Genomic DNA, 57,671 nt, shown 5'->3' with positions numbered 1-57,671 from the left:
TCCTCGTCGAGGACGCGGAGCGGCTGAACGAGAAGTCGGCCAACGCCGTCCTCAAGGCCGTGGAGGAGCCAGCTTCCCGCACGGTGTGGCTACTGTGTGCCCCCTCCATCGAGGACGTCCTGCCGACCATCCGCTCCCGCTGCCGCCATCTGAACCTGAGCACGCCCTCGGTCGACGCCGTCGCCGACATGCTCGTACGACGGGAGGGCGTCGATCCGGCCGCCGCGATGACCGCCGCCCGCGCCACCCAGGGACATGTCGACCGGGCCCGCCGCCTGGCCACCGACCCGGCCGCGCGCGAGCGCCGGGCGGCGGTCCTCAAGCTGCCCCTGCGCATCGACGACGTCGGCGGATGTCTCAAAGCCGCCCAGGAACTGGTCGACGCGGCGGCCGAGGACGCCAAACAGCTCGCCGAGGAGCGGGACGACAAGGAGACCGAGGAGCTCAAGACGGCGATGGGCGCGTCCCAGGGAGGCCGCATGCCACGCGGCACGGCGGGCGTGATGAAGGATCTGGAGGACAAGCAGAAGCGCCGCAGGACCCGCACCCAGCGCGACAGCCTCGACCTCGCCCTCAGTGACCTCACCGCCTTCTACCGCGACGTCCTCGCTCTCCAGCTCGGCTCCCGGGTGGCGATCGCCAACGCGGACGCCGAGGACGTCCTGGAGCGGATCGCCCGCGGCAGCTCGCCGGAGTCCACGCTTCGCCGTATCGAGGCGATCGCCGCGTGCGGTGAGGCCCTCGACCGCAATGTGGCCCCGTTGCTGGCGGTGGAGGCGATGACGATGACACTCAGAGCGGGCTGAACCGCCGGCGCTTCAATGGCGGGAGGTTGACGATGTCCCTCGTACGAGGCATGGCGTGTACGGAGAGCGTTTGATCCACCGCACAGAGTTACGCTCGGTCGATGGACATCAGGCGCAGTCCCCGCCCCGGCACGACGGCGGACCGGACCGACCCGCCCGGCCCGCATCCCCGAAGGCACGTCACCTCCATCCGCGTGCGCAGAGCGCGTACCGGCGGCGTTCTTGTGGCTGTCGCCGCGATGCTCGTCTCCGCCTGTTCCATGGGGAGTGCGACGACGGGCGCCGGTGCGGCGGCCCAAGCGGCACTCGCCGCGCTGCCGCGGGCCACCCCGACCGTCCTCGCGTCGTACTACGACCAGAAGCCGAACTGGCGCTCCTGCGAAGTCCCCGGCTTCCAGTGCGCCACGCTGAAGGCGCCGCTCGACTACGCGAAGCCGGCCGACGGCGACGTCCGGCTCGCCGTAGCCCGCAAGAAGGCCACGGGCCCGGGCAAGCGCCTCGGTTCGCTGCTCGTCAACCCCGGCGGGCCGGGCGGCTCGGCGATCGGCTACCTCCAGGCGTACGCGGGGAACGGCTACCCGGCAAAGGTCCGGGCCCGCTACGACATGGTCGCGGTCGATCCGCGCGGCGTCGCCCGCAGCGAGCCCGTGAAATGCCTCAGCGGGCGGGACATGGACACGTACACGCAGACGGACAACACGCCCGACGACCAGCGGGAGACCACCGAACTCGTCGACGCGTACAAGAAGTTCGCCGAGGGCTGCGGCGCGGACTCGCCGAAGCTGCTGCGGCATGTGTCCACCGTCGAGACGGCCCGGGACATGGACATCGTGCGGGCGGCGCTGGGCGACGCGAAGCTGAACTACGTAGGTGCGTCGTACGGGACGTTCCTCGGGGCGACGTACGCGGGTCTCTTCCCCGGCCGGGCGGGCCGACTGGTCCTGGACGGCGCGATGGACCCGTCGCTGCCGGCCCGGCGGCTGAACCTCGACCAGACGGCGGGCTTCGAGACGGCGTTCCAGTCCTTCGCGAAGGACTGCGTGCGGCAGCCGGACTGCCCGCTGGGCACGAAGGGCACGACGACCGCCAAGGTCGGCCGGAACCTCAAGGCCTTCTTCGCGAGGCTGGACGCGCACCCCATGCCGACCGGCGACGTGGACGGCCGCAGGCTCGGCGAGGCGCTCGCCACCACCGGTGTGATCGCGGCGATGTACGACGAGGGGGCGTGGGCGCAGTTGCGCGAGGCGCTGACCTCGGCGATGAAGGAGAACGACGGCGCGGGTCTGCTGACCCTCTCCGACACCTATTACGACCGTGACGTCGGCGGCGGCTACGCGAACATGATGTTCGCCAACGCCGCCGTGAACTGCCTCGACCTCCCGGCGGCCTTCGACACCCCCGACGAGGTGCGCAGGGCGCTGCCCGCCTTCGAGAAGGCGTCCTCCGTCTTCGGTGAGGGCCTCGCGTGGGCGTCCTTGAACTGCGCATACTGGCCGGTGCGGGCGACCGGCGAACCGCACCGCATCGAGGCGAAGGGTGCCGCCCCGATCGTCGTGGTCGGCACCACCCGCGACCCGGCGACTCCCTACCGCTGGGCCCGCGCCCTGGCCGCCCAGCTCGCCTCGGCCCGCCTCCTCACCTACGCGGGCGACGGCCACACCGCCTACGGTCGCGGGAGCACCTGCATCGACTCCACGATCAACGCGTACCTACTCCGCGGCACCCCTCCGACGGACGGAAAGCGCTGCTCATAGCCCCGAGAGCGGCCCGCCTGAGACGTGCCGACGCCTGCCTGCGGCCTGCTCCAGCCCCGGAGACCCCGCCTCCGGGGCTGGTTCGGAGCACCCCCTAAAACTGTGTAGACTTACCCGCGTTGCTGACCGCACCATGGTGCGGACAGCGCGCCGCCTTAGCTCAGATGGCCAGAGCAACGCACTCGTAATGCGTAGGTCTCGGGTTCGAATCCCGAAGGCGGCTCTGTGGAAGCCTCAGGACTCACTCGCCGTGACCTGGGGCTTTTGCTTTTGGTGGATGCGGCGGCGCGGAAGAGCGCGAGCCGCGCGGCTGTCCCTGCGGCGGCCGGACTGTTGGCGTTGATGTGGTCCTGACCTGCTGTTTCCGCGGTTTGGCTGAGGCCTGGTCAGTTTCGGTCGTCGATGAGGTGCGCCAGGGGGAGCGCGCTGGTGCACCACTCGTGGCGCGGGCAGTGGGTCCGGCGGTCAGGGACGGTCGGGGTCCAGCCGGGCGGTTGGGGAAGGGGCGGGGACCTCGCCAGGGCTGTCGCCGGTCTTCCCGCTGCCGGCCGTGACCGGCGGCCTCGGTGGCACCTGTGTCATCGCCCGCTCAGTAGTCCGCCGACGTAGTACTTCTGCAGCAGCAGGTAGATGACTACGCAGGGGACGATGGTCACCACGACGCCGGCTTCGAGGACTCCCCAGTTGACGCTTCCGAGGTTGCCGCTGGAGAGGACGCTGAGGCTGACCGGGAGGGTGAATTTCTCCTGGTCGGTGATGAGGATCAGCACTGCGAAGAACTCGTTCCAACAGGCGAAGAAGGTGAGCAGGGCGGTGGTGATGACGCCCGGTACGGCGACCGGCAGGACGACCCGGACCATCGCCTTCAGGATGCCGCAGCCGTCGATCAGCGCGGCTTCTTCGAGACTGCGGGGGACGGCCGCGAAGGAGTTGCGCATCAGGAACAGCCCGAAGGGGAGCTGGAAGGTGGTGTAGACGGCGACCAGTCCCAGCAGCGAGTTCTGGAGGCCGAGGTTGTTGAGGAGCAGGTAGAGCGGGGTGATGACCGCCTGGAAGGGGACCATGAAGGTGGCGAGGGCGGCGTAGAAGAGGATGTTGCTGCCGGGGAAGCGCAGTCGCGCGAAACCGTAGCCCGCGAGGGTGCTGAGGACCACCGTCGCCAGGGCGGCGCCCAGGGAGACCATCAGGCTGTTGCCGGCGCTGGACACGATGCCGATCCCCGGGTCACCGTCCAGGGCCCGGAAATTGTCCAGGGACAGCCCATGCGGATACAGGGTGGGTGGCGCGGCGGCGGCCTCGCCCGGTGACTTGAGGCTCTGCGAGAGCAGCACGTACAGCGGGTAGAGGAACAGCACGGCCAGGCTGGAGCAGACCGCCCACCAGGCGGCGCGCGGCAACGACTGGCGGATGGCGGTCACCAGGTTCTTGGAGTCCGTCTCCATCGGACTCCTCCCCCGGTCTCGGGTCCTCGCGGTGCGCGTGCTCACGGTTCGTTCCTCAGGTCTCGGGTCCTCATGCTTCGCGTCCTGACGGTTCCGGTCCTCATGCTTCGCGTCCTGACGGTTCCGGTCCTCATGCTTCGCGTCCTGACGGTTCCGGTCCTCAGCGGTCGGCGGAGCGCAGCAGCAGCAGCTGCATCGCGCTGACCGCGACGAGCACGATCATCAGCAGGGCGGACAGAGCTGAGCCGTATCCGAGCTGGAACTTGATGAAGGACGTGCGGTAGATCTCGTACACCGCGGTGATCGTCGAGTTCGACGGGCCGCCACCGGTCATGACGTAGAACTGGTCGAAGGCGAGCAGCGAACCGGCGACGGAGAAGACCAGGACCAGGGCCAGCGTCGGGCGCAGCAGCGGAAGGATGACGTAGCGGTAGGTCTGCAGGCGGCTCGCGCCGTCGATTCTGGCGGCCTCCTCCACGTCGGTGGGGATCGACTGAAGCCCGGTCAGCAGCAGAAGCATCTGCAGGCCGACGACTTTCCAGGTCACCATGCTGATGACCACGAGCATCGCGGACGTCGATCCGGCGAACCAGTTGGTGGTACGGCTGCCGAGGCCGAGGTGGTCGGCAAGGTCCCCGGCCGGACCGATGTCGGACTGGAACATGAACAGCCACAGGAAGGCTGCCGAGGCGAGACCGACCACGACCGGCAGGAAGTACACCGCTTGGAAGAAGCGGGCGCCGCGCTGCTTCCGGCGGACCAGCAGAGCCAATACGAGGCCGAGGACGAACAGCACCGGCGTGGTGATGAGCGTGTACTTGACCGTGAAGATCACGGCGGTGCGGAACTCGGTGTCGTGCAGGGCGTCGCGATAGTTCTTCAGACCGATGAAGCGGTGCTCTCCCAGCAGCGGCCAGTTGTGGAGCGACATCCACAGCATCATGACGAGCGGGACGAAGAAGAAAAGCACGATCATCGCCAGGGCCGGCGTGGTCATCGCGACACCGGCCAGTCGGCGCCGCCCGGCCCGGGACAGTGTCCGCCGGTGAACGGCGCCAGTGCCGCCGCGCTTGGTGAGGGAGGTCATCTGCTCAACTCCGAGGAGGGGAAGGCGGACGGTCAGGGGGCGAGGGCGCGGCGGCGGTCTCAGCTCATGGCGCGTCGTCGATGATGGACTGGGCGGCCTTCTGCCCTTCCTCCTGCGCCTTGGCGATGTCGCCGTCGAAGACGGCCCGGTTGATCATGTTGACCCAGGGCCCGTTGCTGTCGTTGAACAGCGCGTTCTCGACCGTGCTGTACGGCGTACGGCCCTTCTCCATCGCCTCGGCCAGCACCTTGTACCGGGGATCGAGCGGGATGTAGATCTTGTCGAGCAGATCGGTGCGGACCGGGACGACGCCGTTGTCCGCGAGGACCGTCTGGGCCTGTTCGCCGGTCGCCCACTTGACGAACTCCTGTGCCTGCTCCTTGTTCTTCGCGTTCTTGGTGACGGCGATCTCGTCACCGCCCGCGAAGGACGCCGAGCCGCCGTTCTTGCCGGGCAGCGGAGCGACGCCGAAGTCGACCTTGTCGTCCTTGTTGAGGACCTGCACGAAGAAGGCGCCGAGCGGGGTCATGCCGAGCTTGCCGCTCTGGAACGCGGCGGGCTGGTTGGTTCCGTTGTCGGTCTTGGACTGGGCCGGCATCGAACCGTCGGTGTACAGCTTCCGGTAGAAGGTGAGTGCGTCGGTGACCTCAGGCGTGTCGAACAGGGCCTTCTTGCCGTCGGCGGTGAGTACGTCGCCACCGCTGGCCCAGATGTGCGGCGTGAACTCGAAGACGTTGCAGCCGCCGCACTGCCCGGCGATGGCGTACCCGTAGGTGTCCTTGCCCAGCGCGCGGATCTTCTTCGCGGCGGAGATGATCTCCGCGTAGTTCTTCGGTGGCTTGTCGGGGTCGAGACCGGCCTTCCTGAACAGGCCCTTGTTGTAGAAGAGGACGGACGCCTCGGCGGTGAAGGGCAGCGCGTACGTACGGCCGTTGTACGTGGCAAGCCGGCGGTGGGCCGCGCTCAGGCCGTCCTTGTACGGAAGCTTGTTCTCCAGCTCCGTGATGTCGTCCAGCACCCCGGTGGAGGCGAAGTACGGCAGAAACACGAGGTCGATGGAGGCGACGTCGGGTCCGGAGCCGCTCGCGGCCGCGGTGCCGAACTTCTGGACGAAGTTGGCTTGGGGGACGACGGTCACTTTCACCTTGGTGTCATGGTCCTTGTTCCAGGCGTCCGCGACGAGGTTGATGAAGCCCTTCTGGGTGTCGCGGGCCCACATGGTGATGGTTCCCGAGCCGGAACCCGACGTGTCCGAGCCCGAGCCGGCCGTGTCCGAGCCCGAGCCGCCGCACGCGGTGGCGAGCAGTACCACAGACGTCAGCAGCGCACCCGCTGCCGTTGTTGTTCTGGTTCGCATGGCTACCGGTCCTTGAGTGGTGGTCGGGGCGCGTTCAGCTCGTGGGCAGCCAGACGCGCATGCTGCCGTCTTCGCGGTTGGCCCAGGCGTAGTAGGGGATGGTGGTCAGTTCGACAGGTGTGTCCGTGGGGGTGCCTGTGGGGGTGCCGGTGGGGGTGTCTTCCCGGGCCTGCGCGGCGTCACCGGTGTCTCGGGCCGCGCGGTACGGCCACCAGCCCTGTCCGGTGGGCCGGGCCCGCAGTCGGCCGGAGCCGACCACGGTGGTGACCCCGCCCAGCAGGTCGGGACGGTGCTGGACGGTCAGTCCCGCAGTGGGGTCGAGCACGATGTCGTCCAAGCCGGGGGCGCCGGGCTGGTCCACCTGCTCCAGGCAGTGGACGAGCGGGCCGCGTTCGACGGCGACGCAGCCCCGCACCGCGTCGACCCTGGGGTCGGCTTCGGTGAGCCGCGGCTCCATGCCGAGGTTCAGGACGACCGTGTCGCCGGGCTGCCAGGCGCCGCGGACCCGCATCCAGCCGTCCTCCGGCACCTGCTCGGCGGGCGTGGCGCCGATCTCCAGCTTGTACTGCTCGCACCACTGGGGCACCCGCAGCGACAGGGTCCACTCCCCGGGGCCCGCCTCGTCGACGGTCACCGTGATCCGGCCGTGCCAGGGGTAGTCGGTGTCCACCCGGACCGCGACCCGGCCGCCGTCGGTGGGTCCGCCGTACGAGCCGGTGGCGTACTGGTGCAGCTGCAGACCGTCGGCGTCGGTACTGGCCAGGTAGTGGGGCAGGCTCGCGAGCAGCCGCATGACATTGGGCGGGCAGCAGGCGCACTTGAACCACCGGGTGCGGCGCGATCCGTCGTCCTCGCCGTGGTACTCGTAACCGTCGCGCACCTGGAGCGGGTTGACGTACAGCCAGCGCAGCCCGTCCAGGGAGACTCCGGCCAGGAAGCCGTTGAAGAGCGTCCGCTCGATCAGGTCCGAGTAGCGGGCCTCGCCGGTGAGCAGGGCCATCCGCCAACTCCACTGGATCGAGGCGACGGCCGCGCAGGTCTCGCCGTACGCACGCTCGTTGGGCAGTTCGTACGGGTCGCCGAGGTCCTCCGACTCGTGGTGGGCGCCGAGGCTGCCGGTGAGATAGGTCCTGGTGGTGGTCATCGCCTCCCACAGCCGCTCCACCGCGGCGCGCAGTTCCGGCTCGCCGGTCTCGGCGGCCACGTCGGTGGCGCCGGCCAGCAGATAGAGCTGGCGTACGGCGTGGCCGGTCACAGTCTCGGCCTCCCGCACCGGGACATGGTCCTGGCAGTACGCGGAGCTCGGGGGGACGGCGTGCGCGTCGCCCAGCATGGCGGGGCCGCCGCGCAGCAGGCCGTGCCCGCGCCGGTCGACGAAGTACCCGGCCAGGTCCAGATAGCGCTGCTCACCGGTCTCCCGGTAGAGCTCCACCAGGGCGGTCTCGATCTCGGGGTGCCCGGGGATGCCGTCGACGGGCTTGCCGGGGCCGAAGGTGTCGTCGATGTGGTCGGCGAAGCGGCGGGCGACGGTGAGCAGATCCTCGCGTCCGGTGGCCCGGTGGTGGGCGACGGCGGCCTGGATGAGGTGGCCCGCGCAGTACAGCTCGTGGCCCCAGCGCAGTTCGACGAAGCGAAGCCCGGGCTTGACCACCTGGTAGTAGCTCTGCAGGTAGCCGTTGTCCTGCTGGGCTTCGGCCAGTAGGCGGATCATCCGGTCCACGTCCTCGGCCTGCGCGAACTCCTCCTTCCGGTCCGACTGCGCCAGCTGCCAGGAGGCGGCCTCCAGCCACTTGGTCACATCGGTGTCGAGGAAGGGCAGATCGCCCTGGTACTCGCCGGTCGCCGTTCCGGCGGCCAGCCGGAGGTTGTGCAGATTGCCCACGGAGTCCAGCAGGGCCGGGCCCTGGGGGATGCTCACCTCGGCGTTGACGCGCCGGCGCTCGTGCCAGAAGCCGCCGGTGACGCGGGCGGATTCGGCCGGCCGCAGCGCGACCTGTGCCCGGTCACTGAACCGGACGGGGCCCGGCGCGGGGGTGGGGGTCGGCCCCCGGGACGGAGGAAGAGACATGGAGGTGCTCCCTGCGCAACAGGAATATCCAGGCTTATTAATCTACATTTATGTACGGACTGCTTCATTTAGGTACAGAATGCTCTGTATTGTCGCGCCATGCGAGGTGCGGGGATCCATGCGGCGCGGCGACACCGGCGACCGTCGGGCGACGGAATCCGCAGGTCGCGGCGTCTCGGTGCCGGGTGCGCCGTAGCCGGATATTCTGGGTGGTGCTTACGGAGCGCGACTCGACGGCTGCGAGGTGAGCAACGATGGCACGCCGTGGCAAAGCTGTTCTCGAGTCGCCCCATGATCACGAGCCCGCGATCGATCTGGCCACGGCAACGGTGAGCCGACAGGGCATCGTGACGAGTTGGAGCGACGGCGCACAGCGCCTGCTGGGCCATCCCGCCACGGACGTCGTGGGGCGCATCGTCACCGAATTGCTCGCCGCGGACCCCTCCGACGCGGCCTGGGCGGCCCTGGCCGGGGCCAAGGCCTGGAGCGGGACAGCCGCCGTCCGCCATCGGGACGGCAGCCGACTCGATCTCGGCCTGCGCGCCTGCCCGGCGCTGGACGGCGAGGGCAAGGCCACCGGGTTCGTCGTGGCCTTCGCACCGGACCCGGCCAGGAACGGGTACGAGGACGAAGACGGGTACGAAGACGGGTACGAGGACGAAGACGGGGACGGAGACGGAGACGACCGAGGGATGCTTGAGCGGTCGTTCACCCAGGCCTCGGTCGCCCTGGCCATGTTCGACGCCGAGCTGCGGTACCAGCGGCTCAACGACATCGCGTCGGAGATGGTGGGAAAGACAGCGGCGCAGCTGCGCGGACAACGGTACCGGGACACCGTCTCCCACAATGCCGCCACCCGGGGATTCCTGCGGCACCTGCGCCAGGTGGCCGAGACCGGGACACCGGCAAGTTACGAGCGCCACTTCGGCGACCGTGCCTGGAACATCGAGATGTGGCCGGTCAAGAATTCCTCGGGCCGGGTGCGCGGCGTCAGCACCGCGTCGTTCGACAGCAGCGCACAGCACTGGGCCCAGCAGCGGCTGGCTCTGCTGAACGAGGCCGGCACCCGCATCGGCACCACCCTGGACGTGGTGCGCACCGCCCAGGAACTGACCGAGCTGGTAGTGCCGCGGCTCGCCGACTTCGCCAGCGTGGACCTGCTCGACTCGGTCCTCCAAGGGGAGGAACCGACCGCGGAGCCCATCGATGCCGCCGTCGGACTGCGCCGGGTCGCGCACCGGTCCGCCGTCGAAGGCATCCCCGAGGCCACTGTCGCCCTGGGCGCGGTCGACACCTATCCGGCGTACTCACCGCCGGCCCGCTGTCTGGCCGCCGGCCGCCCCTTCCTGAGCGGGCTTGAGGATCCCGATTTCGTCCGGTGGACCGAGGGCGAGGACGTCAGGAGCGCTGGTGCCCACTCGGGAATGGCGGTGCCGCTGCGAGCCCGCGGGATCACGCTCGGAGTGGCTGTCTTCTGGCGCCGACTGCGTCCGGAACCCTTCCAGCCGGACGACCTGGTCCTCGCCGAGGAACTCGCCGGCAGGGCGGCGGTCTGTGTGGACAACGCACGGCGCTACACCCGCGAGTACACCGCTGCGCTCACGCTGCAGCGCAGTCTGTTGCCGAGGGAAATCCCCAGGCAGGCGGCTGTCGAGGCCGCCTTCCGCTACCTGCCGGCCGACTCCCAGGCCGGTGCGGGAGGCGACTGGTTCGATGTGATCCCGCTGTCCGGAACCCGGGTCGCCCTGGTCGTCGGCGATGTGGCCGGCCACGGCGTCCGTGCCTCCGCCACCATGGGGAGCCTCCGTACGGCCGTCCGGACCCTCGCCGATGTCGACCTGCCGCCCGACGAACTCCTCACCCACCTGGACGACCTGGTCAACCACCTCACCCCCGACGACGACGGCACGACCGCCTCCGACGCGCAGAACGCGCAGGAAGCGCAAGGGATCAGCGCCACCTGCCTGTACGCCGTCTACGACCCCGTCTCGCGCCGCTGCACCTTTGCCAGCGCCGGCCACCCCCCGCCCGGCGTCCTCTACCCCGACGGCACGGTCAGCCTCGTCAGCCTCTCCCCGGGGCCTCCGCTGGGTGTGGGCGGCCTGCCCTTCGAGGCCACCGAACTGGAACTGCCCGAAGGCAGCCTGATCGCCCTCTACACCGACGGCCTCATCGAAGCCCGCGACCGCGACATCGACGCGGGCCTCGACCGGCTGTGCCAGGCCCTGGCCTCCCCGTCCCCTTCGCTGGAGGTCACCTGCGACATCCTGATCGACTCACTGCTGCCCTCCCCGACCCTTCAGCCGGATGAGCTCCCGCCCTCTCCCGCCTCCGGCCTTCGGCCAGGGGGATCCCCCGCTCGCTCCGCTCACCGCGCCGACGATGTCGCCCTGCTCGTAGCGCGCACCCGGGCCCTTCACACCGACCAGGTCGCCGCCTGGGGCCTGCCCGCCGACCCCGAGATCGTCGCCGAGGCCCGGCTCCAGGCCTCCCGCCAGCTCCAGGCCTGGGGGCTGGAGGAAGTGGGGTTCATCACCGAGCTGGTGGTCAGCGAACTGGTCACCAACGCCATCCGGTACGGCGAGGCCCCCATCCAGCTCAGGCTGATCCGCGACCGCACCCTGATCTGCGAGGTCTCCGACAGCAACAGCGCCTCCCCCCACATGCGCCGCGCCCGCACCTTCGACGAGGGCGGCCGCGGGCTCCTCCTGGTCTCCCAGCTCACCCAGGGCTGGGGCACCCGGCAGACCACCAGCGGCAAGACCATCTGGGCCGAGCAACTCCTACCGACGGGCCACGCATGAGGATTCCGGTGAACCCCCACGCCACCGCGGAGGCTCCGCCGAACGGCCGGACCCGCGCGCTCGGACTCGTCTTCCCGCCGGCCGGCGATCACTACACGGCAACGAGTCTTGAGTTCATCGGCCGGGTGGCCGAGGCGGCTCAGGATTATGACTACGACGTGCTGCTCACCACCGGCCGCGAGGTCGGCGACCCGCCGTTCCAGCGGATCCTGACCGGACACCGGGTGGACGGCCTGATCCTGATGGAGATCCTGCTGGAGGACGCCCGGGCCACCCACCTCATCGAGCTGGGCTTCCCCTTCGTCACCATCGGACAGTCCGGCCTGGAGAAGACCTGGTGGGTGGACATGGACTGGGTGACCCTCGGCCGTGCCTGTGTGCGGCACCTGGCCGACCTGGGCCATCGCAGGATCGCCTTCGTCAACCGGTCGGAAGAGTTCTTCCGGTCCGGATACGAGTCCGCGCACCGTGGGCTGGAAGGGTTCAACAAGGGCGTGGCGGAGCTGGGGCTCACCGGACGCGGGTATCTCTGCGGGGACGACGACGCCGCGGGCGAGGCGTGCGTTGGGCGGATCCTGCAGGAGGACCCGGCCACCACCGCGTTGGTGACCATGAACGAGGCGTCCCTGGGGGGCGTGTACCTAGGGCTGACCCGTGCCGGCCGTGTCGTGCCGCGAGACTTCTCGGTCGTCGGCCTGGTGTCCGGGCCCTGGACGGAGACGGTGACCCCGACGCTCACCGCGGCCGACGAGCCGATCGACGAGATCAGCCGGGTCGCGGTCGAGCTGCTGCTGGATCGGCTGGACTCGCCCGACGCCTCTCCCCGGCACGTCATGCTGAGACAGCTGATCTCCATCCGCTCCAGTACTGGCCCTCCCCCCTCGGGACCGGGCGCCGAGTTCTGAGCCGCAGCGCAGGGCCGGTGGCCCGGGGCCTTGTGGGCAGAGTGGGCCTGCGGCCGCCGTATGTGGAAGCCGTGGGCAGCGCCGCTCGGTAGGCCTGGTGTTTGTCCTTGCAGGTCACCACTCCGGTGAGAGACGAATGAGCCCTACTGGGGCTGGGTGTGTGACGTTCGCAGTGGCGAGCCTGCCGACCCGAACAAGGCATCGGAGGGGGCTCGGTGGAGCCTCTTTGTGTGCCACGCGCCGAGTGAGCGACTCCGAGCGCGTCATCATCTCGTGGGAGACACCTAGCCGGGACTCCGGGACTCCGGGAGGGTCGCAGACGGTGTCGCGGATCCCCTGTTCCGGAACCGTGGTGGAGAGAATCAGACTTTGATGACGCGGATGCCGCGGCCGCACAGCACGTGGAGGTCTTCGGGGTCCGATGTCAGGACGCTCACGGGGGCGGGTGAGGTGAGTGCGGTGGCGGCGACGATGGCGTCGAGGGCGTATTTGTGGCCGTGCAGGCCGGCTGCGGCGAGCAGCATGCTCGCGTGGCGGGCGATGGCTTCGGTGGGCGGGACGATGTTGACGCGGGAGACGGCGTAGTCGAAGCGGGCCTGGTTGGTCTTGGGGTCGCGGGCTTCGACGACGGTGACGGAGCTGGTGATGACGCGGATGTCCTCGGCCTCGGCGGCGGCGAGCCACTCGGTGAGTTCGGGTGTGCGTCGTACGAGCTTGGACAGGCCTTCGCAGTCCAGGACGAGGGTGCCGCTCACGCGGCGTCCGCCGAGCCGGCCGTGTCGCCGCGCAGGAGCGCTCGCTTGGCATCGACCGCAGCCTGGTCGACCGGGCCGTGCTCGGCTTCGGCGTCTTCGATGAGTTCGCGCAGCCGGTCGCGCTCCAGTTGGCGCTGGATGAGGGCTTCGACGTAGGCGGACATGCCGCGTTTGCCGGTGCGGGCCTTGAGAGCGGCGATGGTGCCTTCGTGGAGGGAGACGGAGACCGGGCGGACGGGGCCCTCGCCGGGGGCGGGCTCGGGGTCGGGAGAAATGGCCATGAAGCCACTTTAACAAGAGTCTTGTTATTCGGGCGGAGTGATTCTGCAAGGGCGGCCGGTATCCGCGCACGGTCCTCCGTCTGGGAGGTCCTCGCCTCTTGACCGGCGCGAAGGTGCCCGCTCATTGGTCAGGCGGTGTCCGGCATGAAGACGACGTGCGTCTGATCTGCTGGTTTCACGTGAAACATGTGACGTTGGTGACGAAGGCGAGCAGGCCGCGCTCGGCCTCGGTTACCAGGCCCGCCGCCCGGTACCCCGCCGTTGACAACTCTCCAACAAGGACCAGTTCACCGACAGGCCGCAGATGGCCGTCGGCGAGGAGATCCAGGCCAGGCACTTCCCGGTCGGGTCGGGCGACCCCATCTACGTCGTGACCAAGGCCGCCTCCGCGGAGCAGGTGAGGACCGTGCTGTCCGGCGTCACCGGAGTCGCCGTCGTCTCGGCGCCGATGGTCGAGGACGACGAGGCCGTCCTGCTCGGGGAACTCGAGGAGGACCCCAGCAGTCCGGCCGCGATGCGCACCGTCGAACAGGCCAGAACCGCGGTCCACCGGATCGAGGGTGCGGATGCCCAGGTCGGCGGCAACGCGGCGATCATTCTCGACACGCAGGAAGCGGCCTCCCGCGACTCAGAGGTGTGCTGCTGGACACCGTGATCGTCCGCTCGGTGCTGGTCACCGCGCTGACCCTGGACGTGGGCCGGTGGATGTGGTGGCCCAGCAGTCTGTTCAGGCGTCACGACGACCCCCGGCAGCCGGCGGACCAGCCCGGCCTGGAGCCCGCTCTCAGGGGCACGTGACAACCCTCCGTCAACGGGCCTTCCGCCACGGGCACTTCGGCGCGGGGCTTTTGTCGTGCTTCCGTTCGTCACGCCGGCCGCCGTCATCGCGTACGGCTCCCTTGCCTCCGTCTCCTGCCGTATCCGGAGCGCCCGTACCACTGTCGGCATCGTCGAGGTGATGTGAACGCGGGTCCTGGATCTGCTTCAGCGCCACCGGGAAGACACTGTCGTAGGGACAACGCGCCCGTCGTCCGACCCGGCGGAGACGGCAGCCGTCGGCCCGTCACCCGCTGCCCCGGACCACCCGAACCGGGACCTGAAGCATCAGGGGCCGCGAGCCGCACGCCGCTTTTTTGGGAGCGGGATATCAGGGTGCCGGGGACGAGGACGCGAGGAAGGACACCTTGTGGACGACACGGAGTCGAGGAGTGGGCCGCAGTGGGGGCCGTGGTCGCTGGACGAACACGGCTACCCGGGACTCGCTCAGTACGCGAACGCCGAGATCGCGGAACTGATCCGGCTCAGGCTCTGGTTCCAGGACACGTTCGAGCAGCGCAACCGGAACCCGCGCGACCTGCTGGGCAACCTGTACGAGGCGCTGCGCGCCCGGCGCGTCTTCTACGAGGTGCAGCCCTGGCACGCGGGGCCGGAGCAGATCGTGCGCGACTCCGGTCTTGTCGACCGCGGTTGCGCGACCTGCCTGGACATCAGCCTGCTCTTCGCCTCCATGTGCCTGCACGCCGGACTGCGCCCCTACCTCGCGATCCTCAAGAGGGCCGGGGACGAGCACGCGGTGCTGCTCGTCGACCTCGGGGCCGGCACCGGACGCGACGGTGTCGACCCGCCCGTGCTCTGCATGGACGCGCCGACCCTGCCGCGGCACGTGTACAAGCGCGCCCCGGTGGGGGCGGCCCTGCTGCGGAACGCCGTCGCGGTGGACGTCACGGTCGCCTGCCGGACGGAGGGAAACCACCGCGGGGGAGGCTTCGCCGAGGCGTGTGCCGAGGGGCGGTCGCAACTGCTGAGCGACGACTACCGGGACTGTGTGCTGATCGACGTGGTGGCGTTGCAGGCGGACGGGTGGCCCCCGTTCGCGCCGGTGCCCGTCGGTGAACGCCCGGTCATCAGCCGCCGGTTGCCCTCCCGGCCGCCGTTCGTGTCCTACGCCGGCCGCGCGGACGTCATGGACAAACTGACCGGGGCCGTCGGCACCGTCGTGCTGCTGGGCGAGCCCGGGAGCGGCAAGTCGATGCTGGCCCACGAGATCGCCGCCCGTGCGCAGTACGGCTCGGGCTGGTTCCTCGACGCGCACGACCCGCGGGTGCTGGAAACCTCCCTGGGCCGGGCGGAGATCGCCGAGACGGGCGTCGACCCGGCCGCCGCCGAGGCCGTCACGACCGGCGACCACGCGCAACTGGCGCTGGCCCGGCTGCGGGAGGCGCCCGGGTCGTGGGTGGTGGTCCTGGACAACGTGCAGGTGTCACCGGAGGAACTGCGTGCCTGGCCCGAACCCTCCGCCGACAAGGGCCAGTTGCTGCTGATCACCACGACCGACCCGGCCTGGGCCCAGCGCGCCGGCATGCAGTGCGTGGAACTGTCCGCGCTGTCGGACCAGGACGTCACCGAGCAACTGGACGCCGACGCTCCGAGCGCGCTGCTGGCCGGCCGCCCCCTCCTGGTCGCCGCCAGCCGCAGGTTCCGGGAGGAGACCGGCACGGACTGGTGGACACGGGGGTGCGTGGACCACGCCCCGACCGCGTTCTGGACCGCGGTCCAGCGGGCGGTCGAGGAGGCCGGCGGCGCCGAGGGGCGAGCCGCCTGGTACGTGGCCCAGGCGCTGGCCTGGCTGCCGTCGGTGGACCTGGACGCAGACCTGGTCCGGGGCGTCGCCGCCGCCCTGATGGAGAGCGACGGTGCCGGGCGTCCCGGGGGCGGGACCACCCGGCGGGCCGCGGAACGCCTGCACCGACTGGGCCTGGTGGACCTGCGGGACGGGCGGATCACCCTGCACGGACTGTTCAGGGACGCCGTCCGTGTGGACGTACGGCAACGCGGTCCGCAGACCGCGGGCCAGGTCGCCAAGGCGGTCGTCGAGGACCTGTTCGCCCGCCTCGACACCGTGGGCCGGCGCATCCTGCGCGCGGACGGGCAACGACCGCCGGACACGAAGCCGGGCCCGGCCATGAATCCGGACCCGGACCCGAACGCGGACCCGAACCCGGACCAGCGTCTGAACGCGGACCCGACCCCGACCTCGACCCCACCCCCGGCCCAGCAAGCCCTGGCCACGGCCGACCCCGACGCCGCGCCCGCCCCCGACGCCGTAGCCGTCCCCCACGCCCTCGCGCTCAGCCGCGAGGACGTGGACGTGATGGCCGAGCTGCTGCGCGCCCGCGACGACACCCGGGCCCTGCACGCCCTGGGCGGGCTGGTGGAGCGGCATGACCACACCATGGCCGCCGGTCTCTACGACGCGGTCCTCGACCGGATGGGGGAGTGGACGTCGGCGCACGAGCGGCCGGGGCCCCCGGCGCTCCGGCTGATCGTCGTCAACTGCCTGCGTGGCAAGGCCCGCGCGGTGTTCCGTACCAGGGACTCGACCGCCGAGCAGCTCGAAGAGGCGATGGACTGGATGGTGTACTGCCGCCGGCTGTGCGCCGACCCGCCGGCCGACCCGGCCCTGCGCGAGGCCTTCCTGCTCACCTCGGCCCGGGCCGAGGCCCTGTACGGGCTGCTCCTGCGCAGGCGGGCGCTCCAGCACCAGGACACCGGGCGCAGGCGGAGCCTGCTCCAGCAGGCCAAGGAGATCCTGCTCGCCAGCGCACGGCAGCGGCTGGACATCATCGGCGCGTCCACGGACAGTCCCGACGTCGACCGCAGCCGGTTCAACCTGGCCGGCCTGGAGATCGAACTGGCGAAGGCCAGCGAGCCGCAACAGCGCTCCAGGTGTCTCGACGAGGCCTGGAAGGTCTACGCCGAGGTCCTCGCCATCCGCGAGGCCCGCTACCGCACCCGCCACCTGGAAGAAGTCGTCACCTGCATCAACGGCTTCGCCATCGTCCTCTACTACCGGGCCATGCTGCTGCCCGCCTCCACCCAGCAGCGCTCCGACTGGCTGCGCCAAGCGGCCGACCACGCACATGACGCCATGCGGCTGCGCCAGGAGGTCGAGGGCCGGGCGGACGGGCCCAACACCGTCAAGTCCGCCGCGCTGGCCGCGAAGATCGCCCTGGCGCGCCTGGACCTGCGGGCCGCCGTGACCGGTCGGGCATCCGACCGGTCCGACACCCTGTTCGGCCAGTACCGCACGGAACGCGACGCCGGGGCCCTGCTGCCGGCGGCCTCCCGCCCGCTCACCGAAGCGGCCTCCCGCCCGCTCACCGAAGCGGCCTCCCGCCCGCTCACCGAAGCGGCCTCCCGCCCGCTCACCGAAGTGGCACCCCGCCCGCTCACCGATGCGGCCCCCCATCCGCTCACCGAAGCGGCATCCCACCAGCTCACAGAAAAGGCCACCCCCATGCCGTCCTCCTCCACGCCGTCTTCGCTGCCGTCCTTCCCGCCCGTTCCGCTGCCCACCGTCCACAACGTCACCGCCGGCATCGAGGCGTGGATCGGCTCCGAGGCCATGCGCACCCTGGTCACCGCCTTCGACGGTGACGACAAGTTCCTCCTCGACCCGTCCGTGCCGCTCACCGAGCGCGTGACCCGCCTGCACGCCTTCAGCGGCCGCTGGGAGGACCGCCCCGAGGGCCAGGAGCGCAACGACGGCTTCGAGCTGGACATGACGTCCCAGGTACGGGACATCGTTCTGGCCGCCACCGGGGCACTTGGCCTGCACGGTTGCCCGCCCCCGCGGCACCGCGACTACGACCACGTCCTCATGCTCGGCGGCCTCGTACGCGCCTGCTTCAACCGGCCCGCCTTCGCCGCCGAACTCCTCGGCAGCGGCACGGTGCACACCGAGAGTGTGGTGGCGCTGGGCGCCCACCGTCGCTTCAAGAAGTCGGAGACGAACCCGGGCGAGGACGAGTTCCTGCTCGCCGGGAAGATCGGTCACCCCCATCTGACGGAGGAGTACGAGGCCCTCGACCTCGGGACCCGCCTCGCCTTCGGCCTTCAGACCCCGGAGCACGTCGAGGGCGAGAAGCACGACGACATCGGCGGCACCTGGGGCGTACACCACTACCGGCGCGCTGACGGGCTCGCCGTCCGGGTGGCCGCGGCCCCGTCCTCGGAACCGGAAACCCGGCGCGCGCACACCGGTGACACATACGCCTTCTTCGCCGAGTACCTCGAACAACTGCCCAGCGGCGCCCGGCTGTTGATCGTCACCACCCCGATCTACGCCCCCAACCAGCACTTCACCGCCCTGCACCGGCTCGGCCTGCCGTACGACGTCCACGTCGAGACCGTCGGCGGCGACCCGGCCCGCGTCGAGGGAGCGCTGCACCAGACCTTCACCCCGACCCGCTACCTCGCGGAGGTCCGTACGGCGCTGCGGGCGCTGCGAGGACTGAGCGCCGCCGCGACCGAGGCACCACAGGAGGCATGAGATGAGCGCAGACCGCGGCGACTCGGCGAGGCGAGACGAACGAGCCGGGCACGGCGAATCGGCCAAGGAAGCGGCGAGGCGGGCCTGGCTGATGCTGCCCCTCGCCACCCGCAGAAAGCTGGCCGAGAAGCCGGGCAGTACCTCGCCGTGCGAACGGGTGACCAGGCGGCTGTGGCAGAGCCTGTTGCGTCTGACCGTCCTGGAGGTCAGGAAGGACCTCGCTCCCGTCGTCACCTCGGCGGGAAGCGGGCTGCTCACCGCCGACCAGGCCGACGCCGTCGAGGAGGCCGTCCTGTCCCAGGCCGAACGGCTCGACACGGCCGGCGACTGGTACCAGGGGCTGCGTGCGGCGCATCAGCGGCTGCGCACCGGCAAGGACGCCGGCTCCCAGTTCGCCCCGCTCGGGGAACGGACCTACCCGCTGGCCTGGGACGCCAGCGCCCGCTACGGCCGTCACGTCACCGAGGCCGTCTGCGACGCCCTCATGGCGACCGTCCTGCACGGCGACCCCGACGAGCCGCCGCCGACCCCGGCAGCCCTCAAGGCGCTGTGCCTGGACCCCGTGGCCGTCGCCCGGTTACAGGCGATCATCGACGAGTCGTGGGCCCCCATTACCGACGCGCCGGTGGCGGAGGCTCCCTCGCGCTCGCCCTCGCCCCAGGGCCTGGTCCAGGCCCTGCTCGACGAGCCGGACAAGAGCGCCGAGTTGGGCAAACTCTGGGACGCCTACGCCAAGTCGCGGCCGTGGCGGACGTACCTCGGACACGCCGACGAACTCGGTCTGTCCCGGCACGCGGAGCCGCCCGCACCACGCCCGGTGGAAGCGGGTTGGCAGTCCAAGAAGGACAACTCGACCTCGGACGACTCGGCTTCGGCCGAGGACGAGGGGGCGCGGGAGGGCGTGCTTCCGCTGGTGCTCCCGCTGGACCGCTCGCTGCGAGAACGTCTGCACCCCTCACTCGGCCAGTTGCAGAAGCATCCGCACGTCACCCACCGCACGGCACGTCAGATCGCGTACGAGGAGGCCGTCCGTTCCTGCCACCCACTCGGCATCCAGGACGACGTCCTGCGCGCGATCCTGTGCCTGGGATCGGTGTGCGCGGGCGCGCTCGTCCCGCACACGGCGTCCAAGTGGAGCAGGACGGCGTCGAACGGGGCAGTGCCGCTTCGTCTCCAGCAACTGTCCCGGCAGGCCTGGCGCCGCGACTTCGTGGTCGCGACCCTGCGGCTCGGCGAGGGCCAGCACGCTCCGGTGCGGGATGCGCTGGCGGACCCCGCGCATGGTTTCGGCGTCGCGCTGTGGGGCGTACTGCACCGACAGGAGCTGACCGGCGGCCGCGTGGAGCCGGAAGACCTGTGGAACACCCTGGTCATGGGCGCCGCCCGGACGTTCCTCCTGAAGCTCGCCTCCCTCATCAAAGCGGTCCTCGACGGCAAGAGTCCCCGACTGGGCCCCGCCATCGCCGGCGACGCCGACCTCGACCTGGTCGCCGACCGCGCCCAGCCGGTGGAGGACGCCGTCACGGCCGTAGCGGACGAACCCTGGGCCACCGTCGCCGAGGCGCTGGCGCACGGCCTGGAACAGCGGGGACTGCGGGACCGGTCGGCCCACCTCTACCTCGAACGCCTTGTCGACCCACGGCACCACGAGTGGGCGGCCGGCACCTGGCAGTCGCTCTACGACGGCTACCGGGGCCAGTACGGCACCGCGGCCGCGCCGCCCGTCATCTCCTTCGATCAGGCACGTCAGTTCGTAGTCCGGTTCCGCACACTCCACAGCCCGGGAGGGGCACGATGACGAACGTCAACCCCCCGACGACCGCCTTCGCACGGCGGCTCGACGGGCACCACCCGTCAGCGGAGATCACCGTCGACACCGTGGGCACCCTGCGTATCGGCGCCCCACCGGCACCCGCGCCCTTCAGCGCCCCGCTGCCCGCACTCAGCGGCCTGCTCGTGTTCGACCCCTTCGCCCCCGACCAGCCGCCCTACGCCGAACTGGACGGCCCCGACCACGCGGGCGCGATCCTGCCGCTGACCCTGGGCGACGACACGACCCAGGCCGCCACGGACGCCCTGGCCGCGGCGGGCCGCGCCCTCGTCCCGCCCGACGCGCCGGCCGACCACGTCCTCGCCCGCCGGACCGCCCCGTACGTGCCCGGCCCCGCCCACCTCGCCGCCGCCCGCCTCGCCACGCTGCTGTGGCTGTCCCGGTGGTCCCCGCGCCCGCTCGACGCCGACCTGCTCGACATCGAGGCGTCGGTGCTGCTGATGGACCTCGACGATGTCGTCGAGGACGCCTGCGACACCGCCCGCGAGCACCTGGCCCACAGTGCTCCACGGCTGGTCCAGATCGCCCACGCCGTGCTGCGCGACCGGCCGTTGCCCGGGGAGGAATGGGTCGTCGAACTCATCGCCGAGGCGCTGGAGCACGCCGACGACCTGCTCGGCGGCCACTCCCTCCACGGGCAGCTGCGGGAACTGGCCGCCCGGGCCCGGGGCAGAGACCGTCGGCCGTACGATCTCGGCGCGGATCTCGACGCCCAGTTGCGGCGGCTGCTGCGACCCGCCCACGCGGTCCTCGGCAGCCCGGGCCGGGTCGGCTGGCGGCGCGCGGACACCGACTGGGCCCAGGTGCCGCCCGGGCTGCTCAGCGGCGGCGAGGGAAACATCTGGTGGCGCGTCCAGCGGGAGGAGCACGGCCGTCCGGTCCTCTCGGTGCGAGCCGAGGCCGCCTCCGACGTGCCCGCCCACCAGCGACTGGCCTTCAGGGTCTACGTTCCGCACAGTCCGCTCCCCGTGGCGGTCGGCGGTCTCAGGGCCGAACGCGGGGCGACACGGACCGAATGGCTCGGCAGCGTCACGCTCAGCGGGCTGTCGGACGGCGATGCCACCGACGAGCTGACGGTGGACGTCTTCCATCCGGACCACGCGGGCCCGGCCCGCCTCGGACAGGCCGCCGAACGGGCCAAGACCGAACGGCAGGCCGTGCGCTACCTCTTCGAGCTGCGCGAGTTCCTCGCCCGCCAGGAGGCCCGCGGCCTTCGGGACTGGGCGCAACTGGTCGACGCGGACACCTCGTTGCACCCCCGCTCGCCCGAGGACCCCCTGAGCGTGCGGATGCGGCCCCTGGCCGCCGCCGCCCGCGCCTTCGCCGACCGGCTGCGGGGCGAGGACGCCGGCCCTTCCGCCCCTTCCGCCCCTTCCGCTCCGACGCAGCCGCGCCTGCATGCTGCCGAATGGCGGCCGACACTGGCGGAATGGGGGCGACTGCGCCGCAACTTCGGACGCTGATCAGCCAGTTCGCCAGTTCACCGTAGCCTCCCGCTCCCAAAAACGCGCTTGGGAACGCGAGTTCAGCACGAGAGCGCTGGACGGCGCGGGACCGAGCGGAGGCGGCAGGATGTCGACGGAGCTGATCGTGGCAGCAGGGGTGGTCGTCACCCTCGTAGGACTCCTCATCGTGGCGACGGCCACGGTGCTCATCGTGCGGGTGGTGACCACCGTGATCGCGAACGGGCACAAGCTGCCCCCGCGCCTGCTGAAGGAGATCGCGGAGATCGCGCGGGTGCTGCGGGGCGGGGGTTCCCGCCGCCGATAGAAACCGGCACGACGAGAAGAACGGACGGGGCCGCGGCCGACGACAGTCGGCGGCGGCCCCGTCGCCATGTCCGCGGCGATGTGGCCGCACACCAACGTCCGGCCCGGCCCGTGGACACACAGGCGCTCAGAAAGTCCTTACCTTGAATCCTCCCCTCCCTGAAGGGGAGGGGATTCCTGGCTCAGGCAGCCTCCTGGAGCAGCGCTCCAGGAGGTCTTCCGCCATCGGCACCAGCCGGGTTGAGACCAGCCCGGACGAGCATCACGCGTGCGGAGTTCTTGTCCCGTGGGGACACGGTTCCGCACGCGGTGCAGGTGTAGGTGCGCTCACCCAGCGGCAGGCGATGCTTGGCTCTCGCATCGCAGTGCGCGCAGTCCATCGTGGTGTGCGCGGGGTGTACGAGGCGGATGTCCCGCCCGTGCTTGCGGCCCATCTCGATCAGGGCGGCCTTGGTGGCGCCGATGGCGGCGTCAGCGGCCTTGCGGGCCATGGTGGACTTGGCAAGGAACTTCGGGCGGAAATCCTCGACAGCGATGGCGTCGTGGTCGCGGACCACCTTTTTGGCCCACTTACGGCCGGCGTCCGCACGCTGCCTCGCCACCTTTTTATGCGCCTTCGCCCTCAGTTTCTTCGCTTCCCGGTAGCCCTTCGACTCTCGCTGGGCCTTCTTCGGCTTGCGGCGGGCCATCATCCGGTCGTACCGGGTCAGCTTTGCCCGGGCCTTCTGCCCGTGCCCGGCGTGCGGCAGGTCGTGCGCGTCGGGTGTGGTGGTCGCGGTTACCTTCACACCCCAGTCGACACCCAGTACGCGACCGGTCTGCGGCAGCGGCTGTACCTCGGCGGGCACGACGAACGAGGCGTACCAGTGCCCGAGGCTGTCCTGGTACACGCGCACCGAGGACGGCTCAGCCGGCAGTTCCCGCGACCACACCACCGTCACGACGATGTCCCCGGCCAGGTGCAGCCGGCCGTCCTTCAACCGGAACCCGCGCTGCGTGTAGTTGAGGGTCGGCAGCGCCTCGCGCTTGGTCTTCCACTTCGGCATCCCCGCCCGCTGCTGCACCGGGCGTTCGCGGATGTCGTTGTGCGCCTTGGCGCGGGAGCGGCCGAAATCTCGGATGACCTGCTGTTGGACAACCGATGAGCCCTCACGCAGCCACGGCGTACCGGCGCGGGCTCCGGTCAGCATCCTGTCGAGCTGCGCCGGACCGCACGTGGCCTTCTGGCCGGTCGCCTTGTTGTGCAGGTGTACGGCCCTGGACTTGGCGACGCATTCGTTCCACAGCCACCGGCATCGGTCCCACTCCGCCGCCAGGGCGGTGCGGGCGGTGGACGACACGCGCAGCCGGAAGGTGTGCCGGGCATGCCCGCCCTCCGCAGCCATCCCCACGTGTGCCATCTCGCCCCCTCACGGTCCCTGGCCGGGACACTGCGCCGTCCCGAACCCTCCGAAGGACCGTACGTTCGACAGCAGCACAAACACACCCCAATCCCACGGCTACCACCGGGACCAGCGATCACAGGCACACGCGTTCGCATCACCTCGGTGGTGCCGACAGCGGTACGGGCGCTCCGCGCCCCGAACCGGATACGGCGACGCTCCGCGTCGCGACACCCGGATGCGATTCCTCCCCGGCGTGAACGCCGGGGCCTCCTCGCAACAACCAGGTGAACGGCTAGCATCGCGGGCGCGATTGGTTCGGGTGGGATGAGGTGAGGACGTGGCGGAGCCGAGAGTCGCCGTAGCCGTGGTGACCATGGGGAACCGGCCGGCGGAGGTCGACGCGCTGTTGGAGTCCGTGGCCAAGCAGGACCTCGCTCCCGCGCGGATCGTGATCGTCGGCAACGGCTGCCGGCTGCCCGAGTTCGCCCAGCGGCTCTCGCTGCCCGGCGAGGTCACAGCCATCGATGTCGAGGAGAACCTCGGCTGCCCCGGCGGACGGAACGTGGCGCTCGCCCGGCTCCGGGAGTTCGGGGACGTCGACGTGGTCGTCGAGCTCGACGACGACGGCCTGCTCGTCGACCCCGATGTGCTGCGTCACGTGGGGGAGTTGTTCACGGCCGACCCGCGTCTTGGCATCGTCGGCTTCCGCATCGCCGACGAGCACGGGGAGACCCAGCAGCGGCACGTGCCCCGGGTCGGCTCCTCCGACCCCCTGCGGGGCGGGTACGTCACTGGGTTCCTCGGCGGCGGGCACGCCTTCCGCATGGCGATGCTCGACCAGATCGGCGACTGGCCTGCCGCGTTCTTCTTCGCCCACGAGGAGACCGACCTGGCCTGGCGGGCCGCCGACCACGGCTGGCGGATCCTGTACGCGCCCGAGCTGCTGCTCCAGCACCCGAAGACCTCGCCCGCCCGGCACGCCATCTACTACAGGGTGAACGCCCGCAACCGGGTCTGGCTGGTCCGCCGCCGGCTTCCGCTGGCGCTCATCCCCGTGCACCTGGGCGTGTGGACCCTGCTCACCCTGTTGCGGGTGCGGTCGACGGCCGGGCTGCGCGCCTGGTTCGGCGGCTTCGTCGAGGGGCTGCGGGAACCCGCGGGTGAGCGGCGGCCGATGCGCTGGGGAACGGTGTGGAGGCTGACCCGGCTGGGCCGGCCTCCGGTGATCTGACACCAACTCGTCGGGACACGCCCGGTCGGCCGCGCCGCGCACGGACGCGGATCCCGGTCGCTCACCTCCGACGACCGGGACCCGCTCACGTCCTCGAACCCGGCCGTGACGGCGACACTCCCCCGAGTTGCGCGTCGTACGCGCGCACCGTCGGGCCGGCTCCGATGCAGTGATCACATCAGGCCACACCAACGGATCGCTAACATATGGCCAACGGTTCGCCGTTTCCAGCCGGAGGCTCCGCCCTGGAGCGCGGGCGGGCGCGGCGTGCGGGAAGGCAGTGGGGCGTGATGGGGTGCGGGCTGCAGTACGGACTGCGGTTCGGCCTGCTGGGGCCACCTGTCCTGTACGACGACCAGGACGGCGTCGGCGGCGTCGGTGACATCGGCGACGGGGTGGACCGGGGTGGTGACACCGACGTCCGGGCGATCCGGAGTCCCAAGGTGCGGGTCCTGCTCGCCGCGCTGTTGCTCGAAGCCGGCCGGGTCGTGTCCGTCGAGTCGCTCAAGGACGCGCTGTGGGGCGACGCCCCGCCCGCGTCGGCACAGGCCTCGCTGCACAACCACGTCACCCGGCTGCGCCGACTGCTCGACGAGCCGGGGCGGCTGCGCGCGGTGCCGCCCGGCTATCTGCTGCGGGTCGAGCAGGGAGAGCTGGACGTCCATGTCTTCGAACGGCACATCGCCGCCGCCCGGGGCGCGTACGCCGCCAGGAACTGGGAGCGGGTCGTGCGCGAGTGCGCGGCGGCGCTCGCGCTGTGGCGGGGCGGGCCGCTGAGCGGACTGCCCGCGGAACTGGGCGGGTACGCCTTCGCGCAGCGCCTGCGGGAGGCGCGGCTGCTGCTCCTGGAGTGGCGCTACGACGCCGAACTCGCCCTCGGCGGCACCCGACTCGACGCGCTGGTACCGGAGTTGGCGGCACTCACCCTCGAACATCCGCTGCGGGAGGCCTACCACCGCCAGCTGATGCTCACCCTGCACCGCACCGGCCGCCAGGCCGAAGCCCTCGCCGTCCACCGCGACCTGCGCACCCGCCTCATCGAGGAACTCGGCATCGAACCGGGCCCGTCGGTGGGCGATGCGCACGTCGAGGTCCTCCGGGGTGCGGTGACGGCTGCCGATGCGGGTGATGCGGGTGCGGGTGATGCGGATGGCGTGGGCGACCCGGCTGACGCGAGTGAGGACAGGGGACCGACCTCGGCGGACGAGGACGACGCCCCCACGCACACTCGCGTCGAACTCGACGACACCCGCGGCGGCCCCGGCGACGACACCCACTGCCGTACCGGCGACGGAGCCCCGCACACCCCCGCCGACCGCAACCCCCCACACCCCGCCCCCCGATCAAACGCTACGCGCGAAGACCACCCCCAGCCCTCGCCCCGCCCCGCCCAACTCCCCCCGCCACCGGCCCATTTCACCGGCCGCGCCACCGAGCTCGACGACGTGCGCCGAGCCCTCACTCCCGGCTCCCACCCCACCCCCACCGGGGCCGTCGCCGTGATCAGCGGTATGGCGGGCGTCGGCAAGAGCGCACTCGCCCTTCACGTCGCGCATGAGCTGCGGGAACGTTTCCCCGACGGTCAGCTCTACGCCAATCTGCACGGCGCCACCCCCGGCATGACCCCCCTCACGTCGGCCCAGGCCCTCACCGCCCTGCTCCGCGACCTCGGCGTCGATCCCCGAGCCGTCCCCGAACACCCGGACGCGGCCGCCGCGTTGCTGCGGTCGCTGCTCGCGCCGACCCGCACGCTGATGGTGCTGGACGGCGCCGCGAGCGCCGCACAGGTACGGCCGCTGCTGCCCGCCGGTGCCGGGTGCGCGGTGATCGTCACCAGCCGCTCGCCGCTCACCGCCCTCGACGGCGGCGCCCACCGCTTCCCGCTCACCCCGCTGAGCGCGGAGGACAGCGCGGCCCTCCTACGAGCGGCCTCCGGCCGCGACGCCCTGAACGCCCCCCACTCCCTCGTCGAACTCACCGGCCGCCTCCCGCTGGCCCTCCGTATCGTCGCCGCCCGCCTGGCCGCGCGCCGCGCCCTCACCCCCGACGTGCTCGTCGGTCAACTCGCCGCCACGCAAGGACGGTTGCATCACCTGGAGTACGACGACCTGAGCGTCCGTCGCTCCCTGGCCGTCGCCCACGACGCGCTCGCCGCCTCCGACCGGCGGGCCGACCGTGACGCGGCCCTCGCCCTGTCCCGCATCGGCGCCCTGGACCTCCCCGCCTACGGCACCCCGCTCCTCGCCCGCCTCCTCGGCACCGACGAGCAGCGCGCCGAGGCCGCCCTCGACCGCCTCGTCGACGTGGCCCTCCTGGAGGAGACGGCGTACGGCCGCTACGCCCCCCACGACCTGGTCCGCGACTTCGCCCGCGAACTCGCCGACGACGGGGACGAGTACGGGGACGAAGACGGGGACGAGCCCTCGGGAACACGCTGATCACTTCGCGTCCGCATAGCACTCCACCACCGCCGTGCTGAACGGAAACCGAACCGGCGTTTCGCCGAATGTCAGCCGGCCCGCCAGGTCCGCCGCCTCCCGGATCGCCGCCACGATCGTCTCCGCCTCCTCCTTCGGGCAGTGCACGATGACCTCGTCGTGCTGGAAGAAGACCAGGTCCGCCGCCATGCCCGCGCAGGTGCGGCGCAGCGCGGCGAGCAGCAGCAGGGACCAGTCGGCGGCGCTGCCCTGGACGACGAAGTTGCGCGCGAACCGGCCGCGGGCGCGGGCGTTGGTGGAGGCGTAGCCGGGCGCCCACTGGCGGTCCTCGGAGTCGTCCTCGGCGAGGGGGATGCCCGCCTCCTCCGCCGAGTCCTCGGTCGCCCCGGCCGCCGGCGGACAGGTCCGCCCCAGCCAGGTACGCACGAGCCGCCCCTCCTCGCCGGCCCGTGCCGCGTCGTCGACGTAGGCCACCGCGCGCGGGAAGCGGCGTCTGAGCGCGGCGAGGTTCTTGAGGCCGTCGCCGGAGGTCTGTCCGTAGACCGCGCCGAGCACGGCGAGCTTGGCCTGGGCGCGGTCGCCGGAGAAGGCGCGCTCGGAGACGGACTGGTAGAGGTCGCTCTCGCGGCCGGCGACCTCCATCAGGCCGGGGTCGCGGGAGATGGCGGCCAGTACCCGCGGCTCCATCTGGCTGGCGTCGGCGACGACGAGCCGCCAGCCGGGGTCGGCGATCACGGCGCGCCGGATCACCTTGGGGATCTGCAGGGCGCCACCGCCGTTGGTCACCCAGCGGCCCGTGACCGTCCCGCCGGCCTGGAACTCGGGCCGGAACCGGCCGTCCCGCACCCAGTCCTGGAGCCAGGACCAGCCGTGGGCGACCCAGATGCGGTACAGCTTCTTGTACTCGATCAGCGGTTTCACGGCGGGGTGGTCGACCGACTCGATCTCCCAGCGCCGGGTGGACTTGATCTTGATCCCGGCCCGGGTGAACGCCTTGACGACATCGGCGGGCAGGTCGGGACGGACCCGGCGGCCGAAGGCGGCGGACACCTCGTCGGCGAGCTCGGCCAGGCGCCGGGGCTCGCCCCCGCCCGGGTACCGCTCGCCGAGCAGTTCGTGCAGCACCGCGCGGTGCACGTCGGCGCTCCAGGGCAGTCCGGACCGGTTCATCTCGGCCGCCACGAGCATGCCCGCGGACTCGGCGGCGGTCAGCAGCCGCATGCGGTCGGGGTGCGCGGTGGAGTTGTGCCGCCGCTGCTGGTCGGCGTACACCTCGACGAGGTCGGTGAGCGGCACATGCGCGGCCTGCGGCTCGAACAGCGGTGACTGCGAGCCCGGTTCCGCGGACCGCTGCGGCGGATCGGACGGTACCGGGCCGCCGCGCAGCCGGGCCAAGGCGGCGGCCGCCGACCGGGGTTCGCCGTAGCGACCCTCGTGACCGAGGAGGAGTGTCTCCGCGTCCTCCACGTCGTAGCACCGCTCCACTCGCACCCCCGTGGCGAGCAGGCGCGGATACGTCTCGGCCGTCGACCGCCACACCCAGCGCGTGACCTCCGGCAGGCCGCGTACGGCCTCGGCGGCGTCCGTCGCCCGCCGCACCGGCCCGGCGAGCACCCCACCGGGACCGAGGGGGGCGAACTCCACGCCACCGTCCTCGGCCGGAGCGAGAGCCCAGCGGTCGGTCATGGTGCGAGTGTGGCAGCAGGGTCTGACAACGGCCTCAGCTCCGCTCGTCGCCCTGTCCCTCGCTCCCCTCTTCGCTCCCCTCTTCGCTCTGCTCCCCGAACGTGACCTTGGTCTTTTCGAGGGCCGCGGTGACGTTCTCCTCCGTCGCCGGCTTGGTGATGCCGAGGCCCGACAGGACGCCCTCGCCGTTCTCGAACTCCAGCAGGGCGAGCAGGATGTGCTCGGTGCCGACGTAGTTGTGCCCCAGACGCAGGGCCTCGCGGAAGGTGAGCTCCAGGACCTTCTTGGCGTCGGAACCGTAGGGGACGAGTTCCGGCACCTCCTCGGCGGCGGGCGGCAGCACGGCGGTGGCGGCCTGGCGTACGGCGTCCAGGAGGACACCCTGCGCGGTGATCGCCTTGGCGGCCAGGCCCTCCGGTTCGGCCAGCAGGCCGAGGACCAGGTGCTCGGGGCGGCCCTCGGCGTTGCGGGCGGCGATGGCCTCGTTGTGGGCGGACATCACCACGTTGCGAGCGCGCAGAGTGAACCGCCCGAAGCCCTGGCTGGGGTCGAGGTCGGCCGACTCCTTCGGCACGAACCGCTTCTGCGCGGCCTGCCGGGTGACGCCCATGCTCCTGCCGATGTCCGTCCAGGAGGCACCCGAACGCCGGGCCTGGTCCACGAAGTGCCCGATCAGATGGTCGGCCACCTCCCCGAGGTGATCAGCGGCGATCACCGCGTCCTGGAGCTGTTCGAGGGGCTCGGCGTGGACCTGCTTGATGGCCGAGATGAGGTCGTCGAGGCGTACGGATGACGTGGTGTTCGGATTCGTCGTCATGTGTCAACCGTAGGTTGACGCCTGCTGGTCGTCAACCTCGGGTTGACGCCTCGGTTCCGGGAAATGAGACGATCGCCGAGTGAGCAGCACGAACAACACGGACCGCGGTGCCGACGACTCCGCCGCCACGGCCGGTACCGTCGAACGCGCCTTCCGGGCCGCCCTGTACGCCGATTCCGACACCGCCCTCGACACCGGCGCCTCCCTCCTCGCGGCCGACCCCGCGGCGGACACCGAACTGGCCCGGCGGGGCGAGGAGTTCGTGGCGGCCGCCTGGCGGCGCGGCTGGCAGCCCGCGGACGTCGTGCGGATCGTGGGCCGTGAGCTGGACGACGTCCACATACGCCTGGCGGCCGGGCTGATCCACGACCAGTCCCCGAACGACCGCCCGCGCGGCCGACGCTGGACCGCCCAACTCGCCCGGCTCGCCCGGCTCGCGGACACCGACACCAAAGACGCCCCGCCCCGCCCGGACCGCTTCGCGCACGCCACCGCCGTACTGGAGCTGTACCGCCTTCTCCTGCGGCTGCCCGCGCTGGAACCTCTCGAAGGGCCGCGCCAGGGCTCAGGGCCGCGCCAGGGCACCGGGTCGCGGCCCGGCATCGAGTCCCGCATGCTCACGCGCATCCGCGGGCTCCTCGCCAAGGCGGAGGCGACCGACTTCCCGGCGGAGGCGGAGGCGCTCAGCGAAAGGGCGCAGCAGCTGATGGCCCGGCACAGTGTCGACGAGGCGCTCCTCGCGGACCGGGACGGGGCCCGCGCCGCCGACGTGCCCGGCGCCTGCCGTATCGGGGTCGAGCCGCCGTACGAGCAGGCGAAGGCGGTGCTGTTGGACGCGGTCGCCGCCGCGAACCACTGCCGGGCCGTGTGGAACGAACCCTTCGGCTTCTCCACCGTCGTCGGTTTCGAATCGGACCTGGAGGCGGTCGAACTCCTCCACGCCTCGCTGCTGGTGCAGGCCCGGTCCGCGATGACGAAGGCGGAGGCGGCCCAGCGCGCGGGCGGCCGCAAGCGCACCAAGACCTTCCGGCAGTCGTTCCTCGCCGCCTACGCGCACCGCGTCGGCATCCGCCTGCGCGAGGCCGCCGCCACCCCGGTGAGCGAGGACCTGCTCCCGGTCCTCGCCTCCCGCGAGGTCGCGGTCACCGACCGCCTGGACCGCATGTTCCCGCGGACGAGCTCGACCCGACTGCGCGGGGTGAGCGACGAGGCGGGCTGGACGGAGGGCGCCCAGGCCGCCGACCGCGCCCAGGTCAGATCCCGACGGCCACTGGAGTGACGCCCACGCGCGCGTGCCGGCTCAGTCACCCGCCCGGGTGAACGGCCCCACCGAGGCGTCCGGCGCTCCGCCGCCGCCCTTCAGCTCGACCGCGCCGTACGACCACGGGAAGCTCTTCGTGGTGTCGGCATCCCCGGGCAGGCTGACCTCCAGGGTCTTCGCGGCGAGGCTCTTCGCTCCGGCCGTGGCTCCCCGTACGTAGGTGAGGGTGAAGGTCGCGCTCTCGCCCTTGGCGAGGGTCAGCTTCTCGGGCTTGGCACCGCTCGCCGCGGGGACGGTCGCGACGGTGTCGCCCGCCTTGAGGGCGAGCCCGGGGGAGCCGTCCAGGGCGCACGGCGCGCTCTGGTTGGTGAGCGAGACGGGGATGTTGCCCGTGTCCCCGGCGGCCGGCGCGGCGTTCGCCGGACCGACCTCCACGCCCAGTCGACCGATCTCGCAGCCGCCCCCGGCCTTGCCGGAGCTGCTGCCGCTGTCGTCGCCCCCGCCGCTGTCGCAGGCGGTGAGCAGGAGGGCCGCGGTGAGGGCGGTGGCGGCGAGGGGAATGGCGCGCATGTGGGGTCCTCTGGGGCGAGACGGCGGTACGCGAGGATCATCCCGTACGTGGGGATCGTCACGTACCAAGGGGGCGCGACGGTCCCGCCCCCGGCCCGGTCTACGCCCCCTTGCTCGCCGTCGGCAGCCCGGACGGCAGCGTTCCGCCCTCCGACCGGGTGTACTCCTCCACGCCGAGACCGCTCTTCCAGGTCACCTTCAGCGTCTCGCCGGTCACCGAGTCGACCACGCCCGAGGCTCGGTCCTTGTTGCCGTCCGTGCAGGTGAGACGGATCGTCCGGGCGCCCGACGCCTCACTCGCGGCGCCGCTGCACACGGTCCCGCCGGTGGTGAACAGCGCGGCCTGGTCGCCGGTGATCACCAGCGCCACGGCCTTGCCGTCGGTGGTGGCGAGCCAGCTCCCCTGGAACCCGCCCGACGTGCTCGTGGATCCGCCGGACCCGCTCCCGCCGCCGGTGTCCGCGCTCGCGGAGGCGGACGTACCGGAGTCGGCGGAGGGCTCGTCGGAGCCGCCGTCGCCGCCGCCGCACGCGGTCAGTGCGAGGGCGCCCACGAGGCCGGCGGCCGTGGCCGCGACCCGCATCCGTCGGCGTGTGTCCCAAGTCGACCAAGTCACTGGAAGCTCCCAAGCTGTAGCGGTCGGCCCGGCCGGCCGGGAGGACCCCGGCAAGCTACCAGGACACCCTGGGCCGTCCACCTGGTCCCGCTCGGTGTACCGGGCGACGGCCTCCTGCCGCTTCTCGTTCTTCGCGACCGGCCTCGGGGAGGTGGTCCAATTCCGGACCATCTGCCCGCCGGTGGAACACGAACGCTGTGCCGAGCGTCTCTTCCTAGGGGCAGGACTCTTCCTGCGGCCGGGCAGGGCCGAGCGCACACGGTGTCGGCGAAACGAGCACCGAAGCTGTAACCACGGGAACACCCCGCGTGCACGTGCATCTGCAGATGCATCTGCTCATGCGTCTGCACATGAACAGAGCTATGATCCGGGTCAGTTGACCATTGCATCAATGGCCTCACCAGCCAGTGCACCACCGGGGAGCGACCTGTGGACCACGACGTGTACGACGTTGCCGACGCGTCCGGCGTGTACAACGGTATGGCCGCCGCCCATCTGCGGGTGGCCTGGCAGAAGAGCCGGCACAGCAACTCGCAGGGTTCCTGCGTGGAGTTCGCCCGCCTGCCCGGCGGGGACGTGGCCGTCCGCAACTCGCGCTTTCCCGACGGCCCGGCGCTGGTCTACACCCGCGCCGAGATCGAGGCGATGCTGCTGGGCATCAAGGACGGCGAGTTCGACCACCTGACAGCGGGCTGATCTCCGCCCCGCGCGCCGGCGACTGAGGGCGAGCGGTGCCTGACGCCCCGTAACGCGCGTAGAACTCGCACGTCAAAAAGTGCTGCCGGGTTTTATTCGGCGGGCAACCGGAACAGCGCCCACACGACCTTGCCGCCCAGCGTGTTCGCGAGCGGGTGCCAGCCCCAGCTGTCGCTGAAGGAGTCGACGAGGAACAGGCCGCGGCCGGACTCCGCCGAGAAGTCGTCGGTGTCGCTCGCGGCCGGGCTCTCCTGGCTGGGATCGCGCACCGCGCACACCAGCCGCTCGGTCCACCGCATCAGGTGCAGCCGCACGGGCGGACTCTGCTCAAGCGTGCGGGGGATGTTGGCCGGCAGTGCGTGCCGCAGGGCGTTGGTGACAAGCTCGGAGACGACCAGGCACACGTCGTCGAAGCGCTCGTCCAGGTCCCACTGGTCCAGTGTCACGCGGGTGAACCGCCGCGCCTCGCGCACCGCTTCGTAGCGGGCGGGCAGGGCGCAGGAGGCGGCGTCGGACACAGCCGCGGGATCCAGCGGCGGAAGGCCCTGCCGTAATGGCTTGAGCATGGTCGATCCATTCGTTCCCATGCGAGGCACTCCCGGGAATTCGCGGTCGTTGCGATGCAGCGGTGGCGCGGGACCATGGTTTCGGATGAGCGGTGCAGATGCAAGGTGCAGATGCACGTGCACGCGACCGAATTGGGCTCTCCTGTACCGCTTGTTGGCCATTTTTTCCGCCATCTTCTTCGTCTCTCCTGTCTCTCTCTTCCCAGAACCTGTCCGACGTCTGCGCGGAAACTTCGGCTTCTTTCCTTCTCTGTAATCGGACGAGTACTGCTCGGAGTGTTTTAGTGGCAGACTGCGGCACCTGAAGACGGTTGGGGAGGCTGGCGAACGTGAGCGCGGGAGAGCCCGGATCGGTGGTGCGGCGGATGCTGCTCGGCTCGCAACTCAGGCGGCTGCGTGAGGCACGCGGCATCACGCGCGAGGCGGCGGGATATTCCATCCGCGCCTCCGAGTCGAAGATCAGCCGGATGGAACTGGGCCGGGTGAGCTTCAAGACACGGGATGTCGAGGACCTGCTGACGCTGTACGGCATCACGGACGAGGCGGAGCGCACCTCGCTGCTCTCCCTCGCCAAGGAGGCCAACGTCGCGGGCTGGTGGCACAGTTACTCGGACGTCCTGCCGAGCTGGTTCCCCACCTATGTCGGCCTGGAGGGCGCGGCGTCCCTGATCCGCGCGTACGAGGTGCAGTTCGTGCACGGCCTGGTGCAGACCGAGGCGTACGCCCGCGCGGTCGTGCGGCGCGGCATGAAGGGCGCGAGCAAGGAGGACGTCGAGCGGCGCGTGTCGCTGCGCCTGGAGCGGCAGAAGTACCTCCTGGAAGACGGCGCCCCCGAGTTCCACGTCATCCTCGACGAGGCCGTCCTGCGCCGCCCCTACGGCGACCGCGAGGTGATGCGCGGCCAGTTCCAGCACCTGATCGAGATCTCCGAACGCCCCAACGTACGGCTGCAGATCATGCCGTTCGGCTTCGGCGGCCACTCCGGTGAGAGCGGCGCGTTCACCATCCTGTCCTTCCCGGAGTCCGACCTCTCGGACGTCGTCTACCTGGAGCAGCTCACCAGCGCGCTGTACCTGGACAAGCACGAGGACGTGGCCCTGTACGAGAAGGCGCTGAAGGAACTCCAGCAGGACAGCCCCGGTCCGGACGAGAGCCGGGACCTTCTCCGCGGCCTCCTCCAGCTTTCCTAGGGTTATCCCCAGAAGTTTGCGCTCTGTCCCCAACTCACTTTCTACACACGTACGATGACGTGTGATCAGACGGTGATGTCGATCGCGCGTCTGCTAGTGACTTGGGGATCACATGTCGTCCTACTTCACCGACCTGGCTCAGCAGTACATCGACGGTGAGTGGCGCCCGGGAACAGGCTCCTGGGACATCATCGACTTCAACCCGTACGACGACGAGAAGCTGGCGTCGATCACCATAGCCACGGTCGACGAGGTCGACGAGGCGTACCGGGCGGCCGCCCGTGCCCAGAAGGAGTGGGCCGCGACCAACCCCTACGCGCGCCGCGGGGTCTTCGAGAAGGCCCTGAGGCTGATCGAGGAGCGCGAGCAGGAGATCAGCGAGGTGATCGTCGCCGAACTCGGCGGCACCCGGCTGAAGGCCGCCTTCGAGCTCCACCTCGCCAAGGAGTTCCTGCGCGAGTCGATCCACCTGACGCTGCGCCCCGAGGGCCGGATCCTGCCGTCGCCGGTCGACGGCAAGGAGAACCGGCTCTACCGCCTGCCGGTCGGCGTGGTGGGCGTGATCAGCCCCTTCAACTTCCCGTTCCTGCTGTCGATCAAGTCGGTCGCCCCGGCGCTCGCGCTCGGCAACGGCGTGGTTCTCAAGCCGCACCAGAACACCCCGATCGTCGGTGGTTCCCTGGTCGCGAAGATCTTCGAGGACGCGGGGCTCCCCGGCGGTCTGCTCAACGTCGTCATCACGGACATCGCCGAGATAGGCGACGCGTTCATCGAGCACCCGGTCCCGAAGGTCATCTCCTTCACCGGCTCCGACAAGGTCGGCCGCCATGTCGCCACCGTCTGCGCCGCGAACTTCAAGCGCTCGATCCTCGAACTGGGCGGCAACAGCGCACTGGTGGTCCTCGACGACGCCGACGTCGACTACGCGGTCGACGCCGCGGTCTTCAGCCGCTTCGTCCACCAGGGCCAGGTCTGCATGGCCGCCAACCGGGTCCTCGTGGACCGTTCGGTCGCGGACGAGTTCACCGAGAAGTTCGTCGCCAAGGTCAGGACCCTCAAGTCCGGTGACCCGCGCGACCCCGAGACCGTCATCGGCCCGCTCATCAACTCCTCGCAGGCGGACGCCGTTTCGGGCGTCGTCGAGCAGGCGATCGCCGAGGGCGCCACGGCACTCGTGCACGGCACGCAGACCGACAACCTGGTGGAGCCCTCGGTCCTCACCGACGTCCCCGCCGACTCCGCCCTGCTCCAGCAGGAGGTCTTCGGACCGGTCGTCTTCCTCATCCCCTTCGACGGCGAGGAGGAGGCCGTACGCCTCGTCAACGACACCCCGTACGGTCTGAGCGGCGCCGTCCACACCGGTGACATCGAGCGGGGTGTCGCGTTCGCCAAGCAGATAGACACCGGCATGTTCCACGTGAACGACGGCACGGTCCACGACGAGCCCGTCGTTCCCTTCGGCGGCGAGAAGCACTCCGGCATCGGCCGCCTGAACGGCGACACGACCGCGGACTCGTTCACCACGCTGAAGTGGATCTCGGTACAGCACGGCCGGAGCGGGTTCCCCTTCTAGTCGTTCTCCGGCCGCCATGGGATCGGACGTTTCCGGCAGCCACAGGCCCTTGCGGACAGAACCTGACCGCAAGGGCCCGTAGCTTCGTCGGTGTCGGGGAAAGCCCCGGCACATCCCGTTTCCGACGAAAGGCGGCCGGTCATGGTCACTCACGTGCGAGCCGAGGCGCAGGGCGATGAGCGCGGGGCACTGCTCTCCTTCCTGGCCGAGCAGCGCGGCGGCATCCGCCGGGCCCTGCTCGGGCTGACGGACGAGCAGGCGTCGAGCAGGCCCAGCGCCAGCGAGCTGTCCCTGGCAGGTCTGCTCAAGCATGTCGCCGAGGTCGAACAGGGCTGGATCGCCCGGGCCAAGGGCGAGCCGCCGGCGATCAAGCGGGACGAGTCGAACTGGCACGAGTGCTTCCAGCTGGCCGACGGCGAGAGTGTCGAGTCCCAGCTCGCGTACTGGGAGAAGGTCGCCGCCGAGACGGAGGCGTTCGTCCGTGCGGTGCCCAGCCTCGACGACACCTTCCCGCTCCCGAACGAGCCCTGGTTCCCGCCGGACGAGGCGGTCTCCATGCGCTGGCTGGTCCTGCACCTGATCCGCGAGACGGCCCGGCACGCCGGCCACGCCGACATCATCCGCGAGTCCCTGGACGGCGCGACCGCCTTCGAACTGGTGGCGAAGGAGCAGGGCACCTCCCGGGGCTGACCCGTGGTGCTTCGACGTGGCGGCCTAGTCTGGACCGCATGTCAGCGATCCGTCTCCTCGTGCTCGGCGCCGTCCGTCAGCACGGGCGGGCCCACGGCTACCAGGTGCGCAACGACCTGGAGTACTGGGGCGCGCACGAGTGGTCCAACGCCAAGCCCGGCTCGATCTACCACGCCCTGAAACAGATGGCGAAGCAAGGGCTGTTGCACGAGCACGAGATCGCGCCGTCCACGGCCGGGGGGCCGCCGCGGACGGAGTACGAGATCACCGAGGCCGGCACCGAGGAGTACCTCTCGCTGGTGCGCCAGTACCTCACCGCGTACGACCAGCGGCCCGACGTGCTCACCGCCGCGCTGGGCACCATGGTCGACCTGGGCCGCGAGGAGGTTCTCGGCCTCCTGGAGGAGCGGATGCGCAGCATCGAGGCGTGGCGCAAGTCGGTCACCGAGTACTACACGCCCGAGGAGGGCCCCGGTCAGCTCGGTCACATCGGCGAGATCATGAACTTCTGGGTCCACTCGGCCGACACCGGCGCCGAGTGGACCCGGGGCCTCATCGAGCGCATCCGTGGCGGGGCGTACACCTTCGCCGGGGAGGGCGAGCCGTTCGTCGGCGTGCTGGCGGACGGTGACGAGAACCCGTACGCGACGGGGGAGCGGCATCCGGGAGACGCCAGCTAATCAAGTTTGACTAAGCACCCTTCGGGGCATACCCTCCGTCGGCAGTAAGTAGTCAAGTTTTACTACGTTCCTTCGCATGACTCGACGTGACTCGAAGGGAGCTCGATGACCGACGCGATCGTCGCCGAGGGACTACGGAAGCGGTTCGGCGACAAGGCGGCCCTGGACGGCCTCGACCTGCGCGTGGCCCGCGGCACCGTCCACGGCGTGCTGGGCCCGAACGGCGCCGGCAAGACCACCGCCGTACGGATCCTGACCACCCTGCTGCGGCCGGACGAGGGCCGCGCCGAGGTGGCGGGCCACGACGTGGTCCGCCAGGCCTACGAGGTACGTCTGCGGATCGGCCTGCTCGGCCAGCACGCCGCTGTGGACGAGGCGCTGTCCGGCCGCCAGAACCTGGACATGTTCGGCCGCCTCCACCACCTGGGCGCCCGCCGGGCGCGCGTGCGCGCCGACGAGCTCCTGGAGCGCTTCGGCCTCGCCGACACCGGCCGCAAACCGGTCAGCGCGTACAGCGGCGGCATGCGGCGCCGCCTGGACCTGGCGGCCTCCCTGATCACCCGACCGGAGGTGCTCTTCCTGGACGAGCCGACAACCGGCCTCGACCCGCGCGGCCGGGCCGAGGTGTGGGCCGCCGTCCGCTCCCTCGTCGGCGGCGGTACGACCGTCCTGCTGACCACCCAGTACCTGGAGGAGGCCGACCAACTCGCCGACCGCATCTCCGTCGTCGACCAGGGCCGGGTCGTCGCCGACGGCACGGCGGACGAGCTGAAGGCGATGACCGGCGGCGACCGCATCGACGTGGTCCTGCGGGACGCCGGTCAACTGGGCGCGGCGGTGGCCCTGTTGCCGATCGCCACCGCCGGAGTCTCCGTCGACACCGACCGCCGGCTGCTCAGCGCCCCGGTCACCGACCGCATGGCGGCCCTCTCCGATGTCGTACGTGCCCTGGCGGAGGCCGGCATCGAGGCGGAGGACGTCTCCCTGCGGCGTCCGACGCTGGACGAGGTGTTCCTGCACCTGACCGGCGACGACCAGCGAGTGAAGGAGGCCGTGTGACCACCTACGCACTGACCGATTCCTGGACCATGACCCGGCGCGAACTCGCCCACTGGACACGGCAGCCGGTGCAGGTCCTGGTGGGCCTGGTCTTTCCGGTGATGCTGCTGCTGATGTTCGGCTACCTCGTCGGCGGCGGCCGGGGCGTCGAGGGCGAGTACGTCGACTACCTGGTCCCCGGCATGCTCGCGCTCACCATGGCGTTCGGGCTGGAGAGCACGATGCTCGCCGTCACCCAGGACCTCAACAAGGGGGTCATCGACCGCTTCCGGTCCATGCCGATGGCCAACGGCGCGGTGCTGGTGGGCCGTTCGGTCGCCGACATGCTCCAGTCCGCGCTGAGCCTGACGGTGATGATCGCCGTCGCCGTCGCCCTCGGCTGGCGCGCGCACGGCGGCGTGGCCGGGTTCCTCGGCGCCGTCGGTCTGCTGCTGCTGTTCCGTTTCGCCATGCTGTGGATCGGCATCCACCTCGCGATGGTGGCCGGCAAGCCGGAACTGGTCCAGGCCGTGCAGATCCTGGTCTGGCCGATCGGCTTCCTCTCCAACGCCTTCGCGGCCCCCGGCTCCATGCCCGACTGGCTGGGCGCGGTGGTCGAGTGGAACCCGCTGTCCCAGACGGCGACCGCGGTACGGGACCTGTTCGGCGCCCCGGGCGCGGAGTCGGGGCACGCGGGGGCGGCGGTGCTCTGGCCGGTGGCGCTGCTGGTGGTGTTCTTCCCGCTGGCGGTACGGCGGTTCGGGGCGTTGAGCAAGTAGGCCGGTTCCGGTTCCGGGGCCTGCCCGGCGGAGCGGGCCCCGGTGTTGGAATCCCGGCAGTGAGGGAGTCCCGGCAGTGAGGGAGCCCCGTCAGTGATGGAACCCGGTCGCCGCCCCCTTGTCCCGGATCAGCGGATGCGACTGCGTGCGCAGCTCCGGCAGCAGCCGGCTCAGGTCCTCCAGGAACAGTTCGGCGAGGTCGGCCGAGAAGCCGTTGCGGCACACCACCCGCAGGACGGACAGGTCCTCGCGGTTCGGCGGGAAGGTGTACGCGGGCAGCAGCCAGCCCCGCTCCCGCATCCGCCGGGAGACGTCGAAGACGTCGTACGCCCGCACATCGGGTGCGGTCGTGAAGGCGAACACCGGCAGCTGGTCGCCCCGGGTCAGCAGCCGGAAGTCGCCCAGCGCCGCCACGCGTTCGGACAGGCCCAGGGCCACGTTCCGCGTGGACTGCTGCACGGCGCGGTAGCCGTCGCGGCCCAGCCGGAGGAACGTGTAGTACTGCGCGACCACCTGGGCGCCCGGGCGGGAGAAGTTGAGGGCGAAGGTCGGCATGTCCCCGCCCAGGTAGTTGACGCGGAAGACCAGCTCCTCGGGGAGGGCCTCCTTGTCGCGCCACAGCGCCCAGCCGACGCCGGGATAGACCAGCCCGTACTTGTGCCCCGAGGTGTTGATGGAGGCGACCCTCGGCAGCCGGAAGTCCCACACCAGGTCCTCGTCGACGAAGGGGGCGACCATCGCGCCGGACGCCCCGTCGACGTGCACGGGGATGTCCACGCCGGTCCGGTCCTGGAGGGCGTCGAGGGCGGCGCACAGGTCCGCGATCGGTTCGTAGGAGCCGTCGAAGGTGGAGCCGAGGATGCCCACGACCCCGATGGTGTTCTCGTCGCACAGGTCGGCGGCCGCCTGCGGATCCAGATGGAAGCGGTCGCCCTCCATGGGGACCAGGCGGGCCTCCACCTCCCAGAAATTGCAGAACTTCTCCCAGCAGACCTGGACGTTGACGCCCATCACGAGGTTCGGGCGGACATCCCGCGAGGGGTAGCGGTCGGCGTGGCGCCGCGCCCACCGTCGCTTGAGCGCCATGCCCGCGAGCATGCACGCCTCGCTCGACCCGGTCGTGGAACAGCCCACGGCGGCCGACGGGTCGGGCGCGTTCCACAAGTCGGCGAGCATGGCCACACAGCGCCGCTCCAGCTCGGCGGTGCGCGGGTACTCGTCCTTGTCGATCATGTTCTTGTCCCGGCACTCGCCCATCAGGAGACTGGCCTGCGGCTCCATCCAGGTGGTGACGAAAGTGGCGAGGTTCAGCCGCGAGTTGCCGTCCAGCATCAGTTCGTCGTGCACGAGCTGGTAGGCGGTCGTCGACGGCAGCGGCGCGTCCGGGAGCCGGTGGACCGGCGGGGCCTCGGTCATGCCGCTGACCGGGTTCGCCTCCCCGAAGAACGGGTTGACGGACCTGGGGCGTTCGTCGGGCTTCTGGGGACCTTCGTGCAACGGCATGGGCGTGCCTCCTGCAAGGGTCAACGGGGGTCAGCGGACAGGGGTTCCGTCCGCGCGCAGTTGCATCTGCGGCCGTCCCGTCACCAGCAGCCAGGCCGGCAGCGAGGCGATGCAGAGCAGCGCGAGGATCGTGGGGGAGGCCACCAGTACGGCGGCCGTGAACAGGCTCACCCAGCCCTGCCGGGTGATGGCGAGGAGCACGCCCAGGACGCCGGTGGCGACCCCGAGCGCCGGTTGGACGGCCGGCACCAGGGCGTGGGCGCCGAGGCCGAACGCGGTGCCGACGAACACGGCAGGGAAGATCCGCCCGCCTCTGAAGCCGCAGGACGCGGCGACGAGCAGCGCGGCCAGCTTCACCACCGTCATCGTCGCGAACTGTGCCGCCGACCAGCCGTCGGGATCGCGGGCCAGCTCATCGATCTCGTCCAGCCCCTTGAACAGCGTCAGATGGCCGCCCAGGGTCGCCAGCAGCCCCAGCACGAGCCCGCCGGCCGGAAGGACCAGCATCGGATGGCCGAGTCGGGCGAACGCGCCGTGGACGTACGGGAAGGCGTACACGGCGGTCATGCCGAGCAGTGCCGCCAGCGACGCGACCACCAGGGCGGCCAACAGGTCGGCCCAGCCGGGCCGGCCGAAGGCGGGCAGATGGAGGTCGAAGGTCGGACGGGCCACCAGAGTGGTCGTCAGGGCCCCGGCCGCGGCGGCGACCAGCGGCGCGAAGACGTGGTCCCACAGCGCCCCCCTGAGCTGCTTCCCGGCCAGCGCCTCGGAGATGACCAGGGCCGCCGCCACCGGCGTGCCGAACAGCGCTCCGATCGTCGCCGCCTCCGCCAGCATCGCCCACAGCGCGCCGGGCGCCCGCTGGAACAGCCGGTGCCCCAGCCAGAAGGCGAGCCCCACGTTCACGGCGATGATCGGGTTCTCGGGACCGAGGCTCGGACCGCCCGCCAGCATCAGCCCGGTCGCCAGTACCAGCCCGGGCAGCACGACGGGCGGCAACACGGGTGCGTCGAGCCCGGTGGTGGCCGGGTCGGGCCCGGCGTGCCCGGGCACCTTCCACACCACCAGCCCGACCGCCACGCCCGTCGCGGTGAGCATGACGAGCATCCACAGCGCGGAGTACCTGCCGACGCCCAGGGCGTCCGGCACGGTCTGCCAGAGCACCTTCTGGAGCTCCTCGCCCGCCTCGCTCACCCCGACGAGGATCAGACCCGCGCCCACGCCCACCACGAGAGCGGGGAGGATCAACGGCAGCAGGGTGCGCGCCGGAGCCGCCGGTGCGGGGGATGCCTGCGCGGTGTCCTGGGCCACTGGCCCACCATAAGCGGACAAAACAGACGCAACATCCGGAAGGGTCCGCCCACGGATTCCGGCTTGCACCTCACGCCACGTGAGGCCTCAGTGTGGAGTGCGTACCGAGAAGGGAGCGGACGAAGTGAGCTACTCCGTGGGACAGGTCGCCGGCTTCGCCGGAGTCACCGTGCGCACGCTGCACCACTACGACGACATCGCCCTGCTCGTCCCGAGCGAGCGCAGCCACGCGGGTCACCGCCGCTACGGCGACGACGACCTCGACCGGCTGCAGCGGATCCTGTTCTACCGGGAGCTCGGCTTCCCGCTCGACGAGGTCGCCGCCCTGCTCGACGACCCGGCCGCGGACCCGCGCGCGCACCTGCGCCGCCAGCACGAACTGCTGACCGCCCGGATCGAGGAGCTGCAGAAGATGGCGGCGGCCGTGGAGCACGCTATGGAGGCACGCAAGATGGGGATCAACCTCACGCCCGAGGAGAGGTTCGAGGTCTTCGGGGACAAGGACCCGGAGCAGTACGCCGAGGAGGCGGAGCAGCGCTGGGGCGGCACCGAGGCGTACGCCGAGTCGCAGCGCCGCGCCGCCTCGTACACCAAGGAGGACTGGAAGCGCATTCAGGCCGAGGTCGACGACTGGGGCGAGCGATACGCGGCCCTCGTGGCGGCCGGCGAGCAGCCGTCCGGCGAGGCGGCCATGGACCTCGCCGAGGAACACCGGCAGCACATCAGCGGGCACTACTTCGAGGTCTCCTACGAGATGCACCGGTGCTTCGGTGAGATGTACGTCTCCGACGAGCGCTTCAAGGCGTTCTACGACTCCATGCGGCCAGGTCTGGCCGAGCACCTCAAGGAGGCCATCCTGGCGAACGCCGCCCGCCACACCGCGTGAACCCCTGACCCGGGGTCACTCCCGGGTCAGGACCACCGCCGTCCCGTACGCGCACACCTCGGTGCCCACGTCCGCCGCCTCCGTCACGTCGAAGCGGAACGCCAGGACGCCGTTGGCCCCACGCGCGCGTGCCTGCTCCACCAGGCGTTCCATGGCCTGGGCCCGGGTCTGCACGAGCGTCTTGGTGAGCCCCTTCAACTCACCCCCGACCATCGACTTCAGACCCGCGCCGATCTGGCTCCCGAGGTGCCGGGACCGCACGGTCAACCCGAAGACCTCGCCCAGTACGTCCTGGACCCGATGGCCGGGTACCTCGTTCGTCGTCACGACCAGTACGTCCGGCTCGGGACCCTGGCCGCCGCCGTATTCTTCGATGCCCATGACTCACAGCTTTGTCCCACTCGGCGCACAGTGCATCCTGGAGACACCGGTGGAACCTGGGGCGAGCACATTGCGTTGATAGCTTTGTGCGTCCGTACGTAGGACGCCGTACCTTCCTCCACCCCTCAGGAGCCCCGGAACCGTGACGACGACGATTGCTCTCGGACCGAGCTGGCTGGACCCCAACTATCTGCTGGACACATACAGCATCTGGGGTCTCCTGCTCATCGTCTTCGCGGAGTCGGGCCTGCTGATCGGCTTCTTCCTGCCGGGCGACTCGCTGCTGTTCACCGCAGGCCTGCTGATCACCTCGGACCAGCTGGACTTCCCGCTGTGGGGCGCGATCGCCCTCATCTGCCTCGCCGCGGTCCTGGGCGACCAGGCGGGCTACATGTTCGGCAAGAAGGTCGGCCCGTCGCTCTTCAACCGCCCGGACTCCCGCCTCTTCAAGCAGGAGAACGTCGCCAAGGCGCACGACTTCTTCGAGAAGTACGGCCCGAAGTCCCTGGTCCTGGCCCGCTTCGTGCCCATCGTGCGCACGTTCACGCCGATCGTCGCCGGCGTCAGCGGCATGCGGTACCGCTCGTTCCTGATCTTCAACGTCCTCGGCGGGGTCCTGTGGGGCGCCGGCGTCACCCTGCTCGGCTCGTGGCTGGGCAAGATCGACTTCGTCAACAAGCACATCGAAGTGATCCTGATCCTGATCGTCTTCGTCTCGGTGATCCCGATCCTGATCGAGTTCCTGCGGGCCCGCTCCAAGTCCAGGAAGACCCCGCCCCAGGCCCCCGCCCAGCAGCACGCCCCGGTCATGGACGACGCGACGACCCAACTCCGCCGCATCCCCCCGACCGACCAGCCCCAGCAGCCCTACGGCAACGGCGACCAGGGCCAACAGCAGTACGGCTACGACCAGCAGTACGGCCACGACCAGCAGTACGGCCAGGCCCCGCAGCAGCAGCCGTACGCCCAGCAGCACCCCCAGAACTACGGCCACCAGCAGCCGTACGGCACCCAGCAGGGTGACAACAACCAGCAGTACCCCTACAACGAGGGCTACTGACCTCCCGAGCTCGCGGGTGCCCGGCGCTCAGAACCCTCGGGTCCGCTTCGCCGCCCGGCGCCCCGAGCTCTCCGCTCCCGGGAGCCGGAGGAACAACCGCGAGATCTCCGAACCTAGATTGACCCCGATGGCGATGGCCATGGCGAGCGCCGCGGCCTTCGACAACGACAGCAGCCCCCCGTCGATGTCGTCCTGCGCGATCGACAACAGCCCGAAGTACGAAGCGGAACCCGGCAGCAGGGGCCCGATCGCCGCGGTCGTGTAGGGCAGCGCGGACGCGAACCGGTACCGGGACAGCATCTGCCCGAACAACCCCACCAGCCCCGCCGCCACCGCCGTGGAGGCGACCGGCGAGATCCCGCCCGCGGTGTTCATCGCCCCGTACACCGACCACGCGACACCGCCGTTGAGCGTCACCGCCAGCACGGTGGCTCGTTCCTGCTGGAGCAGTACCGCGAAGGCCAGGGACAGCAGCATCGACGCGCCGATCTGCCACAGCGGCCGCGGGGTGGTGCTCAGCGCCTCGTCGGGGTTGAGACGGGCGCCCAGCTGCACGCCGACGTAGAGCATCACCAGCACCCCGGCGACGATGCCCACGAAGAAGTACATGACCTCCAGCAGACGCGCGGACGCGGTGATGTAGAAGCCCGTCAGACCGTCCTGCACGCCCGCCACCAGGGCCCGTCCGGGCAGCAGCGCGAACAGCCCACCGGTGATCACCGCGGACGCCTTGACGTCGACGTCCGCCAGCGTCAGCGCGATCGCGATCGCGGCCGGCGGCATCGCGGCCACGGTGAACTGGTAGAACTCCGGCAGCCCGCGCCCCGCGCACAGCCACGCCAGCCGGTCGCCGAGCATCGCGCCCAACGCGGCCGCCACGAAGACCAGCAGATCACCGCCGACCAGGACGGAGGCCGCGCCCGCGAGCAGACCACTCGCGCCGGTCAGCGCCCAGCCGGGGTACGGGTGCCGGTTGCGGCGGATCTCGGCGAGCCGCCGGTAGGCCTCCTCCAGGGAGATCGCCGTCTCCGGGTCGCTGAGGTCGTCCACCAGCTGGTACACAGCCGCGAGACGCGTGTAGTCGGTGCCCCGGCGGCGCACGGTCCGGGAGGCCGTCACCGGGTCGTCCACCAGGGACGGCTGGTACGAGATCGCCAGCAGCGTGAAGGTGACGTTCGGCTCGCAGCGGTCCAGACCGTACGACCGGCAGACCGCGAACATCGCCGCCTCGACGTCCTCCGCGCCTTCGCCGCCCGCCAGCAGCAACTCGCCGATACGCAGCGTCAGGTCGAGCACGCGGGGGACGGCCGGGCCCTCTTCCTCCGTCGACTTGTGCGCCGACTCCGGCGCGGGCCGCTCGGCCACCGGCATCCGCAGCATCGTGCGCATCCGGTCCTGCCAGGGCAGGTCCTTGGTCAGACTGACCACGGGGATACCGCTCGGCGGCGTGAACGCGGCCGGGGGGTACTTGGCGCTGTAGGTCCTCGGCGGGTTGAACGCCGACCCCTCCGGCTCCGCGGCGGGCGCCTGCGGCACGCCGAGCCCGTCGGGCATGGCGAACTCGGAGGTGGTCTCCGGCTCGGCACCGGCCTTGGGCAGTGCGAACCCGTCAGGAAGGGCGAACTCGGACGTGATCTCGGAGTCGAAGACACTCTTCGCCTCGTCCGACTGCGGTTTGCGGTCCTCCGCGTTCGTCACTCCGTAGCGCTCCCTGTACGACCCGTTCGGCGTTCCTCAGTATGCGCACAGATACGCGAACGGGCCGCGCCACCCCCTGAGGGATCACGCGGCCCGTGGAGCACAGCGGCAATCAGTGGCCGCCGCTCTCCTTGAACCGCTTGTACGACCGTTCGATCTCGGCCTCGGCGTCCGTACGGCCCACCCAGTTGGCGCCCTCGACGGACTTGCCGGGCTCCAGGTCCTTGTAGACCTCGAAGAAGTGCTGGATCTCCAGGCGGTCGAACTCGGAGACGTGGTGGATGTCGCGCAGGTGCTCCACCCGCGGGTCGTGCGCGGGCACGCACAGCAGCTTGTCGTCGCCGCCGGCCTCGTCCGTCATCCGGAACATGCCGATCGTGCGGCACTGGATGAGGCAACCGGGGAAGGTCGGCTCGTCCAGGATGACCAGCGCGTCCAGCGGGTCGCCGTCCTCGCCGAGGGTGTTCTCGACGAAGCCGTAGTCGGCCGGGTAGCTGGTCGAGGTGAAGAGGCGACGGTCCAGGCGGATCCGACCGGTCTCGTGGTCCACCTCGTACTTGTTCCGTGAACCCTTCGGAATCTCGATCGTGACGTCGAACTCCACCGGTGGCTCCTCCATGATCAACACATAGTTCTGGTGGTTAAGTGTCCCTCACGCAGGTGTGTGATCGCGAAAGGGGCTGGTGGTCGTGCCAGAGCTGAGGCCTTGGCGAGCCGCGAGACCGCATGTGACGCGGGTCGCGAACGCCGTACGACCACGTCTGACACGCGCCGGGAACGCCGTACGACCCAGTGTCACGCGAGCCGCGAACTCCGTACGACCCCGCCTCGCCCGCGCCGCGACGGCCGCGAAACCGCAGGTCGTGCGGCTGGCACGGGCCGCGGGGCCACACCTGGCGCGGATCCCGGGGCCGAAGACCGTCAAGACCTGGCAGTACACCGCGACAGCCGCCACCGCCGGTCTGGCGCTGGCCGCCTCAGTGGTGACCGCGGCAGGACCCTGGGACTCCACCGGTCAGCGTACGGCCGAGCGGGACCGGGCGGCTGCCCGGGAACACACGGGTGGCGCAGATCACGACGGCGAGTCCGGTACGTCGGGCGGGGCGCCCCGCCCCGCCCCCAGCGCGGCCTCCGTACTGGCCGGCCTCGGCGGCACCTCGAACACCGTCACGGCCGCACCGACCGGGCAGGGCCTGTCCGCCACCCTGGACCCGCTCCTGAAGGACGCCGCGCTCGGCACCCGCCGTACGGCCGTGGTCGTGGACGTCGCCACCGGAAAACGCCTCTACGGCAGCGGCGCCGACAAGGCCCTGACCCCCGCCTCCACCACCAAGATCGCCACCGCCGTGGCCGCGCTGTCCGCGCTGGGCGCCGACCACCGCCTCACCACCCGCGCCGTCCTCGAACCCGACGCGAGGGAACTCGTCCTCGTCGGCGGCGGCGACCCCACCCTCACCGCCCACCAGGACACCGAGGGCACCGCGGGCTGGGCGAGCCTGCGCACCCTCGCCGCCGACACCGCCGCCGCCCTGAAGAAACGGGACATCCGCGCGGTGACGCTGTCGTACGACACCAGCCTGTACGCGGGCCCCGAACTTCACCCCATCGGAGTCAACGAGAACCTCGCCCCCGTCACCGCCCTGATGGCCGACGAGGCCCGCACGGACGACTCCAGCAGCGGCCCCGTGCCCCGGGTGCCGGACCCACAGGCGGACGCGACCCGCAAGTTCGCCGCGTTCCTCAAGGAGCACGGCATCAAGGCGAGCGCCCCCGGCCCGTCCAAGGCGTCGGCCCGCGCGAAGCCCCTCGCCACGGTCACCTCGCCCCCGCTCTCCGCCCTTGTCGAACGCATGCTCACCAACAGCGACAACGACATCGCCGAGGCCCTCGCCCGCCAGACGGCCGTCGCGACCGGCGAACGCGCCGACTTCGACGGCGCGGGCCGCGCGATCGCCGCCCAGCTGAAAAAACTCCGACTCCCGTTGTCGGGCGTCGGCTTCCACGACGGCAGCGGCCTCGACCGCGACGACCGCCTCACCGCCGACCTGCTCACCGCCCTGCTCGTCGAGGCCGGCGACCCGTCCCACCCCGACCTCCGCCCGGTCCTCACCGGCCTCCCCGTGGCGGGCTTCACCGGCACCCTGACCAGCCGCTACACAAACGGCGCGGCCGGCCTCGTACGAGCGAAGACGGGCACCCTGACAGGCGTGAACACCCTGGCCGGAACGGTCGTCGACCAGGACGGCCGCCTGCTGGCCTTCGCGTTCCTCACGTCGGACACGACGGATCCGGTGGCCGCCCAGGCGGCGCTGGACCGGACGGCCACGGCCCTGGCGGCGTGCGGTTGCCGGTGACCGGGTACCCGGCGCACAAAGGCCGGTCCCGCCAACCGCACGGCCTGCCCCAAGACGGGCCGCTCACGTACGGTTGACGCATGACGAGCATCGGTGGTGCCGAGATGGTCGACTGGAATCTCGCGGTAGCGACCGCGACCCGGCTCGTGCGGCCGGGCCCCGACGTGAGCCGCGACGAGGCCCGGGCCGTCGTCGCGGAACTGCGTCGGCATGCCAAGGCCTCGGAGGAACACGTCCGGGGCTTCACTCGTATGGCGACCGAAGAGTCCCATGACACGCCGATCCTCGTCGTCGACCGCCCCGGCTGGGTCCGGGCGAACGTCGCCGGGTTCCGGGAGGTCCTCAAGCCGCTCCTCGACAAGATGCAGGAACGACGCGGCAGCACCCCCGGCGGCGCGGTCCTGGGCGCCGTCGGCGGCAAGGTGACCGGCGTCGAACTCGGCATGCTCCTGTCCTTCCTGTCCTCCCGCGTCCTCGGCCAGTACGAGACCTTCGCCCCGGCCACCCGCGACCTCCCGGCCGGTGCCGCCCCTGACGCGCCGAGCGGCGGCCGACTGCTCCTCGTCGCCCCGAACATCGTCCACGTGGAACGCGAACTCGACGTACAGCCCCACGACTTCCGGCTGTGGGTGTGCCTCCACGAGGAGACCCACCGCACGCAGTTCACGGCCGTGCCCTGGCTGCGGGACCACCTGGAGGGCGAAATCCAGTCGTTCCTGGAGGAGACCGAGGTCGACCCCATGACCGTCCTGGAACGCGTCCGGGATGCCGCCCAGTCCCTCGCCGGCGGGCGCCCCGAGGGCGAGGAGGACGAGGGCGGCAGGTCCCTCGTGGAAATCGTGCAGACACCCGCCCAGCGGGAGATCCTCGGCCGCCTCACCGCGGTGATGTCCCTCCTGGAGGGCCACGCCGACTTCGTCATGGACGGAGTGGGCCCCCAGGTCGTCCCGTCCGTCGCCGAGATCCGTGAGAAGTTCCAGCAGCGACGCGCCAAGGGCGCCTCCCGACTGGACCTCGCCCTGCGCAAGCTCCTGGGCCTGGACGCCAAACTCCGGCAGTACCGCGACGGCGAACGCTTCGTGCGGGCCGTCGTCGACCAGGTCGGCATGGACGGCTTCAACCGTGTGTGGACCTCCCCGAACACCCTCCCGACGAAGGCGGAGATCGCCAAACCGGCGGACTGGGTCACACGGGTGCATCGCAAGGCCGAGTCGTGAACCCAGGTGCGGAGGTCGTGAAGCGAATCCGGCCGACGGCAGGCGAACGCCCCTGCAATCACCCGTCCGAGGGACCGTGAGCGAAGGGTAGGCGTGCAATGCTCGGGGAACGGCCCGGTTCTGTCACCATCTACACACTCTGAGTGACCGAACCCGAGCTCACCCCCGAAAACTTCATGAAGGGAACCGGACATGGGTCCCCATCCTGCGGTCGCGGCGATACGCCTGGCGGTCCGCCGCGTCCTCCACGACATCCTCAACGACACCCAGACCCCCGAGCACAGCTCGCACGAGCGCCCTCCGTCGCCGCTCGTGCTCGTGGCGTGCTCCGGCGGCGCCGACTCCATGGCCCTCGCCTCCGCCCTGGCGTTCGAGGCCCCCAAGCTCGGCATCCGCGCCGGCGGCGTCACCGTCGACCACGGCCTGCAGGCCGGCTCCGACCTGCGCGCCGACGAGGTCGTCCTACGGCTGCGTGAACTCGGCCTGGACCCGGTCGACTCCGCCGCCGTGACCGTCGGCCGCGGAGGCGGCCCCGAGGCGGCCGCCCGAGACGCCCGCTACGCCGCCCTGGACGCCGCCGCCGAACGCCACGGCGCCACCGCGATCCTGCTCGGCCACACCCGCGACGACCAGGCCGAAACCGTCCTGCTCGGCCTCGCCCGCGGCTCCGGCATCCGCTCCCTGTCCGGAATGGCGGCCGTGTCCGGGGGCGGGGGGCCCGGGGCCGACCGCCGGTACCGCCGCCCCTTCCTCCAACTCGACCGGCAGACCGCCCGCAAGGCCTGCATGGTCCAGTCGCTGCCCGTCTGGGACGACCCCCACAACGCCGACCCGGCATACACCCGCTCCCGGTTGCGCCACGAGGGTCTGCCCGCCCTGGAGAAGGCACTCGGCAAAGGCGTCGTGGAGGCCCTCGCCCGCACGGCCCAGCTCTCCCGTGACGACGCCGACGCCCTGGACACCTGGGCCGGCCAGGCCGAGGCCGCCGTACGGGACGCCACCGGCCGCCTGGTGTGCGCGAAGCTCTACGCGCTGCCGCCCGCCGTGCGCCGCCGCATCCTGCGCCGCGCGGCCATCGAGGCCGGTGCACCCGCGGGTTCGCTCTTCGCCCGTCACATCGAGGAAGTCGACCGTCTGATCACCGGCTGGCGCGGCCAGGGAGCCATCAATCTCCCGGGCAAGGTCGTAGCCCAGCGGCAGGGTGGCAGACTGGTGATTCGGCAAGGCTGATCCCGTCCTCTCCGAGGACTCTGTGGAGGGGCCGTTCAGCCGGTTGGACAACCGAAAGTGATGCGGGTGGACGCGAAAGACATGGGTGCCGACCTCAAGTCGGTGCTCATCACCAAGGAAGAGATCGACGCGAAGCTGGTTGAGCTGGCCGCGAAGATCGACGCGGAGTACGCGGGCAAGGACCTGCTCATCGTCGGCGTCCTCAAGGGCGCGGTGATGGTCATGGCCGACCTGGCCCGGGCGCTGTCCACCCCCGTCACCATGGACTGGATGGCCGTGTCGTCCTACGGCGCGGGCACCCAGTCCTCCGGTGTGGTGCGGATCCTCAAGGACCTCGACACCGACATCAAGGGCAAGCACGTCCTGATCGTCGAGGACATCATCGACTCCGGCCTGACCCTGTCCTGGCTGATCTCCAATCTCGGCTCGCGCGAGCCCGCATCCCTCAAGGTGTGCACCCTGCTGCGCAAGCCCGACGCCGCCAAGGTCGCCATCGACGTCGAGTGGGTCGGCTTCGACATCCCCAACGAGTTCGTCGTCGGTTACGGCCTCGACTACGCCGAGAAGTACCGCAATCTCCCGTTCGTCGGTACGCTCGCGCCCCACGTGTACGGCGGCTGAGCCGGCGCGTGTACGCAGGCTGAGCCAGACGGCCCAAGCCCTGTAAGACGATCGGGAACCCCAGCGGGTTTCGCGCCGTTGGAGCATGCAGACGGGTTCGACAGCCCTCCCGTGCGACTTCGGTCCACAATGCTGGGGTACCGTCAGAAGAACTGTCTTATCAAACTCACTATGGCAGGAGGGACGGGGCGGCACCGCTCCGTATGGATGGACGTGAAGCGATACTTCCGTGGGCCGGTCATGTGGATCGTGCTGGCCGTCCTTGCCGTGGTCGTGTTGATGCAGGTCGTCGGCTCGTCCGGTGGCTACAAGACGGTGGACACCGGCCAGGTGATCCAGGCGATCAATGACAACAAGGTCGAGTCGGCCAAGCTGACAACAGGCGACGAGTCGACCATCAAGGTCGAGCTCAAGAATGGCCAAAAGGTCGAGGGCAGCTCGAAGATCCAGGCGAGCTACATCGGCGACCAGGGCGTGACCATCGCCGGCACGCTGCAGACCAAATACCAGGACAAGCAGATCCCGGACGGCTATACCGTCTCGCCGACGAAGCAGAACGCCTTCGTCGGGATCCTGCTCTCCCTGCTCCCCTTCGTCCTCATCGTTGTCGTCTTCCTGTTCCTGATGAATCAGATGCAGGGCGGCGGCTCCCGGGTGATGAACTTCGGGAAGTCCAAGGCGAAACTCATCACCAAGGACACCCCGAAGACGACGTTCTCGGACGTCGCCGGGTCCGACGAGGCCGTCGAGGAGCTCCACGAGATCAAGGAGTTCCTGCAGGAACCGGCGAAGTTCCAGGCCGTCGGGGCGAAGATCCCCAAGGGCGTACTGCTGTACGGCCCTCCCGGCACCGGCAAGACCCTGCTGGCGCGCGCCGTCGCGGGCGAGGCCGGAGTGCCGTTCTACTCGATCTCCGGATCCGACTTCGTCGAGATGTTCGTCGGTGTCGGTGCCTCCCGAGTCCGTGACCTGTTCGAGCAGGCCAAGGCGAACGCCCCGGCGATCGTCTTCGTCGACGAGATCGACGCGGTCGGCCGCCATCGCGGCGCCGGCCTCGGCGGTGGTCATGACGAGCGCGAGCAGACCCTGAACCAGCTCCTCGTCGAGATGGACGGCTTCGATGTGAAGGGCGGTGTGATTCTCATCGCCGCCACGAACCGGCCCGACATCCTCGACCCGGCGCTGCTGCGTCCCGGCCGTTTCGACCGCCAGATCGCGGTCGACCGCCCGGACATGCAGGGTCGTCTGGAGATCCTCAAGGTCCACCAGAAGGGCAAGCCGGTCGCACCGGACGTCGACCTGTCGGCCGTCGCCCGCCGCACCCCCGGCTTCACCGGAGCGGACCTGTCGAACGTGCTGAACGAAGCCGCGCTCCTGACGGCGCGCGGCAACCAGAAGCTGATCGACAACCACATGCTGGACGAGGCCATCGACCGCGTCGTGGCGGGCCCGCAGAAGCGGACCCGGATCATGTCGGACAAGGAAAAGAAGATCACCGCGTACCACGAGGGCGGTCACGCCCTGGTCGCGGCGGCGTCTCCGAACTCCGATCCGGTCCACAAGATCACGATCCTCTCGAGAGGCCGTGCTCTGGGCTACACGATGGTCCTGCCGGACGAGGACAAGTACTCGACCACGCGCAACGAGATGCTGGACCAGCTGGCTTACATGCTGGGCGGCCGCGCGGCCGAGGAACTGGTCTTCCACGACCCGACCACCGGCGCTGCGAACGACATCGAGAAGGCCACGACCACGGCCCGCGCGATGGTCACGCAGTACGGCATGACCGAGCGACTCGGCGCCATCAAGTTCGGTGGCGACAACAGCGAGCCGTTCCTGGGCCGGGAGATGTCGCACCCGCGCGACTACTCGGAAGAGGTCGCCGCGCTGGTCGACGAAGAGGTCAAGAAGCTCATCGAGACGGCGCACAACGAGGCCTGGGAGATCCTGGTCGAGAACCGCGACGTCCTCGACCAGCTGGTCCTGCAGTTGCTGGAGAAGGAGACGCTGAACAAGGAGCAGATCGCCGAGGTCTTCGCTCCCATCGTCAAGCGTCCCCCGCGTCCGGCCTGGACCGGGTCCTCCCGGCGTACGCCGTCCACCCGTCCGCCGGTGCTCTCCCCCAAGGAGCTCGCACTGACGAACGGCGCCAACGGCGCGGCACCGGCGATCTCCACCGCGAAGGCCACCGCGGCGGAGCCCGCCCCGGCGGCCGAACCGGCTCCCGAGGACCGCCCGGAGAGCTGACTCTCCAGGTCCTCGGACCCCGCCCGGTGACCTCACCAGGCCCGGAATGGATGCCGCGCCCCCCAGGTTCTAGCCTGGGGGGCGCGGCATTTCGTATGCCTACAGATGGTGCGTGGCCCACACGCGCGACAGGCACAGGAACGAGGCACCACACATGACCGACCCCGTGACGCTGGACGGCGAGGGCTCCATCGGCGAGTTCGACGAGAAGCGCGCAGAGAACGCCGTCCGCGAACTGCTGATCGCGGTCGGCGAGGACCCCGACCGGGAAGGCCTGAGGGAGACGCCGGCGCGGGTGGCGCGGGCGTATCAGGAGATATTCGCGGGGCTGACGCAGAAGCCCGAGGATGTGCTGACCACGACGTTCGACGCGGGGCACGACGAGATGGTGCTCGTGAAGGACATTGAGGTCTACTCGACGTGTGAGCACCATCTCGTGCCGTTCAGGGGCGTCGCTCATGTCGGCTACATCCCCGCCAGCACCGGCAAGATCACCGGCCTGTCCAAGCTGGCCCGTCTCGTGGATGTCTTCGCCCGCCGCCCGCAGGTGCAGGAACGGCTCACCACGCAGATCGCGGACTCTCTGATGGAGATCCTGGAGCCGCGCGGCGTCATCGTCGTCGTGGAGTGCGAGCACATGTGCATGTCGATGCGCGGCATACGCAAGCCCGGTGCCAAGACGCTGACGTCGGCCGTGCGCGGTCAGCTGCGGGACGCGGCCACCCGCAATGAGGCGATGAGCCTCATCATGGCCCGCTAGACGGCTTCCGGATCGCCGGGCGGGTCGTCACGCGGCCGATGCCGCTCCCTTGTTGTGGTCGTCGTCCTCCGGGAGCCTGCAGACGCGCTCCAGGAAGATGGCCGCCACTATGACGCCGATGCCCGCGAGGACCGAGAAGCCGGCGTAGATGGCCTGGTCGCGGCGGGCGGGGATGTCCAGGGACTCCAACAGGAAGACCCCGGTGCCGCCGTACATGCCGGAGACCAGGGCGGCGACCAGGGCGCTGGCCTGACCGAAGACGACCGCGCGGGCCGCCATCATGGGATCGACGCCCTTGGCCTCCGGGCGGCGCTCGCGCTGGGCCTTGAGGCGGGCGCGGATCGACAGCGCCGTGGCCAGCAGGACCACGGCGATCAGGCCGAGGACGATGGGCGCGGCCAGGGGGACGCTGGGCAGGGTCCCGACCGAGTTCCACAGGCGGGCGCCCGCCCAGGACAAGATCCCGGCGACGGCGAAGACGCCGATCAGCACCCTGATGCGCAGCTCTCTCACGGTGTCCCTTCAGCTCCCCCGAGGTCCCACGGACTGTGGCCGTCATGACCTTAACGGCTATTCGGGCAGCCGGAGTTCCAGGTCCTTGCGTGCTTCCACACCGTCGCGGGTGAGCGTGTCGAGCAGGTCGGCGACCGGGCCGCGGCCGGGCAGCTGGGCCTCGGGCTCCACGTCGTGCCAGGGGACGAGCACGAAGGCGCGTTCGTGGGCGCGGGGGTGAGGGAGCGTGAGATGCGGGTCGTCGGTGACGACATCGGCGTACGCGACGATGTCGACGTCGAGGGTGCGCGCGCCCCAGCGCTCGTCCCGGACGCGGTGGAAGGCCTCCTCGACGGCGTGCGCCCGCTCCAGGAGGGAGGACGGGGGCAGGGTCGTCTTCAGGACCACGACCGCGTTGAAGTACGAGGGCTGGCTGCCCGGCTCCACGCCCCACGGCTCCGTCTCGTACACCGGGGAGACCGCCTTGATGCGGACGCCGGGGGTGTCCTCCAGGGCGTCGATGGCGCCCTGGAGCGTCTCCAGACGGTTGCCGAGGTTGGCGCCGAGGGAGACCACGGCTCGTTTCGGGTTGTGGAGGGTGGTGTCGGCGGCGTCGACCTGCTCGACGACGGAGGCGGGTACCGGCTGTACGGTCGGGTCGCTGGGCCCCTCGGTGAAGAACGCGGTCATACTCGGCTCCGGGTGATGGTGACGGTCACGTCGTCGAAGGGGACGGTGATCGGCGCGTCCGGTTTGTGGACGCAGACCTCTATCTCCGAGACCCCTTCGTGCTTCAGACAGGCCTGGGCGATGCGCTCGGCGAGCGTCTCGATGAGGTTGACCGGCTCGCCCTCGACGACGGCCACGACCTCCTCCGCCACGATGCCGTAGTGCACGGTCTTCGCCAGGTCGTCGTCAGCGGCGGCCGGTCGGGTGTCCAGGCCCAGGACGAGGTCCACGATGAAGGTCTGGCCCTCCTCGCGTTCCTTGGGGAACACACCGTGGTGCCCACGGGCCTTCAGGCCGCGCAGCGCGACACGATCCACGCGAATCACTCCTGCAATCGTCGGTCACGGCCGGTCCGTGCCGTGTGCGGGCGGCACACCGGCCTCAAATGAATCTACCTGCGAGCACTGACAGGGCCCGGCCACGGGGGCGCGAGCCCGTACCGGGGACAGGAGGTTTCATCATGCGTTTCCCCTGGAGAACCCGACGGCTCACGGGCTGGTAGCCGCCCATACCCCGGGGTTCGTGATTCCAACCACTCCTTGGCCCCTGTGGGGTCGGCACGGGTGGCCCCGGAGTGGCCCTGGGGTGGCCCCGCAGGGCGCCTACCCACTCAGGCGGGGGTGTCGTCGCTCTCGTCCTCGTCGGTTTCGGCCAGAACGGGTGAGGCGTGGTGGGACCAGAGTTTCCAGCCGTCGGGTGTGCGGCGGAACACGTTGGTGGCGACCACCAGCTGACCGACGAGCGGGCCGAGCTCCTCGCCGCCCTCGGGGGCGGGGCCGCCGCTGAGGATGTTCTCGGTGCAGGTCACCAGGGCGGTGTCGGCACTGACGGAGACGTGCACGTCGGTGAGGAAGAACTGGATGTAGTCCGTGTTCGCCATGATCAGGGCGTACGACCTGAGGACCTCGCCGCGGCCGGTGAGCACGGGCCAGCCGGGGTGCACGCAGGAGACGACACCGACGTCGGCCGGGTCGTGGTACTCCTCGTCGACGCCCAGGTCAGCAGGGGTGAGCCAGAGCGAGGACACCGTTTCGAAGTCGCCGCGTTCCATGGCCTCGTAGAAGGTGGTGTTGGCGAGTTCGACCTCTTCCACGTCCGTGTGGGGGGCGCTCACCGGACTCCTTCAGCGCCATTGCCCGCGGCGCGCGCTCCCTCCACGGCGCGCGCGACCCGTACCGCGTCCGCGGTCGCGCGCACCTCGTGTACGCGCACCGCCCACGCGCCGGCGTGTGCCGCGAGCGCGGAGACGGCGGCGGTGGCGGCGTCGCGCTCGCGGGCGGGTGGCGGCGCGCCCTCCGGGCCGGCCAGGACGCGCCCCAGGAACCGTTTGCGGGAGGCGGCGACGAGCAGGGGGTGCCCGAGGGCGAGCAGACGGTCGAGGTGGGCGAGGAGGGTGAGGTCGTGTTCGGCGTCCTTGGAGAAGCCGAGGCCGGGGTCGACCACGACGCGGTCGGGGGCGACTCCGCCGTCGAGGACGGCCGCCACGCGCGCGTGCAGTTCGTCGACGACTTCGGCCACGACGTCCGCGTACACGCCCTTGACGTTGCCGCCCTCCAGGAAGCCCCGCCAGTGCATGACGACGAAGGGGGCGCCCGCGTCGGCGACGACCGGGATCATCGCGGGGTCGGCGAGGCCGCCGCTGACGTCGTTGACGAGGGCGGCGCCGGCCGAGAGGGCCTGTTCGGCGACGGAGGCGCGCATGGTGTCGACGGAGACGGTGACGCCCTCGGAGGCGAGACCGCGGACGACCGGGATGACGCGCTTGAGCTCCTCGG

At 70.8% G+C, this 57,671-nt stretch carries 49 protein-coding genes, 1 tRNA gene and 1 pseudogene (2 of these 51 cut by a window edge); 29 read left to right on the top strand and 22 right to left on the bottom strand.

The window, feature by feature from the left end:
* The 3 genes from AB0H86_RS36695 to AB0H86_RS36685 all read left to right on the top strand — a co-directional run.
* A protein-coding gene (locus AB0H86_RS36695; RefSeq protein WP_362449101.1) for a DNA polymerase III subunit delta' crosses the window boundary here: on the top strand, window positions 1-806 show its 3' portion. Its footprint begins 400 nt before the window's first position; the window shows 806 of its 1,206 coding nt (coding positions 401-1,206); the start codon falls outside the window, past its left edge; its stop codon occupies window positions 804-806.
* A 101-nt stretch (window positions 807-907) separates the two neighbouring features.
* A complete protein-coding gene (locus tag AB0H86_RS36690) occupies window positions 908-2,560 on the top strand; it encodes an alpha/beta hydrolase (protein ID WP_362449099.1) in 1,653 nt (550 codons plus the stop codon).
* A gap of 149 nt (window positions 2,561-2,709) precedes the next feature.
* Window positions 2,710-2,783, top strand: a tRNA-Thr gene (locus AB0H86_RS36685).
* A 355-nt stretch (window positions 2,784-3,138) separates the two neighbouring features.
* Here AB0H86_RS36685 and AB0H86_RS36680 read toward each other — a convergent pair.
* The 4 genes from AB0H86_RS36680 to AB0H86_RS36665 all read right to left on the bottom strand — a co-directional run bounded on the left by AB0H86_RS36680 (window position 3,139) and on the right by AB0H86_RS36665 (window position 8,514).
* Window positions 3,139-4,002, bottom strand: a complete 864-nt coding sequence (locus AB0H86_RS36680) for a carbohydrate ABC transporter permease (RefSeq protein WP_362449097.1) — start codon at window positions 4,000-4,002, stop codon at window positions 3,139-3,141.
* A gap of 160 nt (window positions 4,003-4,162) precedes the next feature.
* Entirely contained in the window at window positions 4,163-5,089 is a 927-nt protein-coding gene (locus AB0H86_RS36675; RefSeq protein ID WP_362449095.1) for a sugar ABC transporter permease, read from the bottom strand.
* A 64-nt stretch (window positions 5,090-5,153) separates the two neighbouring features.
* On the bottom strand, window positions 5,154-6,446 hold the full coding sequence (locus tag AB0H86_RS36670) for a sugar ABC transporter substrate-binding protein (protein WP_362449093.1): 1,293 nt from the start codon (window positions 6,444-6,446) through the stop codon (window positions 5,154-5,156).
* A 34-nt stretch (window positions 6,447-6,480) separates the two neighbouring features.
* On the bottom strand, window positions 6,481-8,514 hold the full coding sequence (locus AB0H86_RS36665) for a beta-L-arabinofuranosidase domain-containing protein (protein WP_362449091.1): 2,034 nt from the start codon (window positions 8,512-8,514) through the stop codon (window positions 6,481-6,483).
* A gap of 254 nt (window positions 8,515-8,768) precedes the next feature.
* Between AB0H86_RS36665 and AB0H86_RS36660 the strand changes: the two genes are divergently transcribed.
* Together AB0H86_RS36660 and AB0H86_RS36655 are read left to right on the top strand one after the other, a co-directional pair.
* Complete coding sequence (locus AB0H86_RS36660) at window positions 8,769-11,318, top strand: SpoIIE family protein phosphatase (RefSeq protein WP_362449089.1); 2,550 nt, start codon at window positions 8,769-8,771, stop codon at window positions 11,316-11,318.
* 8 nt (window positions 11,319-11,326) lie between these two features.
* Window positions 11,327-12,223 carry a LacI family DNA-binding transcriptional regulator gene (locus tag AB0H86_RS36655; RefSeq protein ID WP_362449087.1) on the top strand — a complete coding sequence of 299 codons (897 nt, stop codon included), beginning with the start codon at window positions 11,327-11,329 and terminating at the stop codon, window positions 12,221-12,223.
* A 362-nt stretch (window positions 12,224-12,585) separates the two neighbouring features.
* On the opposite strand, the gene AB0H86_RS36650 is transcribed toward AB0H86_RS36655, so the two are convergent.
* A complete protein-coding gene (locus tag AB0H86_RS36650; RefSeq protein WP_362449085.1) occupies window positions 12,586-12,978 on the bottom strand; it encodes a PIN domain-containing protein in 393 nt (130 codons plus the stop codon).
* On the bottom strand, window positions 12,975-13,259 hold the full coding sequence (locus AB0H86_RS36645; RefSeq protein ID WP_362449083.1) for a hypothetical protein: 285 nt from the start codon (window positions 13,257-13,259) through the stop codon (window positions 12,975-12,977). The genes AB0H86_RS36650 and AB0H86_RS36645 overlap by 4 nt, the downstream gene beginning before the upstream one ends.
* A gap of 304 nt (window positions 13,260-13,563) precedes the next feature.
* On the opposite strand from AB0H86_RS36645, the gene AB0H86_RS36640 reads away from it, so the two are divergent.
* The 6 genes from AB0H86_RS36640 to AB0H86_RS36615 all read left to right on the top strand — a co-directional run bounded on the left by AB0H86_RS36640 (window position 13,564) and on the right by AB0H86_RS36615 (window position 22,192).
* A complete protein-coding gene (locus AB0H86_RS36640; RefSeq protein ID WP_362449081.1) occupies window positions 13,564-13,914 on the top strand; it encodes an MMPL family transporter in 351 nt (116 codons plus the stop codon).
* The gene (locus AB0H86_RS36635) at window positions 13,896-14,057 is read left to right on the top strand and encodes a hypothetical protein (RefSeq protein ID WP_362449079.1); all 162 of its coding nucleotides are present in this window, start codon (window positions 13,896-13,898) and stop codon (window positions 14,055-14,057) included. The genes AB0H86_RS36640 and AB0H86_RS36635 overlap by 19 nt, the downstream gene beginning before the upstream one ends.
* Before the next feature lie 388 nt (window positions 14,058-14,445).
* Window positions 14,446-18,591 (top strand): ATP-binding protein, encoded by a 4,146-nt coding sequence (locus AB0H86_RS36630; RefSeq protein ID WP_362449077.1) that lies wholly within the window; start codon window positions 14,446-14,448, stop codon window positions 18,589-18,591.
* A gap of 1 nt (window position 18,592) precedes the next feature.
* Complete coding sequence (locus AB0H86_RS36625; protein ID WP_362449075.1) at window positions 18,593-20,389, top strand: hypothetical protein; 1,797 nt, start codon at window positions 18,593-18,595, stop codon at window positions 20,387-20,389.
* On the top strand, window positions 20,386-21,885 hold the full coding sequence (locus AB0H86_RS36620) for a hypothetical protein (protein ID WP_362449073.1): 1,500 nt from the start codon (window positions 20,386-20,388) through the stop codon (window positions 21,883-21,885). Before AB0H86_RS36625 ends, AB0H86_RS36620 begins: the two co-directional genes overlap by 4 nt.
* A gap of 109 nt (window positions 21,886-21,994) precedes the next feature.
* Window positions 21,995-22,192: a hypothetical protein gene (locus AB0H86_RS36615; RefSeq protein ID WP_362449071.1), complete on the top strand. Its 198-nt coding sequence runs from the start codon at window positions 21,995-21,997 to the stop codon at window positions 22,190-22,192.
* A 181-nt stretch (window positions 22,193-22,373) separates the two neighbouring features.
* On the opposite strand, the gene AB0H86_RS36610 is transcribed toward AB0H86_RS36615, so the two are convergent.
* Window positions 22,374-23,591, bottom strand: a complete 1,218-nt coding sequence (locus AB0H86_RS36610) for a transposase (RefSeq protein WP_362449069.1) — start codon at window positions 23,589-23,591, stop codon at window positions 22,374-22,376.
* A gap of 322 nt (window positions 23,592-23,913) precedes the next feature.
* Between AB0H86_RS36610 and AB0H86_RS36605 the strand changes: the two genes are divergently transcribed.
* Complete coding sequence (locus AB0H86_RS36605) at window positions 23,914-24,807, top strand: glycosyltransferase (RefSeq protein WP_362449067.1); 894 nt, start codon at window positions 23,914-23,916, stop codon at window positions 24,805-24,807.
* Between the two features lie 290 nt (window positions 24,808-25,097).
* Window positions 25,098-27,188, top strand: a pseudogene (locus AB0H86_RS36600) (BTAD domain-containing putative transcriptional regulator); the annotation flags it as partial.
* Between the two features lie 57 nt (window positions 27,189-27,245).
* Here the strand turns inward: AB0H86_RS36600 and AB0H86_RS36595 are convergent.
* Window positions 27,246-28,931, bottom strand: coding sequence for a bifunctional 3'-5' exonuclease/DNA polymerase (locus AB0H86_RS36595; protein ID WP_362449065.1), 1,686 nt, complete (start codon window positions 28,929-28,931; stop codon window positions 27,246-27,248).
* A gap of 34 nt (window positions 28,932-28,965) precedes the next feature.
* Window positions 28,966-29,748 (bottom strand): Clp protease N-terminal domain-containing protein, encoded by a 783-nt coding sequence (locus AB0H86_RS36590; RefSeq protein ID WP_362449063.1) that lies wholly within the window; start codon window positions 29,746-29,748, stop codon window positions 28,966-28,968.
* 79 nt (window positions 29,749-29,827) lie between these two features.
* Between AB0H86_RS36590 and AB0H86_RS36585 the strand changes: the two genes are divergently transcribed.
* Window positions 29,828-31,027, top strand: coding sequence for a DUF2786 domain-containing protein (locus AB0H86_RS36585; RefSeq protein WP_362449061.1), 1,200 nt, complete (start codon window positions 29,828-29,830; stop codon window positions 31,025-31,027).
* Between the two features lie 21 nt (window positions 31,028-31,048).
* On the opposite strand, the gene AB0H86_RS36580 is transcribed toward AB0H86_RS36585, so the two are convergent.
* Entirely contained in the window at window positions 31,049-31,579 is a 531-nt protein-coding gene (locus tag AB0H86_RS36580; RefSeq protein ID WP_362449059.1) for a DUF4232 domain-containing protein, read from the bottom strand.
* A gap of 100 nt (window positions 31,580-31,679) precedes the next feature.
* Complete coding sequence (locus AB0H86_RS36575) at window positions 31,680-32,195, bottom strand: hypothetical protein (protein WP_362449057.1); 516 nt, start codon at window positions 32,193-32,195, stop codon at window positions 31,680-31,682.
* 429 nt (window positions 32,196-32,624) lie between these two features.
* On the opposite strand from AB0H86_RS36575, the gene AB0H86_RS36570 reads away from it, so the two are divergent.
* Window positions 32,625-32,891, top strand: a complete 267-nt coding sequence (locus AB0H86_RS36570; protein WP_362449055.1) for a DUF397 domain-containing protein — start codon at window positions 32,625-32,627, stop codon at window positions 32,889-32,891.
* A 92-nt stretch (window positions 32,892-32,983) separates the two neighbouring features.
* Here AB0H86_RS36570 and AB0H86_RS36565 read toward each other — a convergent pair whose 3' ends face one another.
* Entirely contained in the window at window positions 32,984-33,457 is a 474-nt protein-coding gene (locus AB0H86_RS36565) for an ATP-binding protein (protein WP_362449053.1), read from the bottom strand.
* Window positions 33,458-33,822: 365 nt separating this feature from the next.
* Between AB0H86_RS36565 and AB0H86_RS36560 the strand changes: the two genes are divergently transcribed.
* From AB0H86_RS36560 to AB0H86_RS36535, 6 genes are all read left to right on the top strand, one after another.
* A complete protein-coding gene (locus tag AB0H86_RS36560; RefSeq protein WP_362449169.1) occupies window positions 33,823-34,647 on the top strand; it encodes a helix-turn-helix transcriptional regulator in 825 nt (274 codons plus the stop codon).
* A 112-nt stretch (window positions 34,648-34,759) separates the two neighbouring features.
* Entirely contained in the window at window positions 34,760-36,220 is a 1,461-nt protein-coding gene (locus AB0H86_RS36555) for an aldehyde dehydrogenase family protein (RefSeq protein WP_362449051.1), read from the top strand.
* A gap of 141 nt (window positions 36,221-36,361) precedes the next feature.
* On the top strand, window positions 36,362-36,910 hold the full coding sequence (locus tag AB0H86_RS36550) for a DinB family protein (protein WP_362449049.1): 549 nt from the start codon (window positions 36,362-36,364) through the stop codon (window positions 36,908-36,910).
* Between the two features lie 38 nt (window positions 36,911-36,948).
* Window positions 36,949-37,590 (top strand): PadR family transcriptional regulator, encoded by a 642-nt coding sequence (locus AB0H86_RS36545; RefSeq protein ID WP_362449047.1) that lies wholly within the window; start codon window positions 36,949-36,951, stop codon window positions 37,588-37,590.
* A 105-nt stretch (window positions 37,591-37,695) separates the two neighbouring features.
* Window positions 37,696-38,649, top strand: coding sequence for an ATP-binding cassette domain-containing protein (locus tag AB0H86_RS36540; protein ID WP_362449045.1), 954 nt, complete (start codon window positions 37,696-37,698; stop codon window positions 38,647-38,649).
* A complete protein-coding gene (locus AB0H86_RS36535) occupies window positions 38,646-39,407 on the top strand; it encodes an ABC transporter permease (RefSeq protein ID WP_362449043.1) in 762 nt (253 codons plus the stop codon). The genes AB0H86_RS36540 and AB0H86_RS36535 overlap by 4 nt, the downstream gene beginning before the upstream one ends.
* A gap of 90 nt (window positions 39,408-39,497) precedes the next feature.
* Here AB0H86_RS36535 and AB0H86_RS36530 read toward each other — a convergent pair whose 3' ends face one another.
* Entirely contained in the window at window positions 39,498-40,910 is a 1,413-nt protein-coding gene (locus tag AB0H86_RS36530) for a glutamate decarboxylase (protein WP_362449041.1), read from the bottom strand.
* 30 nt (window positions 40,911-40,940) lie between these two features.
* Complete coding sequence (locus AB0H86_RS36525; RefSeq protein WP_362449039.1) at window positions 40,941-42,221, bottom strand: ion channel protein; 1,281 nt, start codon at window positions 42,219-42,221, stop codon at window positions 40,941-40,943.
* 124 nt (window positions 42,222-42,345) lie between these two features.
* Between AB0H86_RS36525 and AB0H86_RS36520 the strand changes: the two genes are divergently transcribed.
* Window positions 42,346-43,107 carry a MerR family transcriptional regulator gene (locus AB0H86_RS36520; protein ID WP_362449037.1) on the top strand — a complete coding sequence of 254 codons (762 nt, stop codon included), beginning with the start codon at window positions 42,346-42,348 and terminating at the stop codon, window positions 43,105-43,107.
* 15 nt (window positions 43,108-43,122) lie between these two features.
* Here AB0H86_RS36520 and AB0H86_RS36515 read toward each other — a convergent pair whose 3' ends face one another.
* Window positions 43,123-43,488, bottom strand: coding sequence for a YbjQ family protein (locus tag AB0H86_RS36515; RefSeq protein ID WP_362449035.1), 366 nt, complete (start codon window positions 43,486-43,488; stop codon window positions 43,123-43,125).
* A 142-nt stretch (window positions 43,489-43,630) separates the two neighbouring features.
* On the opposite strand from AB0H86_RS36515, the gene AB0H86_RS36510 reads away from it, so the two are divergent.
* Window positions 43,631-44,548: a VTT domain-containing protein gene (locus tag AB0H86_RS36510; RefSeq protein WP_362449033.1), complete on the top strand. Its 918-nt coding sequence runs from the start codon at window positions 43,631-43,633 to the stop codon at window positions 44,546-44,548.
* Between the two features lie 27 nt (window positions 44,549-44,575).
* Here the strand turns inward: AB0H86_RS36510 and AB0H86_RS36505 are convergent, their stop codons facing one another.
* Together AB0H86_RS36505 and AB0H86_RS36500 are read right to left on the bottom strand one after the other, a co-directional pair.
* Window positions 44,576-46,246 (bottom strand): threonine/serine exporter family protein, encoded by a 1,671-nt coding sequence (locus tag AB0H86_RS36505; RefSeq protein ID WP_362449031.1) that lies wholly within the window; start codon window positions 46,244-46,246, stop codon window positions 44,576-44,578.
* 112 nt (window positions 46,247-46,358) lie between these two features.
* Entirely contained in the window at window positions 46,359-46,850 is a 492-nt protein-coding gene (locus AB0H86_RS36500; protein ID WP_355780971.1) for an inorganic diphosphatase, read from the bottom strand.
* 79 nt (window positions 46,851-46,929) lie between these two features.
* Here AB0H86_RS36500 and dacB point away from each other — a divergent pair, with 79 nt between their 5' ends.
* The 6 genes from dacB to folE all read left to right on the top strand — a co-directional run bounded on the left by dacB (window position 46,930) and on the right by folE (window position 54,675).
* Window positions 46,930-48,600 (top strand): D-alanyl-D-alanine carboxypeptidase/D-alanyl-D-alanine-endopeptidase, encoded by a 1,671-nt coding sequence (gene dacB, locus AB0H86_RS36495; RefSeq protein WP_362449028.1) that lies wholly within the window; start codon window positions 46,930-46,932, stop codon window positions 48,598-48,600.
* Window positions 48,601-48,680: 80 nt separating this feature from the next.
* Window positions 48,681-49,817, top strand: coding sequence for a zinc-dependent metalloprotease (locus tag AB0H86_RS36490; protein ID WP_362449026.1), 1,137 nt, complete (start codon window positions 48,681-48,683; stop codon window positions 49,815-49,817).
* A 192-nt stretch (window positions 49,818-50,009) separates the two neighbouring features.
* Window positions 50,010-51,047, top strand: coding sequence for a tRNA lysidine(34) synthetase TilS (tilS, locus tag AB0H86_RS36485; RefSeq protein ID WP_362449024.1), 1,038 nt, complete (start codon window positions 50,010-50,012; stop codon window positions 51,045-51,047).
* Between the two features lie 60 nt (window positions 51,048-51,107).
* A complete protein-coding gene (hpt, locus tag AB0H86_RS36480) occupies window positions 51,108-51,668 on the top strand; it encodes a hypoxanthine phosphoribosyltransferase (protein WP_362449022.1) in 561 nt (186 codons plus the stop codon).
* A gap of 207 nt (window positions 51,669-51,875) precedes the next feature.
* On the top strand, window positions 51,876-53,915 hold the full coding sequence (ftsH, locus tag AB0H86_RS36475; protein ID WP_362449167.1) for an ATP-dependent zinc metalloprotease FtsH: 2,040 nt from the start codon (window positions 51,876-51,878) through the stop codon (window positions 53,913-53,915).
* Window positions 53,916-54,069: 154 nt separating this feature from the next.
* Window positions 54,070-54,675, top strand: coding sequence for a GTP cyclohydrolase I FolE (gene folE, locus AB0H86_RS36470; RefSeq protein WP_362449020.1), 606 nt, complete (start codon window positions 54,070-54,072; stop codon window positions 54,673-54,675).
* A gap of 27 nt (window positions 54,676-54,702) precedes the next feature.
* Here the strand turns inward: folE and AB0H86_RS36465 are convergent, their stop codons facing one another.
* From AB0H86_RS36465 to folP, 5 genes are all read right to left on the bottom strand, one after another.
* Window positions 54,703-55,188 carry a DUF3180 domain-containing protein gene (locus tag AB0H86_RS36465; RefSeq protein WP_362449018.1) on the bottom strand — a complete coding sequence of 162 codons (486 nt, stop codon included), beginning with the start codon at window positions 55,186-55,188 and terminating at the stop codon, window positions 54,703-54,705.
* A 57-nt stretch (window positions 55,189-55,245) separates the two neighbouring features.
* On the bottom strand, window positions 55,246-55,857 hold the full coding sequence (folK, locus tag AB0H86_RS36460) for a 2-amino-4-hydroxy-6-hydroxymethyldihydropteridine diphosphokinase (protein ID WP_362449016.1): 612 nt from the start codon (window positions 55,855-55,857) through the stop codon (window positions 55,246-55,248).
* Window positions 55,854-56,213 carry a dihydroneopterin aldolase gene (gene folB, locus AB0H86_RS36455; RefSeq protein WP_362449014.1) on the bottom strand — a complete coding sequence of 120 codons (360 nt, stop codon included), beginning with the start codon at window positions 56,211-56,213 and terminating at the stop codon, window positions 55,854-55,856. The genes folK and folB overlap by 4 nt, the downstream gene beginning before the upstream one ends.
* A gap of 293 nt (window positions 56,214-56,506) precedes the next feature.
* Window positions 56,507-57,010 carry a nuclear transport factor 2 family protein gene (locus tag AB0H86_RS36450; RefSeq protein ID WP_362449012.1) on the bottom strand — a complete coding sequence of 168 codons (504 nt, stop codon included), beginning with the start codon at window positions 57,008-57,010 and terminating at the stop codon, window positions 56,507-56,509.
* On the bottom strand, window positions 57,007-57,671 hold the 3' portion of the coding sequence (gene folP, locus AB0H86_RS36445) for a dihydropteroate synthase (protein WP_362449010.1). Its footprint extends 226 nt past the window's final position; 665 of the gene's 891 nt are visible here — the last part of the coding sequence; its start codon lies beyond the right edge, outside the window — the gene reads right to left on this strand; the stop codon is at window positions 57,007-57,009. The genes AB0H86_RS36450 and folP overlap by 4 nt, the downstream gene beginning before the upstream one ends.

The organism is Streptomyces sp. NPDC050997 (assembly GCF_040660135.1).
GTDB lineage: Bacteria > Actinomycetota > Actinomycetes > Streptomycetales > Streptomycetaceae > Streptomyces.
Note: the sequence above shows the minus strand (reverse complement) of the source record. Positions and strands in the feature narration are given on the sequence as shown.

Coding starts and splice junctions, on each gene's coding strand:
- AB0H86_RS36560 (WP_362449169.1), top strand. CDS start 33,823: ATGCTGCTCGGCTCGCAACTCAGGCGGCTGCGTGAGGCACGCGGCATC.
- folK (WP_362449016.1), bottom strand. CDS start 55,857: ATGACCGCGTTCTTCACCGAGGGGCCCAGCGACCCGACCGTACAGCCG.
- AB0H86_RS36670 (WP_362449093.1), bottom strand. CDS start 6,446: ATGCGAACCAGAACAACAACGGCAGCGGGTGCGCTGCTGACGTCTGTG.
- folE (WP_362449020.1), top strand. CDS start 54,070: ATGACCGACCCCGTGACGCTGGACGGCGAGGGCTCCATCGGCGAGTTC.
- AB0H86_RS36550 (WP_362449049.1), top strand. CDS start 36,362: ATGGTCACTCACGTGCGAGCCGAGGCGCAGGGCGATGAGCGCGGGGCA.
- AB0H86_RS36640 (WP_362449081.1), top strand. CDS start 13,564: ATGGCCGTCGGCGAGGAGATCCAGGCCAGGCACTTCCCGGTCGGGTCG.
- AB0H86_RS36675 (WP_362449095.1), bottom strand. CDS start 5,089: ATGACCTCCCTCACCAAGCGCGGCGGCACTGGCGCCGTTCACCGGCGG.
- AB0H86_RS36610 (WP_362449069.1), bottom strand. CDS start 23,591: ATGGCACACGTGGGGATGGCTGCGGAGGGCGGGCATGCCCGGCACACC.
- AB0H86_RS36690 (WP_362449099.1), top strand. CDS start 908: ATGGACATCAGGCGCAGTCCCCGCCCCGGCACGACGGCGGACCGGACC.
- AB0H86_RS36645 (WP_362449083.1), bottom strand. CDS start 13,259: ATGGCCATTTCTCCCGACCCCGAGCCCGCCCCCGGCGAGGGCCCCGTC.
- AB0H86_RS36680 (WP_362449097.1), bottom strand. CDS start 4,002: ATGGAGACGGACTCCAAGAACCTGGTGACCGCCATCCGCCAGTCGTTG.
- AB0H86_RS36515 (WP_362449035.1), bottom strand. CDS start 43,488: ATGGGCATCGAAGAATACGGCGGCGGCCAGGGTCCCGAGCCGGACGTA.
- AB0H86_RS36530 (WP_362449041.1), bottom strand. CDS start 40,910: ATGCCGTTGCACGAAGGTCCCCAGAAGCCCGACGAACGCCCCAGGTCC.
- AB0H86_RS36540 (WP_362449045.1), top strand. CDS start 37,696: ATGACCGACGCGATCGTCGCCGAGGGACTACGGAAGCGGTTCGGCGAC.
- AB0H86_RS36555 (WP_362449051.1), top strand. CDS start 34,760: ATGTCGTCCTACTTCACCGACCTGGCTCAGCAGTACATCGACGGTGAG.
- AB0H86_RS36615 (WP_362449071.1), top strand. CDS start 21,995: ATGTCGACGGAGCTGATCGTGGCAGCAGGGGTGGTCGTCACCCTCGTA.
- hpt (WP_362449022.1), top strand. CDS start 51,108: ATGCGGGTGGACGCGAAAGACATGGGTGCCGACCTCAAGTCGGTGCTC.
- tilS (WP_362449024.1), top strand. CDS start 50,010: ATGGGTCCCCATCCTGCGGTCGCGGCGATACGCCTGGCGGTCCGCCGC.
- AB0H86_RS36595 (WP_362449065.1), bottom strand. CDS start 28,931: ATGACCGACCGCTGGGCTCTCGCTCCGGCCGAGGACGGTGGCGTGGAG.
- AB0H86_RS36625 (WP_362449075.1), top strand. CDS start 18,593: ATGAGCGCAGACCGCGGCGACTCGGCGAGGCGAGACGAACGAGCCGGG.
- AB0H86_RS36545 (WP_362449047.1), top strand. CDS start 36,949: ATGTCAGCGATCCGTCTCCTCGTGCTCGGCGCCGTCCGTCAGCACGGG.
- ftsH (WP_362449167.1), top strand. CDS start 51,876: ATGGACGTGAAGCGATACTTCCGTGGGCCGGTCATGTGGATCGTGCTG.
- AB0H86_RS36620 (WP_362449073.1), top strand. CDS start 20,386: ATGACGAACGTCAACCCCCCGACGACCGCCTTCGCACGGCGGCTCGAC.
- AB0H86_RS36490 (WP_362449026.1), top strand. CDS start 48,681: ATGACGAGCATCGGTGGTGCCGAGATGGTCGACTGGAATCTCGCGGTA.
- AB0H86_RS36590 (WP_362449063.1), bottom strand. CDS start 29,748: ATGACGACGAATCCGAACACCACGTCATCCGTACGCCTCGACGACCTC.
- AB0H86_RS36665 (WP_362449091.1), bottom strand. CDS start 8,514: ATGTCTCTTCCTCCGTCCCGGGGGCCGACCCCCACCCCCGCGCCGGGC.
- AB0H86_RS36580 (WP_362449059.1), bottom strand. CDS start 31,579: ATGCGCGCCATTCCCCTCGCCGCCACCGCCCTCACCGCGGCCCTCCTG.
- AB0H86_RS36660 (WP_362449089.1), top strand. CDS start 8,769: ATGGCACGCCGTGGCAAAGCTGTTCTCGAGTCGCCCCATGATCACGAG.
- AB0H86_RS36565 (WP_362449053.1), bottom strand. CDS start 33,457: ATGCTCAAGCCATTACGGCAGGGCCTTCCGCCGCTGGATCCCGCGGCT.